This is a genomic window from Variovorax sp. P4_B11 (genome assembly GCF_056402355.1).
Window position 1 is genome coordinate 1 of sequence record NZ_JBFUHO010000062.1, and the last position, 42,517, is coordinate 42,517.

Annotated in this window: 44 protein-coding genes and 1 pseudogene; 34 read left to right on the forward strand and 11 right to left on the reverse strand. The window is 67.6% G+C overall.

The genetic code is table 11. The features are described 5' to 3' along the window. The 5 genes and pseudogenes from AC1DYD_RS33630 to AC1DYD_RS33650 all read right to left on the reverse strand — a co-directional run. A pseudogene (locus tag AC1DYD_RS33630) lies at positions 1-282 on the reverse strand (NAD(P)(+) transhydrogenase (Re/Si-specific) subunit alpha); the annotation flags it as partial. 53 nt (positions 283-335) lie between these two features. Next, positions 336-1,373: an L-idonate 5-dehydrogenase gene (locus AC1DYD_RS33635; RefSeq protein ID WP_478177072.1), complete on the reverse strand. Its 1,038-nt coding sequence runs from the start codon at positions 1,371-1,373 to the stop codon at positions 336-338. Between the two features lie 8 nt (positions 1,374-1,381). Next, positions 1,382-2,161: a glucose 1-dehydrogenase gene (locus AC1DYD_RS33640; RefSeq protein ID WP_478177113.1), complete on the reverse strand. Its 780-nt coding sequence runs from the start codon at positions 2,159-2,161 to the stop codon at positions 1,382-1,384. Continuing rightward, positions 2,130-2,669, reverse strand: a complete 540-nt coding sequence (locus AC1DYD_RS33645; RefSeq protein ID WP_478177073.1) for a gluconokinase — start codon at positions 2,667-2,669, stop codon at positions 2,130-2,132. Before AC1DYD_RS33645 ends, AC1DYD_RS33640 begins: the two co-directional genes overlap by 32 nt. A gap of 3 nt (positions 2,670-2,672) precedes the next feature. Further along, on the reverse strand, positions 2,673-3,668 hold the full coding sequence (locus AC1DYD_RS33650; RefSeq protein WP_478177074.1) for a 2-hydroxyacid dehydrogenase: 996 nt from the start codon (positions 3,666-3,668) through the stop codon (positions 2,673-2,675). 218 nt (positions 3,669-3,886) lie between these two features. Here AC1DYD_RS33650 and AC1DYD_RS33655 point away from each other — a divergent pair, with 218 nt between their 5' ends. The 10 genes from AC1DYD_RS33655 to AC1DYD_RS33700 all read left to right on the forward strand — a co-directional run bounded on the left by AC1DYD_RS33655 (position 3,887) and on the right by AC1DYD_RS33700 (position 15,403). Further along, a complete protein-coding gene (locus AC1DYD_RS33655; protein WP_478177075.1) occupies positions 3,887-5,095 on the forward strand; it encodes an aspartate transaminase in 1,209 nt (402 codons plus the stop codon). Positions 5,096-5,214: 119 nt separating this feature from the next. Further along, entirely contained in the window at positions 5,215-6,417 is a 1,203-nt protein-coding gene (locus tag AC1DYD_RS33660; RefSeq protein WP_478177076.1) for an ABC transporter substrate-binding protein, read from the forward strand. Positions 6,418-6,445: 28 nt separating this feature from the next. After that, positions 6,446-7,318, forward strand: coding sequence for a branched-chain amino acid ABC transporter permease (locus AC1DYD_RS33665; protein ID WP_478177077.1), 873 nt, complete (start codon positions 6,446-6,448; stop codon positions 7,316-7,318). 26 nt (positions 7,319-7,344) lie between these two features. Beyond that, on the forward strand, positions 7,345-8,373 hold the full coding sequence (locus AC1DYD_RS33670) for a branched-chain amino acid ABC transporter permease (protein ID WP_478177078.1): 1,029 nt from the start codon (positions 7,345-7,347) through the stop codon (positions 8,371-8,373). Then, on the forward strand, positions 8,363-9,133 hold the full coding sequence (locus AC1DYD_RS33675) for an ABC transporter ATP-binding protein (RefSeq protein ID WP_478177079.1): 771 nt from the start codon (positions 8,363-8,365) through the stop codon (positions 9,131-9,133). The genes AC1DYD_RS33670 and AC1DYD_RS33675 overlap by 11 nt, the downstream gene beginning before the upstream one ends. A 161-nt stretch (positions 9,134-9,294) precedes the next feature. Then, positions 9,295-10,038, forward strand: a complete 744-nt coding sequence (locus AC1DYD_RS33680) for a branched-chain amino acid ABC transporter ATP-binding protein (RefSeq protein WP_478177080.1) — start codon at positions 9,295-9,297, stop codon at positions 10,036-10,038. Between the two features lie 38 nt (positions 10,039-10,076). Continuing rightward, complete coding sequence (locus tag AC1DYD_RS33685; RefSeq protein WP_478177081.1) at positions 10,077-12,167, forward strand: hydantoinase/oxoprolinase family protein; 2,091 nt, start codon at positions 10,077-10,079, stop codon at positions 12,165-12,167. A 10-nt stretch (positions 12,168-12,177) separates the two neighbouring features. After that, positions 12,178-13,866, forward strand: coding sequence for a hydantoinase B/oxoprolinase family protein (locus tag AC1DYD_RS33690; RefSeq protein ID WP_478177082.1), 1,689 nt, complete (start codon positions 12,178-12,180; stop codon positions 13,864-13,866). Next, positions 13,866-14,669 carry an SDR family oxidoreductase gene (locus AC1DYD_RS33695; RefSeq protein ID WP_478177083.1) on the forward strand — a complete coding sequence of 268 codons (804 nt, stop codon included), beginning with the start codon at positions 13,866-13,868 and terminating at the stop codon, positions 14,667-14,669. The genes AC1DYD_RS33690 and AC1DYD_RS33695 overlap by 1 nt, the downstream gene beginning before the upstream one ends. Positions 14,670-14,683: 14 nt before the next feature. Continuing rightward, positions 14,684-15,403 (forward strand): HpcH/HpaI aldolase family protein, encoded by a 720-nt coding sequence (locus tag AC1DYD_RS33700; RefSeq protein WP_478177084.1) that lies wholly within the window; start codon positions 14,684-14,686, stop codon positions 15,401-15,403. Positions 15,404-15,406: 3 nt separating this feature from the next. Here the strand turns inward: AC1DYD_RS33700 and AC1DYD_RS33705 are convergent, their stop codons facing one another. Beyond that, positions 15,407-16,366, reverse strand: a complete 960-nt coding sequence (locus AC1DYD_RS33705; RefSeq protein ID WP_478177085.1) for a LysR substrate-binding domain-containing protein — start codon at positions 16,364-16,366, stop codon at positions 15,407-15,409. 139 nt (positions 16,367-16,505) lie between these two features. On the opposite strand from AC1DYD_RS33705, the gene nac (AC1DYD_RS33710) reads away from it, so the two are divergent. Next, positions 16,506-17,429, forward strand: coding sequence for a nitrogen assimilation transcriptional regulator NAC (gene nac / locus AC1DYD_RS33710; protein ID WP_478177086.1), 924 nt, complete (start codon positions 16,506-16,508; stop codon positions 17,427-17,429). A 150-nt stretch (positions 17,430-17,579) separates the two neighbouring features. Beyond that, positions 17,580-18,353, forward strand: a complete 774-nt coding sequence (locus AC1DYD_RS33715) for an enoyl-CoA hydratase/isomerase family protein (protein ID WP_478177087.1) — start codon at positions 17,580-17,582, stop codon at positions 18,351-18,353. On the opposite strand, the gene AC1DYD_RS33720 is transcribed toward AC1DYD_RS33715, so the two are convergent. From AC1DYD_RS33720 to AC1DYD_RS33730, 3 genes are all read right to left on the reverse strand, one after another. Further along, on the reverse strand, positions 18,337-18,621 hold the full coding sequence (locus AC1DYD_RS33720) for a helix-turn-helix domain-containing protein (RefSeq protein ID WP_478177088.1): 285 nt from the start codon (positions 18,619-18,621) through the stop codon (positions 18,337-18,339). The two genes, AC1DYD_RS33715 and AC1DYD_RS33720, sit on opposite strands and share 17 nt — an antisense overlap. Before the next feature lie 107 nt (positions 18,622-18,728). Then, on the reverse strand, positions 18,729-19,400 hold the full coding sequence (locus AC1DYD_RS33725; RefSeq protein ID WP_478177089.1) for an RraA family protein: 672 nt from the start codon (positions 19,398-19,400) through the stop codon (positions 18,729-18,731). A 44-nt stretch (positions 19,401-19,444) separates the two neighbouring features. After that, positions 19,445-20,653 (reverse strand): aspartate transaminase, encoded by a 1,209-nt coding sequence (locus tag AC1DYD_RS33730; RefSeq protein ID WP_478177090.1) that lies wholly within the window; start codon positions 20,651-20,653, stop codon positions 19,445-19,447. A gap of 157 nt (positions 20,654-20,810) precedes the next feature. Here AC1DYD_RS33730 and nac (AC1DYD_RS33735) point away from each other — a divergent pair, with 157 nt between their 5' ends. From nac (AC1DYD_RS33735) to AC1DYD_RS33790, 12 genes are all read left to right on the forward strand, one after another. Beyond that, positions 20,811-21,749, forward strand: a complete 939-nt coding sequence (gene nac, locus AC1DYD_RS33735) for a nitrogen assimilation transcriptional regulator NAC (RefSeq protein WP_478177091.1) — start codon at positions 20,811-20,813, stop codon at positions 21,747-21,749. A 135-nt stretch (positions 21,750-21,884) separates the two neighbouring features. Further along, a complete protein-coding gene (locus tag AC1DYD_RS33740; RefSeq protein WP_478177092.1) occupies positions 21,885-22,367 on the forward strand; it encodes an acetyl-CoA carboxylase biotin carboxyl carrier protein in 483 nt (160 codons plus the stop codon). Positions 22,368-22,377: 10 nt separating this feature from the next. After that, positions 22,378-23,730, forward strand: a complete 1,353-nt coding sequence (gene accC / locus AC1DYD_RS33745) for an acetyl-CoA carboxylase biotin carboxylase subunit (RefSeq protein ID WP_478177093.1) — start codon at positions 22,378-22,380, stop codon at positions 23,728-23,730. Continuing rightward, complete coding sequence (pxpB, locus tag AC1DYD_RS33750) at positions 23,727-24,398, forward strand: 5-oxoprolinase subunit PxpB (protein WP_478177094.1); 672 nt, start codon at positions 23,727-23,729, stop codon at positions 24,396-24,398. Before accC ends, pxpB begins: the two co-directional genes overlap by 4 nt. Continuing rightward, positions 24,395-25,384, forward strand: coding sequence for a 5-oxoprolinase subunit C family protein (locus tag AC1DYD_RS33755; RefSeq protein ID WP_478177095.1), 990 nt, complete (start codon positions 24,395-24,397; stop codon positions 25,382-25,384). The genes pxpB and AC1DYD_RS33755 overlap by 4 nt, the downstream gene beginning before the upstream one ends. Then, complete coding sequence (locus AC1DYD_RS33760) at positions 25,381-25,827, forward strand: acetyl-CoA carboxylase biotin carboxyl carrier protein (RefSeq protein WP_478177096.1); 447 nt, start codon at positions 25,381-25,383, stop codon at positions 25,825-25,827. The genes AC1DYD_RS33755 and AC1DYD_RS33760 overlap by 4 nt, the downstream gene beginning before the upstream one ends. 16 nt (positions 25,828-25,843) lie before the next feature. Next, complete coding sequence (locus AC1DYD_RS33765; RefSeq protein WP_478177097.1) at positions 25,844-26,608, forward strand: LamB/YcsF family protein; 765 nt, start codon at positions 25,844-25,846, stop codon at positions 26,606-26,608. Positions 26,609-26,815: 207 nt separating this feature from the next. Further along, the gene (locus AC1DYD_RS33770) at positions 26,816-27,568 is read left to right on the forward strand and encodes an SDR family oxidoreductase (protein ID WP_478089268.1); all 753 of its coding nucleotides are present in this window, start codon (positions 26,816-26,818) and stop codon (positions 27,566-27,568) included. A 28-nt stretch (positions 27,569-27,596) separates the two neighbouring features. Beyond that, positions 27,597-28,298 carry an amino acid ABC transporter permease gene (locus tag AC1DYD_RS33775; protein WP_478177098.1) on the forward strand — a complete coding sequence of 234 codons (702 nt, stop codon included), beginning with the start codon at positions 27,597-27,599 and terminating at the stop codon, positions 28,296-28,298. A gap of 3 nt (positions 28,299-28,301) precedes the next feature. After that, positions 28,302-29,057: an amino acid ABC transporter permease gene (locus tag AC1DYD_RS33780; RefSeq protein ID WP_478177099.1), complete on the forward strand. Its 756-nt coding sequence runs from the start codon at positions 28,302-28,304 to the stop codon at positions 29,055-29,057. A 98-nt stretch (positions 29,058-29,155) separates the two neighbouring features. Beyond that, positions 29,156-29,890 carry an amino acid ABC transporter ATP-binding protein gene (locus tag AC1DYD_RS33785; protein ID WP_478177114.1) on the forward strand — a complete coding sequence of 245 codons (735 nt, stop codon included), beginning with the start codon at positions 29,156-29,158 and terminating at the stop codon, positions 29,888-29,890. A 52-nt stretch (positions 29,891-29,942) separates the two neighbouring features. Further along, positions 29,943-30,785, forward strand: a complete 843-nt coding sequence (locus AC1DYD_RS33790) for an ABC transporter substrate-binding protein (RefSeq protein WP_478177100.1) — start codon at positions 29,943-29,945, stop codon at positions 30,783-30,785. 133 nt (positions 30,786-30,918) lie between these two features. On the opposite strand, the gene AC1DYD_RS33795 is transcribed toward AC1DYD_RS33790, so the two are convergent. Beyond that, complete coding sequence (locus AC1DYD_RS33795; RefSeq protein WP_478177101.1) at positions 30,919-31,671, reverse strand: IclR family transcriptional regulator; 753 nt, start codon at positions 31,669-31,671, stop codon at positions 30,919-30,921. A 186-nt stretch (positions 31,672-31,857) separates the two neighbouring features. On the opposite strand from AC1DYD_RS33795, the gene AC1DYD_RS33800 reads away from it, so the two are divergent. From AC1DYD_RS33800 to AC1DYD_RS33845, 10 genes are all read left to right on the forward strand, one after another. Beyond that, a complete protein-coding gene (locus AC1DYD_RS33800; protein ID WP_478177102.1) occupies positions 31,858-32,637 on the forward strand; it encodes an enoyl-CoA hydratase/isomerase family protein in 780 nt (259 codons plus the stop codon). After that, positions 32,634-34,256, forward strand: a complete 1,623-nt coding sequence (locus AC1DYD_RS33805; RefSeq protein WP_478177103.1) for an acyl-CoA mutase large subunit family protein — start codon at positions 32,634-32,636, stop codon at positions 34,254-34,256. Before AC1DYD_RS33800 ends, AC1DYD_RS33805 begins: the two co-directional genes overlap by 4 nt. Further along, positions 34,253-34,669: a cobalamin B12-binding domain-containing protein gene (locus AC1DYD_RS33810; RefSeq protein ID WP_478177104.1), complete on the forward strand. Its 417-nt coding sequence runs from the start codon at positions 34,253-34,255 to the stop codon at positions 34,667-34,669. Before AC1DYD_RS33805 ends, AC1DYD_RS33810 begins: the two co-directional genes overlap by 4 nt. A 34-nt stretch (positions 34,670-34,703) precedes the next feature. Then, positions 34,704-35,831 carry a CaiB/BaiF CoA transferase family protein gene (locus AC1DYD_RS33815; protein WP_478177105.1) on the forward strand — a complete coding sequence of 376 codons (1,128 nt, stop codon included), beginning with the start codon at positions 34,704-34,706 and terminating at the stop codon, positions 35,829-35,831. 61 nt (positions 35,832-35,892) lie between these two features. Then, on the forward strand, positions 35,893-36,840 hold the full coding sequence (locus tag AC1DYD_RS33820) for an ArgK/MeaB family GTPase (protein ID WP_478177106.1): 948 nt from the start codon (positions 35,893-35,895) through the stop codon (positions 36,838-36,840). Next, positions 36,837-37,160, forward strand: a complete 324-nt coding sequence (locus AC1DYD_RS33825; protein ID WP_478177107.1) for a hypothetical protein — start codon at positions 36,837-36,839, stop codon at positions 37,158-37,160. The genes AC1DYD_RS33820 and AC1DYD_RS33825 overlap by 4 nt, the downstream gene beginning before the upstream one ends. 31 nt (positions 37,161-37,191) lie before the next feature. Beyond that, a complete protein-coding gene (locus AC1DYD_RS33830; RefSeq protein WP_478177108.1) occupies positions 37,192-38,430 on the forward strand; it encodes an ABC transporter substrate-binding protein in 1,239 nt (412 codons plus the stop codon). A gap of 42 nt (positions 38,431-38,472) precedes the next feature. Then, positions 38,473-39,561 carry an isopenicillin N synthase family dioxygenase gene (locus AC1DYD_RS33835; RefSeq protein ID WP_478177109.1) on the forward strand — a complete coding sequence of 363 codons (1,089 nt, stop codon included), beginning with the start codon at positions 38,473-38,475 and terminating at the stop codon, positions 39,559-39,561. A 41-nt stretch (positions 39,562-39,602) separates the two neighbouring features. Then, positions 39,603-41,039, forward strand: coding sequence for an aldehyde dehydrogenase family protein (locus tag AC1DYD_RS33840; protein ID WP_478177110.1), 1,437 nt, complete (start codon positions 39,603-39,605; stop codon positions 41,037-41,039). Positions 41,040-41,049: 10 nt separating this feature from the next. After that, complete coding sequence (locus AC1DYD_RS33845) at positions 41,050-41,802, forward strand: SDR family oxidoreductase (protein WP_478177111.1); 753 nt, start codon at positions 41,050-41,052, stop codon at positions 41,800-41,802. Between the two features lie 157 nt (positions 41,803-41,959). Here AC1DYD_RS33845 and AC1DYD_RS33850 read toward each other — a convergent pair whose 3' ends face one another. Further along, entirely contained in the window at positions 41,960-42,238 is a 279-nt protein-coding gene (locus AC1DYD_RS33850; protein ID WP_478177112.1) for a hypothetical protein, read from the reverse strand. Positions 42,239-42,517: the final 279 nt, after the last annotated feature.

Here is a 42,517-nt window from a genome sequence, read left to right on the forward strand (position 1 = left end):
GTTGAGCATGCCGATGAGCACCGTGCCCGGCTTCATCAGCGCGCACTCGCGGTCGTCGGGGCTGCGCACCTTGAGCACGATGTCGCAGCCGAAGGCCCCCGCGGCATCGGCGATCTCGGCACCGGCGGCCTGGTAGGCCGCATCGGTGACGCTGGCGGCCACGCCGGCGCCCGATTGCACCCGCACTACATGGCCTTGCGCCACCAGCTTCTTCGCGGTCTCCGGGGTCACGGCGACCCGGGTCTCGCCGGCTGTCGTCTCGGCAGGAACGCCTATTTGCATGGTTCTTTCTTTCGTGTCGAGGGTCTGCGTGCGCCGAGAATCAGCCGACGCGTTCAGTCGAAGTTCAGGATCACCTTCATCGCCTGCGATCGATCGGCCGCCAGCGCGAAGGCGCGGGCCGAGTCGCGGTACGAGAGCGTGGCCGAGATCAGCGGCTTGACGTCGACCAGCCCCTTGTTGAGCAGTTCCACCGCCACCGCGAATTCCTCGTGGAAGCGGAAGGCGCCGCGCAGGTCGAACTCCTTGGCGACGATGGTGTTGATCGGCAGCTGGATCTCGCCGCCCGCCAGCCCCAGCTGCACGATGATGCCGCGCGGCCGCAGCGCATCGAAGGCGCCGACCAGTGCGCGCGGGTTGCCGCTGGCCTCCAGCAGCACGTCGAAGCTGCCCTTGTCCTTGGCGAAGCGAGCCAGGCCGGCCGGCTCCTCGGCGACGTTGATCGCCTCGTCGGCGCCGACCTTCAGCGCCTTCTCGAGCGTCAGCGCGCCGACGTCGGTCGCCACGATGTGCGCCGCGCCGGCGCGCCGCGCCGCGATGATCGCCAGCGCGCCGATCGGCCCGCAGCCGGTCACCAGCACGCGCTTGCCGAGCAGCGGCCCCGCGCGCCGCACCGCGTGCAGCGCCACCGACAGCGGCTCGGCCATCGAGCCTTCGCCGTCGCTGACCGAATCCGCCAGCTTGTAGGCCTGGTGCGTCTCGACCACGATCTGCTGGCGGAAGGCGCCCTGCACATGCGGGTTGCGCATCGCGCTGCCGTAGTAGCGCATGTCCAGGCAATGGTTCTGCAGCCCCTGCTGGCAGAAGCGGCACAGGCCGCAGGGCCGGCTCGGGCTGATCGCGATGCGCTCGCCGGGCTGGAAGCCGGTGACGGCGGCGCCCACCGCCTCGATCATCCCGGCCACCTCGTGGCCCAGCACCATCGGCTGCTGGATGCGCACGGTGCCGAAGCCGCCGTGCTGGTAGTAATGCAGGTCCGAGCCGCAGATGCCGCCGCAGCGCACGCGCACCTGCAGCTGGTCGGCGCCGAGTTCGGCGGTTTCGATCTCCTCGACGCGCAGGTCGCCGGGGGCGTGGATGACAAGTGCTTCCATGGTCTTCCTCAGAGGGTTGCCGTCACGCCGCCATCCACGTAGAGGATGTGGCCGTTGACGAAGTTGGAGGCGTCGCTCGACAGGAACACGGCGGCGCCGACGAGATCCTCGACATCGCCCCAGCGGCGCGAGGGCGTGCGCCCGACGAGCCATTTCGTGAACTCCTCGTTCTGGACCAGCGCCTCGGTCAGCTCGGTCTTGAAGTAGCCGGGCCCGAGGCCATTGACCTGGATGCCGTGCTGGCCCCAGTCGATGGCCATGCCCTTGGTCAGCATCTTCACTGCGCCCTTGCTGGCGGTGTAGGGCGCGATACCCGGACGCCCGAGCTCGCTTTGCACCGAGCAGATGTTGACGATCTTGCCGCGCTGGCGTCCGATCATGTGGCGCGCCACGGCCTGGCCCACCAGGAACACGCTGTCGACGTTGGTTTTCATGAGCTCGTGCCAATCGGCCTCGGCAAACTGGTCGAGCGGTGCGCGGCGCTGCATGCCGGCGTTGTTGACCAGGATGTCGATGGCGCCGACCTCGGCTTCGATGCGTGCGATGGCGGCCGTCACCGCCTCGCCCGAGGTCACGTCGAACGCGGCGGTCAGCACCTGCAAACCCTCGCCGCGCAGCACGTCGGCCGCGGCTTCGAGCTTCGCGGCATTGCGCGCGTTCAGGATCACGCGTGCACCGGCGCCCGCGAGGCCGCGCGCCAGCGCGAAGCCGATGCCGGAACTGGAGCCGGTGATGAGTGCGGTGCGGCCGGTGAGGTCAAAGTTCTTCAGTACGGATTGCAAGGGGATCTCCAGCAGTGAATGGGGTTTCGCCGAGCCAGCGCAGGACGGCCGCGCACTGTGCCTGCACCGGCTGCGTGGCGTCCGTCCGGAACACGTCGGGCTCTCCGACAGGTGGCTCGAGCATCTGGAACTGATTGTCCACGAGGCTGGCCGGGAACAGGTGGGCGGCTCGCGCCGCGACGCGCGCCCTCGATTCGTCGCGGCCGATCTCGAGATAGATGATCTTCACGTGGGGCTCCGCGCCGCGCAGGCAGTCGCGGTAGCTGCGCTTGAGCGCCGAGCAGGTCAGGACCGTGGGGACGGCGGAGGCCGCGAGCAGGGAACCCAGCTTGGCAAGCCATGGCGACCTGTCGCGGTCGTCCAGGGCCATGCCACGCCGCATCTTCTCCTGGCTTTCCGGCAGGTGGTAGTCGTCGCCTTCGATGAGCACGCCGTGAAGTGCGCGCGCCAGGCATGCTGCAACGGTCGACTTGCCGCAACCCGCGACCCCCATGACAAGCAGCTTGTGGGGCATCGCTCAGCTCGCCAGCACCTGGGGATTGACAGGCGTGGGCGGCCGGCCGGCCGACGGACCGAAGCCGAGCGCGGCAATCAGGTTCTCCGCCGTGAGCGCCGCCATGGCGTGGCGGGTTCGTACCGAGGCGCTTCCGATGTGGGGCGTCAGCACCACGTTCGGCACCGCAAGCAGATCGGGATGGATCGCGGGCTCCCCCTCGAACACGTCCAGGCCCGCTGCGGCGATCGTGCCGTTGCGCAAGGCCTGCGCCAGCGCCGCGTCGTCGACGATGCCGCCGCGCGCGATGTTCGTGAGCGTGGCGGTGCGTTTCATCAGCGACAGTTCGGGAGCGCCGATCGCGTGGTGGGAGGACGGGGCGTAGGGCAGCACCAGCACCAGGTGGTCGGCTTCCTTCAGCAGCGTCTGCTTGTCGACGTAGCGGGCCCCGCATTCGGCTTCGACGGCTTCCGGCAGGCGAGAGCGGTTGTGGTAGATCACCTTCATGCCGAAACCCGCCGCGCCACGGCGCGCGATGGCCTGGCCGATGCGGCCCATGCCGAGGATGCCCAGCGTCGCGCCATGCACGTCGCCGCCGACGAACATGTCGTAGATGCCGGTTTTCGTCCATTCGCCGCGCCGCAGGAAGCGTTCGGATTCGGCGATGCGGCGCGCCGTCGCCATCATGAGGGCAAACCCGTAGTCGGCCGTGGTCTCGGTCAGCACATCGGGCGTGTTCGTGACGAGCACGCCGCGTTCCGTGCAAGCCGCGACGTCGACGTTGTTGTAGCCGACGCCCACGTTGCACACCGCCTTGATCGACGGGCAGGCGTCCAGAAGGGCGGCACTGATGCGCTCGCTGCCGGTGCTCATGACGCCTTGCTTGCCCTGGAGCCGGCGGATCAGCTCGTCAGGGCTCCAGACGGTGTCGGCGGGGTTGTCCTCGACGTCGAAATGCGCGCGCAGGCGGTCTGTGATGTCGGCGAAGGTGGCTCGGGTGGCCAGGACGGCGGGGCGCATGAATGTCTCCTGTGGCTCGGTCAGCGGTGGGCCCCAAAGGTATCCGTGCCGCTGGCGGCGACCAAGACGAGATCGTTCTAGTCCCATTCGAAACGCTTATGTACCGGGAACGCGCCGGTCGCCCATAAGGAAATGCGGCACCCCTAGAGCGATGCCGTCTTTGCGTCGAGGGCGACACGGCTCTACCGTTCGAGCATCGACATCGAGAGGAAGAATCCGTGAGCCCGTCCCGCATTTCCAGGCGCATCCGCCGCATCAAGCCGTCCCCCAGCAGCGCAGCCGCAGATCGCTTCGCCGAGCTGCGCAGGGAGGGCAAGGACATCATCAACCTGGCCATCGGCGAGCCCGACTTCGACACGCCGCCGCACATCCGCCAGGCGGGCTGCGAGGCGATCGAGCGCGGGGAAACCCGGTATACCCCGGTGGCGGGCACGCTGGCGCTGCGCGAGGCCATCGCCGCCAAGCTGAAGCGGGAAAACGGCCTGAGCTACAGCCCGCGCGAGATCATCGTCACCTGCGGTGCCAAGCATGCGCTGTTCAACGCGTTGTCGGTGACGGTGGAGGAGGGGCACGAGGTGATCGTGCCCGCGCCGTTCTGGGTATCCTACCCCGACATGGTGCTGGCCTGCGACGGCACCCCGGTGACGGTGGCCTGCCGCGAGGAGGACGATTTCCGCCTGACGCCCGAAGCGCTGGAGGCGGCCATCACGCCCGCAACCCGCTGGCTGGTCTTCAACTCGCCGACCAATCCCACGGGCACGACCTACACGACGGCACAGTTGCGCGCCCTTGCCGACGTGCTGCTGCGCCACCCGCAGGTCATGGTGCTGACGGACGACATCTACGAACACATCCGTTTCGAGGCCGAGGCGCCCAAGCATCTTCTCGCCATCGAACCGGCGCTGCGAGACCGCACGCTGGTGGTCAACGGCGTGTCGAAGACCTACGCGATGACCGGCTGGCGGATCGGCTATGCAGCCGGCCCTTCGGACATCATCGCGGCACTGGACATGCTGCAGTCGCAATCGACCAGCGGCGCCTGCTCGATCAGCCAGGCCGCAGCGGTCGGCGCATTGAACGCCGAAGCCGCATTTCTTCCGGATTGGGTCGCGACCTACAGGCAGCGGCGTGACGCGGCGGTTCGCCTGCTCAACGACATTCCCGGCATCCGCGCGCGGGCCCCGGGCGGTGCCTTCTACCTGTACCCCCACTGCGGCGGCCTCATCGGCAAGCGCACGCGAGAAGGCAAGGTGCTCGAGACGGACAACGACGTGGTGATCCACCTGCTCGAAGCCGGCGGGGTGATGGTGCTGGCCGGTACGGCCTACGGGGTTTCGCCCTACTTCCGGATGTCGACCGCGACCAGCATCGAACAGATCGAAGAGGGATGCCGCCGCATTGCGCATGCCGTGGCGCAACTGCGCTGAGCGCCCGTCGCCCGGCCTGCGTATCAAGAAAGTTTATGGGCGAAGGCGCATTCCCTATTGGCCGCGCCGAAGACCGCTTCCTATCATTCCCTCAACCCTTCAACCTTCGGAGAACAGCGATGACTTGCTACCCCACGACGACGAACAGGCGCGCGGCGGCCTTGATGGCGATCGCAGCACTCGCCGCCCTGTGCACGTACGCGCCGGCACGCGCCCAGACCGCGGAAACCTTCAAGGTCGGCATCATCAGTCCGATGAGCGGGCCCAACGCCCGCTACGGCGCCTTCGCCAACAAGGGCGCAGCGCTCGCCGCCAAGGAGATCAATGCGGCGGGCGGCGTGCTCGGCAAGCAGATCCAGCTCGTCAGCGGCGACAGCCAGTGCGTACCGGCCGAAGGGGTTGCTGCAACGCAGCGCATGATCAGCCTCGAGAAGACGCCGGTCATCATCGGCGACGTGTGCAGCTCCGTGACCCTGGCGATGCAACCTCTGGCCGAGGAATCGAAGGTGCTGCTGGTCAACGCCGCCTCGTCGAACCCGGACATCACCTACAAGTCCGGCGTCGGCGGCTTCAAGTGGACCTTCCGCAACTACCCCACCGACGAAGTGCGGGCGGCCACGGTTCTCGAGTACGCGGCGAAGACCAAGGGCTTCACGAAGTTCGCGGTGCTGTCGGTCGACAGCGACTACGGGCGCGGCGCGATCAAGTTCACCAAGCGCTATCTGCCCAAGTACCCAGGCACGGAGATCCTCAGCGAGGACTACTACAAGGACTCCGAGACCGACTTCCGCTCGGTGCTCAGCAAGATCCGCCGCTCGGGCGCGCAGGCGATCATCCTTTACGGCCAGGCCGACACCACGCCCATCATCGCGCGCCAGATGCTCGAACTGGGCCTGGCCGGCAAGGTGGCCCTGGTGGGCAACGGCGAGTTCAACACCAAGGACACCATCGCCGCCGCGCCGAAGGTCATGAACGGTGCGGTCGAGGCGGCCGCATGGCTGCCCGAAGTGCCGGCGCCGCGCAGCCAGAAGTTCGTCGAGGATTACAAGAAGGCCAACGGCGGCGAGATGCCCAACAACCACGCCTACACGCACTACGACACGCTGCAACTGGTGGCGCAGGCGATCAGGAATGCCAACAGCCTGAAGGGCGAGGACATCCGCAACGCACTGGCCAAGATCAAGTACGACAGCCCGATGGGCGTCGTGACCTTCGACGACCACAACCAGGCCGTGATGCCGATGGTGCTGCTGGAGATCACCGACGGCAAGCCGGCCATCAAGGGAACGATCACCACCAAGATCGACTACGCGGCCCAGTGATCGACCACCCCACGCCTGCGAGCACATCGTGAGTTCATTCATCCTCGAACAGATCGTCAACGGCATCATCACCGGGTCGATGTACGCCCTGGTCGCCGCCGGCATGACGATGATCTTCGGCGTGCTGCGGGCCATCAATTTCGCCCACGGCGAGTACTACATGCTGGGCACCTTCGCGGCATGGTGGGTCATGGCGCAGCTCGCGGCCGACTACAGCATCGCCATCATCGGCGGCGTGGCCATCGTCTCGCTGATCGCGGTGCTGATCGGCCGCGCAGTGATGCAGCGGCTCATCGGCCAACCCTTCCAGGCCGGCGTGCTGGCCACGCTGGGCCTGTCGCTGATCCTGCAGAACATCGTGATCCTGGCGTTCGGCGGCGGCTACAAGGTGTTCTCGGGCGGCTGGATCGAGCCGATCGAGATGGGCGACTTCGGCATGTCCCAGCAGCGCGTCATCCTGGTCGTCGTCACGCTCGCCGTCTTCGCCGGCCTCGAATGGATGGTGCGCGGCACCCGGCTGGGCCGGTCGATCCGCGCCGTGTCGCAGAACATCGAGTGCTGCCAGGTCAACGGCATCGACGTCGAGCAGGTGGTGCGCCGCACCTTCCTGATCGGCGTGGCCATCGCCGCGTTGTCGGGCATCCTGACCGGCCCGATCAACGTGAGCATCTACGGCGGCATGGGCGAGTCGATCACCCTCAAGACCTTCGCCGTGATCGTCATGGGCGGCATGGGCAACGTGCGCGGCACCCTCATCGCCGGCTGCCTGCTCGGCGTCGTCGAAAGCCTGGTCGCCAGCTTCATCGGGTTGCAGTACCGCGACTCCGTCGGCTTCATCGTGCTGCTCCTGATGCTGATGTTCCGGCCGCACGGCCTGTTCAGCAGCAAGGCGCGATTCTGATCACTCATCGTCTGGAGCAAGTCCTCATGTCTTCCACCACGCTGGACGCACCGCTCTTGCCGGCCGCAAGGGTCGCCAAGGTCAACTGGAGCGTCTCCGCCCTGGCACTCGCCGCATTGCTGGCCACGCCGCTCTTCCTGGGCGACTACTACCTGCACGCCATGGTGCTGGCGATGATCTTCCTGCTGCCCGCGCTGGGCCTGAACCTGATCCTCGGCTACACCGGGATGCTCTCGCTCGCACAGGGCGTTTTCTTCGGTCTCGGTGCCTATGCCTCGGCGCTGATGTCCATCCACTTCGGCACGCCCTTCCTCGTGAACTTCGTGGTCGCCGGCTTGTTCGCCGGGCTGGTGGCGCTGCCGCTGGGCATTCCGGCGCTCAGGCTGCGCGACACCTCCTTCGTGATGTGTACGCTGGGCATGGTCGTGATCGCACAGATGGTGTCGAAGAACTGGGTCGACTTCACCCGGGGCGACATGGGCCTGTCGGGCGTCGCGCGACCCCGGCTGGGCTTCGGCGACACGGTGTTCACCGTCATCAAGGCGCCGGAATACTTCTACCTGGTGCTGGCGCTCGCCGCGCTGGCGGTGGCGCTGTTCGTGGCGCTGATCCGCTCCCCGGCCGGCCGCTGCATGGTGGCGATCCGCGACAACGAGACGCTGGCCGAATCGCTGGGCGTTCCGACCTGGACCTACAAGCTCATCGTGTTCATGCTGAGCGCTGTCTTCGCCGGCCTCGGGGGCAGTCTCTACGCCCACTTCTCGACGGTGGTGAGCCCACTGGTGTTCCAGTCCTACTACTCCAACACGATCCTGATCATCGTGCTGGGCGGTGGCGTCGGGAAGATCCCGGGCGCCATCATCGGCAGCTTCATCTTCGTCGCGGTCTCGGAGGCGCTTCGGATCACGCCGGAGCTGCGCATGATCATCTACGGCTTCGTGCTGCTCGGCCTCGTGTTCCTTTTCCCGCAAGGCCTGGCGCCGCTGTTCCAGCGCGCGGCCGAACGCATCGCGCGCCTCGGCGGGGCTGGCAAGGAGAAGCACCATGTCGACTGACGTCATGCTGCGCATCGAAGGCCTGCGCAAGAACTACGGCGCCGTGGCGGCACTGCAAGGCGTGGACATCGATGTTCGCCGCGGGGAGGTGATGGGTCTCATCGGCCCGAACGGTTCGGGCAAATCGACGCTCTTCGATTGCTGCACGGGCTTGCAGAAGAGCGACGCCGGCCGGGTGCTTCTCAAGGGCGTGGACATCACGGCCTGGCCGATGAACAGGATCGCTCGCGAAGGGCGCTTCCTGCGCAGCTTCCAGAAGACGGTCGTGTTCCCGACCCTGGATTCGGAGGAGAACCTGATCCTCGCCGGGCAGATGTCGCGCTTTCCGAGCGTGCTGTCCACCTTCTGGGTCGGGCCGGCCGCCCAGCGGCGCGTGAAGGCGCTGCGCGAGCGGGCACGGGAGCTGATCGAGGTGTCGGGCCTGTCGCGCGTGGCGCACCTGCCGGCCGGAAACATGTCGGGCGGCCAGCAGAAGCTGCTGCAGTTCGCGTCGATGCTGATGCCCGATCCCGAGCTGATCCTGCTCGACGAGCCGCTGGCAGGCATCAACCCGATCCTGATCGAGAAGGTGATCCAGTGCATCGAGCATGCGAACCAGGTGCTGGGTGTGACTTTCGTCGTGATCGAGCACAACACCGACGTGCTCATGAACCTGAGCCATCGCGTCGTGGTGCTGCACCAGGGCACCAAGCTGGCCGACGACACCCCCGAAGCAGTGGTGCGCAACCCGGAGGTCGTCGAGGCCTACCTTGGAGGCTGAAATGAAGTTCACCCCCAGCCTCGCCCACTTCGTGTGGCTCGGACACCCCCTCTCCGGGGGCAACCCCAGCGGCCCGGCAAAGCCGGTTCCGCGGGGTTCCTGGCCTTGGCCGTGCCGTTTCATGCGTCGTTGGTCACGCGATGGCGTGGTGGAGAACTGATATGGCGGATACAGACATGGAACTCGAGATCGACAATCTGCGCGCCGGCTACGGCCACCTGGACATCCTGCACGGCGTGAACCTGAAGATCCGGCACGGCGAGTTCGTCACGCTGCTCGGACCGAACGGCGCGGGCAAGTCGACGCTGCTCAAGTCGCTCTTCGGCATGACCACGCACAAGGGCGGCGCGATCCGCTGGAAGGGCAAGGACATCGCCGGACTGCGTCCGCAGGCCATGCTGGCGCACGGCATCGCCTACGTGCCCCAGGGACGCTGCAACTTCCAGCTCATGACCATCGACGAGAACCTCGAGATGGCGGCCTACACGATCAAGGACGGCGACCTGAAGGGCGAGCGCGAATACGTCTACGACCTCTTTCCGATCCTGCGCAAGCGCCGCAACGAGCTGGCCGGGAACATGTCCGGCGGCGAACAGCAATTGCTGGAGATGGCGATGGCGGTGCTGCGTCGGCCCGAGATCCTGCTGGTGGACGAGCCTTCGGTCGGCTTGTCGCCGCAGGCGATCACGCTGGTCTTCAACGAACTCAAGCGCCTGCACCAGGGCGGCCGGACCGTTCTGCTGGTCGAGCAGAACACCCGCAAGGCCATGGAGGCCGCGGAACGCGCGGTCGTGCTGCGCCTCGGCAAGGTGATCTGGGATAGCCCGGTCGGCGAGCTGAGCAGCGCGGACCTGGGCGAACTCTTCATGACGGGCCGCCGCGCATCCGACGCACAACCGGCCTGATCGCTGCATCCAATCGAACACTGAAGGAGCTGAAAAGCATGAAACTGGCATTTGACACCGGCGGCACGTTCACCGACTTCGCCATGACCGAAGACGACGGAGCCATCCTGCTGCACAAGGTACTCAGCACACCCGACGCACCGGCTCGGGCCGTGCTGCAGGGCGTGGACGAACTGCTGGCCAAGGTTCGCGAGAAGAACGGCGGCCAGGCCGCGGGCGCCGGCACCCTGCAGATCCTCGGCGCCACCACGGTGGTGACCAATGCGGTGCTGGAGCGGCGCGGCGTGCACACCGCCTTCATCACCACCGATGGTTTCCAGGACATGCTGCGCATCCGCACGGAAGGACGCTACGACCTGTACGACCTGCGCATCAAGTACCCCGACCCGCTGGTCACGCGCGATCTCTGCTTCGGCGTCGAGGAGCGGATCGCGGCGGACGGCACCGTCATCAAGGCGTTGGACGAGGAGGGCGTTCGCACGATTGCGAAGACGCTGCTGCAGCGCAAGGTCGAATCGGTCGCAGTGTGCCTGCTGCATGCCTACAAGTACGCGCAGCACGAGCGGCGCGTGGCGGAGATCCTCGCCGAGGAGGCGCCGGGCATCTCGGTGTCCCTGTCGTCGACCGTCTGCCCCGAGGTGCGCGAGTACGACCGCGCATCGACCACCGTGGTCAACGCCTACACCCGGCCGATGATGGTCGGGCATGTGAACCATCTGGAACGCGAGCTTTCGCAGCGAGGCGTCGAGGGGCAGCTGCTCTGGATGACGTCGAGCGGCGGCGTGGTGCCGAGTTCGTCGGCTTCCCGCACACCGGTGCGCCTGATCGAATCGGGCCCGGCCGCGGGCGCGGTGGCGGCCGCCGACTACGCCCGCCAGGCGGGAGAGGCGAGCGTGCTCTCGTTCGACATGGGCGGCACCACGGCCAAGCTGTGCCTGATCCCGAACGGCGAGCCGATGGTCGCCAACGACCTGGAGGTCGCGCGCCACGAGCGCTTCCGCAAGGGCAGCGGCTTTCCGCTCAAGATCCAGTCGATCCACATGATCGAGATCGGCGCCGGCGGCGGCAGCATCGCGGCGCGCAGCAAGCTGGGCCTGCTCGGCGTCGGCCCGCGCAGCGCGGCGGCGGCCCCGGGCCCGGCCTGCTATGGCCGAGGCGGTACCGAGCCGACCGTGACCGATGCCGACCTGCTGCTGGGCTACCTGGACGCGAAATCCTTCCTCGGCGGCGACTTCGCGCTCGACAAGCCCGCGGCCGAGGCCGCGATGGCGCGGCTCGCCGAGGAACTGGGCATCACGCCCGAGCGTTGCGCCTGGGGCGTTCACGACATGGTCAACGAGAGCATGGCCGAGGCCGCGTCGATGCAGGCCACCGACAGCGGGGTCGACCCGCGCGCGTTGCCGCTCATCGCATTCGGCGGCGCGGGCCCGGTGCATGCCTACGGCGTGGCGCGCAAGCTCGGCATCCGCAAGGTGATCTGCCCGACCGGCGCCGGCGTGACCTCGGCCATCGGCCTGCTCGGAGCGCCGGTCGCGGCCGACCTGTCCACCAGCCTCCCGATGCGGATCTCGGCGTGGAATCCGAGCGCGGTCAACGTGGTCAAGGCCACGCTGGCCGAGCAGGGGCGCGAGGTCGTGCTGGCGAGCAAGGTGCCCGCCGACCTCATCCGCTTCTCGTACACCGTCGACATGCGGCACGTGGGCCAAGGCTATGAGATTTCCGTCCCGCTGCCGGATCTCGATCCGGCCGATCCGGCCTTCGTCGCGGAACTGATGGCTCGCTTCCATGCCAACTACGTCGCGCTCTACGGCCGCGCGGTGACGGGCACGGATGCCGAGATCATCACCTGGCGCATTCGTGCCAGCGGGCCCAAGAGTGCGGTGTCGCTGGCCGGACTGCGCGGAGCAGCCGGCGCGGCGCGCGATGCGCGCAAGGGAACGCGGCCGGTCTTCTTCTCGGAACTCGGCAAGTACGTCGAGACGCCGGTCTACGACCACTATGCCCTGCTGCCCGGCGTGCCGATCGAAGGCCCAGCGATCATCGAGCAGCGCGAGTCGACCGTGGTGATGGGGCCGAACGCCACCGCCTCGCTCGACGCCCAGCACAACCTCATCATGCTTCTGTCCTGAAGGTCACGTCATGCCCATCCTCCAACCCGATTTCAACGACCCGATCACGCTGCAGGTGATGTGGGACCGCCTGGTCTTCATCGCCGACCAGGCCGACACCGCCCTCGGGCGCACCGCCTTCTCGCCGATCGTGCGCGAGAACCACGACTACGTGAACGTGCTGCTCGACGCCCAGGGCCGCGCGCTGGCGCAGTGCACCTGGTCGATCCCGGTGTTCATCACCACGCTGCCGATGGCCGCGCAGAACTACTTCCTCAAGGCCTTTCCGCCGGAATCGCTGGAGCCGGGCGACGTGCTCGCCACCAACGATCCGGTGATCGGCACCGGGCACCTGCCGGACATGGTCATGCTGACGCCGATCTTTCGCAACGGGAAGATCGTCGCCTACGCCGGCAGCATCGCGCACCTGCCCGACATCGGCGGGCGGCCGCAGTCGCCGGATTCGACCGACATGTTCGAGGAGGGCATCCGGATCCCGATGCTCAAGCTCTTCAAGGCCGGCAAGCCGAACACCGACGTGTTCTCCGTGATCGAGGCCAGCGTGCGTCTTCCGCACGAGGTCCGCGGCGACATCCAGAGCATGGTGGCGGCCAACGAAGTGATGAGCCGCGAGTTCAGCCGCTTCATGGACGAATACGGGCTCGACGACTGCGAGGCGCTCGGCCAGGCCATCTTCAGCCGCTCCGAGCGGCACATGCGCAAGGCCATCGCCGCCTGGCCCAACGGCAGCTACAAGGCCGACATGACCATTGACGGCTTCGAGACCGAAGTGAAGCTGTGCGTCAGCGTCGAGGTGGGTGACGAATCGATCCACGTCGACTACACCGGCACCTCGCCGGAGGTGGCCAGAGGCATCAACGTGGTGCCGCACTATCGCGTCGCCCACAGCGTGTACGCGCTCAAGTGCCTGCTCGATCCCGATACCCCGAACAACGAAGGCTGCATGATTCCCCTGACCGACTCCGCGCCGGCGGGCTCGATCCTCAACCCGCGGCCGCATGCGGCGGGGGCAGCGCGGAACCTGGTCGGGCACTGCATTCCGAGCCTGATCTTCAAGGCGCTGCAGAACGTCGTGCCCGAAGGCGCGATGGGCGACAGCGGCGGCGCGCCGATCTGGGGCATCAACTGCCAGGGCCAGCGCTCCGACGGTACCGCCTATGGCAGCGCGCAGAATTTCCACGGCGGGCAGGGCGGCCGTTCGTCGATGGACGGGCTCGACACCCTGAGCTTTCCGTCGAACTGCCGCGTGACGCCGATCGAGATGTACGAACTGGCGGTACCGGTGTTGACCGAATGCAAGGAACTCATTCCCGATTCCGGCGGCCCGGGCAAGTACCGGGGCGGCCTGGGCCAGCGCGGGATCATCCGCAACCTGTCCGACCGGGAGATGAACATCTACCTCAGCACCGAGCACGTGAAGCATCCGTGCCTGGGCGTGCTGGGAGGCCAGGCCGGACGCAACGGTGCGGTGCTGCACGACGACCAACCCGTGTTCGCCAAGGGCCGGCTGGTCCTCGCCCCGGGCGAGCGCCTGACGATCGAATTGCCCGGCGGCGGTGGCTGGGGTCACGCCGAAGAGCGACCGCGCGAGCTGATCGAGGATGACCTGAAGCAAGGCCTCATCAGCGTGAAAGGTGCCCGCGCCGACTATGGCTATGAAGCGCCCGCCGCCGCGAAGCCGGTGAAGGTGGCTGCGTGATGGCCGCCAAGGCACTGGCAGGCCAGGTGGCCCTGGTCACGGGCGGTGGGTCCGGCATCGGCCGCTCGACCGCCCTGATGCTCGCGGCCGAGGGCGCGCGGGTGGTCGTCATGGGGCGCCGCATCGACCCACTGGAGACCGTGGTCGCACAGATTCGCGCGGCCGGCGGCGAAGCGTGGGCCCGGCAGGCCGATCTGCAGAGCCGCGAACAGTTGCAGGAGCTGGTGCGCTGGACCGAGGCGGAAGTCGGCGCCATCGGCATCCTGGTCAACAACGCCGGCCTGACCAGCCGCGTGCGCAACATCCGCTGGATCGAGCCGGACGACTGGGAATCCGCGATCTCCGTCAATCTCACGGCGGTCTATGTGCTGATCCAGGCGGTGCTGCCCGGCATGCTCGCGGCAGGGAAGGGGACCATCGTCACGGTGTCGTCGCTGGCGGCGGTTCGTCCCAACCTGCTGGGCGGAGCGCCCTACGGTGCGGCGAAGGCGGCGGTGACGAACCTCATGGGCTTCATGCACGCCACCTTCCGCAACAACAACATCCGCTCGACGACGATCCTGCCCGGCGAGGTCAACACGCCGATCATGGACACCCGCGTGCGCCCGCCGAGCGAGGCCGAGCGTGCGGCGATGGTCGCGCCCGAGGACGTGGCGCGCGCCATCCTGCTGGCCTGCACCTTGCCGCAGGGCACCACCATCGAGCAGCTGGTCATCAGTCCGACCCTGGCGCGCGACCAGGGGCCCGATGTCGAGATCAGCCGCTGGCTCGGCGCGCCCGACGGCACGCCCGGCAAACCCTGAACCGGAGCAAAACGATGAGCACGACTCTTCATGAACGACTGGCGCACGGCGATGCCGTGCTGATGGTCAACCCCAATCACGTGTCGCCCACGCTGTGCGAGAAGCTGGTGCGCTCGGGCGCCGACTCGGTCTTCATCGACTGCGAGCATGGCCTCGCCAGCTTCGAGGACATCCACCACATGGCCAAGGCGGCGCGCTACGCCGGCGGCTGGGGCATCGTCCGCCCGCAGAACCAGGAACGCTCGACCATCACGCGCTGCCTCAACGCCGGCGCGGACGGCGTGATGGTGCCGCTGATCCACACGGCCGAGATCGCCAGGCAGGTGGTTCACACCTTCCGCTACGCCTGTCCGGACGACCATGCGAGCAAGCTGCTGATCGGCATGGTGGAGTCGGTCGAGGCGGTGCGCAATCTCGACGAGATCCTCGCGGTCGAGGGCATCGACGTGTTCTTCGTCGGCCCGGGCGACCTGTCGCAATCGATGGGCTATTCGCCCGCCGTCGGCGCGGGCAAGCGTCGTCCGCAGGCGGTGCTCGACCTCGTGGACCAGACGCTGCAACGCATTCGTGCGGCCGGCAAGATCGCCGGCACGCTGGTCGTGCGGCACGATGTGCAGCATCTCGTGTCGGTCGGTGCGCAACTGCTGTACTACCACGCCGATCCGTTCGTGAGCGAAGGGGTCGCAGCCATGCGGCAGCTCACTTCGGTTCCTGCCGACGAGGCCGTAGCCTGATGTTCAGGGCGACGGAACTTCCTTGGTCGGCGCACTGATTCCAGGGAGCCGGCCGGCAGCGAAGAGGTTGTCGATCTGCGCTCGCAGAATATCGAGCACGGCCTTCGCCTGGTCGGACATCGGCAGATGATTCGGTATGCACAGCGACACGGTCGCCTGCAGGCCCGGCTCGACGATGCGGCGGATGTCGGACGCTGAAGAGAAATCCGCGAGTGCCGCGGGAAGGATCGCGGCACCCATGCCGGCTTCGATGGCCTGACGCAGCGTTTCCGACGATTCGATCTCGGCCCGGATCTTCGGGACGACGCCGACGCGGGCGAAGGCCTCGTCAACCGTCCTTCGCAAGAAGTGCATTCGGCTGGGGAGGAGCAGATCGATGCCGGCCAGCGAGCGAAGGGTGATCGTCTGGTCGTTCGTCGGCGGCAGGCGGATGCTGGCGGGCGCGATGAGAAACAACGCCTCGGTGAGGAGGGGATGCAGCGTCACGCCTTTCATCGGACTGCTGGCGTAGATGATGGCCATGTCCATGCGTCCCGTCATGACCATCTCGCTGAGCACCAGCCCGAAGTTGTCGTTGATGAAGAGGTTGACTTCGGGGTATTGGCTCCGCACCGCCTTGAGCAGCGGCATCGAAAGGATGGACGCCGTGCTGTAGGTTGCGAGCCCGACCGACACCGGGCCCGAGATGGCGCTCGCGTCGACGCGATGGGCAAGCTCGCGTTCGAGCTGATCCAGGTGACCCAGCATGATCTGCGCATGCCGATACAACTCGGCGCCAGCGCTTGTCGGCGTGACGCCGGCATTGGATCGGACAAGCAGCTTTTGTTTGAAATGCTCTTCGAGGGAGGCGATGTGCTGGCTCAGCGCAGGCTGCGCAAGGCTCAGCTGATGGGCCGCCGCCGACAGGCTCTTGGCCTCGACCGCCGTCACGAAGCTCTTGAGGGTCTTGAAATTGACTGTCATGGAAGCGGATCCGTTTTCCGGTCGTGGCGGGCGTCTTTCCGGCGCCGGCTTGGTTCACTGATCGTAACCCCGGTTGACGACGCCAGAGGGTGGCTTGATGCTTGCTTGATTCCATTTTGCAAGCAAATTCGGGGCCCTCGTGAATCTCAGGCGTTTGAAGTATTTCGTGAAGATCGTGGACGTTGGCAGCCTGACTTTGGCGTCCGAGATCCTGCATGTCGCGCAGCCGGCGCTGAGCCAGCAATTGGCGACTCTCGAAGGCGAGTTCAATCAAAAATTGCTTCTGCGAACTCAACAAGGCGTGGTGGCCACGGAGGCGGGAAAGGTGCTGTACCGGCACGCACAAACGATCTTGCGACAGTTCGACCAGGCGCGTGCGGATGTGCTCAACGCCGGGCGCAGTCTGGCGGGACAGGTGTCGGTGGGACTGGCGCCCGGGACCGCCGCGTCGACGCTGGCGCTCAAGCTGCTGCAGACGGTACAAGGGCGGCATCCCCAGATCGTGCTCCATATCAACGAGAACTTCGGCACCACGCTATGCGATGTGGTGCGAAGCGGCCGCATGGACATGGCCGTGCTGTATGGCGGCGAGAGCCCGGCGCAGGGGCTTTCGTTCGATCCGTTGCTGACGGAGGACCTTTGCGTCGTCGCGCCCGCAGAACTTGTCAGCCGGGATGGCGACTTGGCGCTGTCCGACCTCCGAAACATCGATCTGCTCCTGCCTTGCACGAGCAACCAGCTTCGCCGTTACCTCGACCAGGCGTTCGCGTCGGTGCAGGTGGTGCCCCGCGTGGTGGCCGAAATGGAGTCGTCGAGCACGTTGGCCGCCGCGATCGCTTCGGGCGTCGGTGCGACGATCCTGCCGGTTTCGATTGCGAGGTCGGTCGCTGCCACGGCGTCGGCGAGCGTGTGCCGACTCGTTTCGCCCACCATCGAAGTGCCGCTCTCGCTTTGCGCGTCGGATCATCTGCCATTGTCCGAGCCTGCGCAGGTTGTCAAAGGCATCCTGCTCGAGCTTGTTGGCGGGCTGGATCTGGCGGGCGGGCTGCACATGGCTCACTGATTCGGGTGCGGACCGACGCCGCTCTTCTTCTTGTCGTTGCAATGACAACGTGCGCTTGCGAAGTTCCATAGCATTCGGCCCATGAAGCGCACCCTGGCGGCGCAAGGTGTGCCGACTTCCGGCACGGCTGACAAGCGAGAAGGAGACTGTATGGCATGGGACATCGAAGTGATCGAAGGATGCGCCGTCGTGCGCATGAACACCAACAAGGTCAATGTGCAGAACGACCCGTTCTTCGGCGACCTGCACGACGCTTTCGACCGCCTGGAGCGCGAGTTCGGCGCTTTGCCGGTCGTGCTCACCGGCCAAGGCGATGTGTTCTCGGCCGGCATCGATTTTCAGTACAGCTTCGAGATCTTCGGCAGCGGCAGCCAGGACAAGATCAGCGATTGGTATCGGGCCTACCGCGAGACCAACCTTCGCATCTTCAAGTACCCGAGGCCCACGGTGGCTGCGATCAACGGGCATGCCATCGCCGGCGGGCTGATCACGGCGCTCGACTGCGATTTTCGCGTGGCGGCCCGCAAGCCGGCGAAGTTCGGGCTCAACGAAGTGCCCATCGGCATCCCGATGCCGGCGGCCTACGTCGAAATCATCAAGTACGCCTTGGGAACCCAGGTGGGCGCGCTCGCCACGCTGCGAGGGCAGCTCTATGGACTCGAAGAAGCGCAGCGGCTTGGCTTCTTCCATGCCGTGGTGGAACCCGACCGTCTGCTGTCCACGGCGATCGCGCATGCGAAGTGCATCACGCCCGACTGCAACACGGCCTACGCGATGTCGAAGAAGGCGCTGCAGGACGCCGTGCTGCGTCAGATCGAGGAACGGACGGTTGCCCTGGACCACCTGCTCCCGAACGGCATGAGCGATCCGGGCAATCGGCGCGCGCAGGATCTCCGGCGGCAGGAGATCATGCACCGGCGCTGAGGACGTGGTCTCTCAATCTCGGCACATGGACTTCCAGGAAGCCCTTGCGAGGCTCGCTGCGCACGAGTCCACGATGGCTGAAGACGCTGATCGCCATGTTGACACGCTGGCGCGAGAGTCCGGAGATCAGTGCCAGCTCGTGCTGCGAAATGGCGAGTTGATGCAACTCCTCGTCCCGGGTGCCTGCCAGCATCAGGAGCGCCCTCGCGACCTGCATCTCGGGTCCGCCCAGACGGGATGCCGCGAGCATTCCGACGAATTCGCCCATGCGCGCATTCATGATGTCGCAAAGGAAGTGGTTGAACTCGATGGAGGATCGGCGCAGCGTCTCGAATGTCGCTGCCGGGATCAGGCAGATGTGCGTGGGAATGCGGCTCAGTTCGGGCAGCGTGCTTCGAGGGCGTCGACGAAGCTGCGGTCCCAGCGGCCTTCCTTCATGGCACGCATCGTCTCGGCTTCGGTCGCCAGGTGCGCCCGGGCCTTCTCGATCAGCCATTCGGCATCGTTCGGCGAGAACGCCATCAGCCCGTCCTGGTCGCCGACCACGACATCGCCGGGATTCACCAGCATGCCGCCCACCGACACCGGAACGTTGATCTCGCCGGGACCGTCCTTGTACGGGCCGCGATGGTTCACGCCGCGCGCGTAGACCGGAAAGTCGCGCGCGCGGATCTCGGCCACGTCGCGGATGGCGCCATCGAGCACGACCCCCACGGTGCCGATGGTGGCGGCATAGAAAGACAGGATGCCGCCGATGACCGCGTTGGCCAGGTCGCCGTCGGCGTCGATCACGATCACGTCGCCGGGCCGGCAGAACTCGAAGGCGCGCAGCAGCGTCAGGTTGTCGCCGCCGCGCGACTTGATCGTGACGGCCGTGCCGGCCATCGTCCCGGGCCCCGGTCGGTGATAGGGGTTCAGCCCGACGCTGCCGATGTTGCGGTGCATGTTGTCGCTCAGCGCCGCGACCGGAATGTCGCGCAGCGCGGCGATGTGGGCCGGGTTCACTTGCGGCGCGGACGGGTTCTTGCGGATGCCCTTGAATTGCATGGATGTCTCCTGTTCGGTGGGGGGGCGAGGCGGCCGGTCCCTGCTCAACGCAGTTCGGCGACCGCGCGGGCGATGCGCGCGCAGCCTTCCTCGAGGATGTCGATCGAGGTCGCGATCGACAGCCGGAAGTAGGGCGAGAGGCCGTAGGCGGTGCCCGCGACCATCGCGACGCCTTCGCTTTCCAGCAGGTACATCACGACGTCGCCGTCCTCGGCCAGGACCTTGCCGGAGGGCGTGGTCTTGCCGATCAGGCCGCTGCAGTTGACGTAGAGATAGAAGGCGCCGGGCGGCGTGGCGCAGCTCAGGCCGGGAATGGCGTTGATCAGGGCCAGGGTGCGGTCGCGGCGCTGCTTGTAGACGGCGACGCTCTCGGCGACGAAGGACTGGTCGCCGTTCATCGCGGCCGCGGCGGCGGCCTGGCTGATCGAGCAGCAGTTGCCGGCCGACTGCGACAGCAGCGTGTCCATCGCGCGGACCATGTCGACCGGCCCGGCCACGTAGCCGATACGCCAGCCGGTCATCGCATAGGTCTTCGAGACGCCGTTGACGACCAGCGTGCGATCGCGCAGCTCGGGTGCCACGGCGAGAATGTGCGGCGTCTTCTCGCCGTCGAAGCGGATGTGCTCGTAGATGTCGTCGGTCATCACCATCACTTGGGGGTGGCGCACCAGCACGTCCGCCAGCGCCCGGTATTCGTCGGCGGTGTAGGCGGCGCCGGTCGGGTTGCTCGGCGAATTGATCAGCAGCCAGCGCGTGCGCGGCGTGATGGCGGCCTCGAGCTGCGCGGGCGTCAGCTTGAAGCCGTTGGCCTCGGGGCAGGCGACGATCACCGGCCTGCCGTCGCAGGCCAGCACCATGTCGGGGTAGGACACCCAGTAGGGCGCGGGCACGATGACTTCGTCGCCCGGCTCCAGCGTGATCGCGAAGGCGTTGTAGATCGCGCTCTTGGCGCCGTTGGTGGCGATGATCTCGTTCATCGCGTAGCTCAGGCCGTTTTCCCGTTTCAGCTTGGCGACGATGGCTTCGCGCAGCTCGACGGTTCCGGCCATCAGGGTGTAGCGGGTGGCGCCCTTGTCCATCGCCGCGGCGGCGGCCTGGCGGATGTGCAGGGGGGTGTCGAAGTCGGGCTCGCCGACGACGAGGTTCACGATGGACTTGCCCTGGCGGCGCAGCTCGTTGGCGCGGTCGGCGGCCGAGGTGCTGGGCGAAGGCTTGATGCGGCGGACGCGCTCTGCGATGCGGGAGGTGGTCATGGCTTCCTGGAGTGGGATGGCAGGACCGTACGGTACGCAGATCGCCTTCCCGAAGCCAAGACGAGATCGCTCTGGTCGTATAGGTAGAGCTTATGGAAGGCCCCGATGGCCCGCCCCAGGGGCCGGTGCTAGGCTCGGGATTTGCTTTGGAGGCAGGGTGAACCTGCGGCGACTCAAATACTTCGTGAAGATCGTGGACATCGGCAGCCTGACGCAGGCGGCCGAGGTTCTTTACATCGCCCAGCCGGCGCTGAGCCAGCAACTGGCCACGCTCGAAGGCGAGGTGCGGCAGCAACTCCTGGTGCGCACGAAGCGCGGCGTGACGCCGACCGAGGCCGGCAAGGTGCTGTACCGCCATGCGCAGATCATCCTGCGCCAGTGCGAGCAGGCGCAGGTCGACATGGCGGCGGCCGGGCAGGGCGTCTCCGGCCAGGTGTCGGTGGGTCTCGCGCCCGGCACCGCGGCGGCGGCGCTCTCGCTGCCCTTGCTGCGCACGGTGCGGGCGCGCCATCCGGGCATCCTGCTGTACCTGAACGAGAACTACGGCACCACGCTGAGCGAACTGATCATGAACGGCCGAATGGATCTGGCCGTGCTCTACGGCGACAAGGCGATCCATGGCCTGAGCTTTCTGCCGCTGCTGAGGGAGCCTTTGTTCCTGGTCGGGCCGGCGTCGATCCCGGCACCGGCCCAACCGGTGCGGCTGGCCGACCTGCGCGACATGGAACTCTTCCTGCCGCGTCCGTACAACGTGGTGCGCAAACTGGTCGATGCGGCCTTCAGCCGGCTTGGCGCGGCGCCGCGCGTCGTGGCCGAGATCGAATCCGCCTTCACGCTGACCGCGGCCGTGGCCGACGGACTGGGTGCCACGATCCTGCCGGCGTCGATGGCGCGCGAGGTGGTGGCGTCCTGCGGGGCCTGGCAGTTCCAGATCGTCGACCCGGTGATCGAGGCGCCGCTGGCCCTGTGCCAGTCGGACCACCTGCCGCTCTCCGAACCGGCGCAGGCGGTGAAGGACATCCTCCTCGAACTGGTCACCGAGCTGTCGAACAACGCCGCCGCGACCGGGGAGCCGGTGCTGGCCAAGGCGTCATAAGCCGACCTTATCCCGGCACAGCCAATCCGTCTTTGGCTTTGCAGCCTTCGCGGGCTACCGTTCATGCCTGCCGTCACGCGTTCGCGGAATGCGTCGGCCACCAAGGAGATCCCGCCCTTTTGCGGCGGGTCCGGCATGAAACAGGAACAGATCAGGATCCTCATCGACGCACTGGCGGCCTCGGCGCTGTCGGAGCTGGAGTACAGCGAAGACGGTTGCACGCTGCGGCTGGTGAAGCAGGGGGCGTCGACGCCGCTGGCCCGCGCCGGGCGCGGCGCCGCGGATGCCTGCGCCGCCCCGCAGGCCACCGCGCACGGGAGGGACGATGCACGCGCCGACCTGGCTGGCGCCATCCGGGCGCCCTCCGTCGGTCTGGCTGCGAGCCCGATCGAATGCCTGGCGCCGCTCTATGGCGTGATCCACCTGCAGCCGTCGCCCGGCGAGCCGCTGTTCGTGCAGCCGGGCCAGCCGGTCGCGGCCGGCCAGACCCTGTGCGTGATCGAGGCGATGAAGGTCTTCAACGAAGTGCGCGCCGAGGCCGACGCGACCATCGCCGAGGTGCTGGTGCGCACCGGCGACGAGGTCGAGGCCGGCCAGCCATTGTTCCGTCTTGCCTGAGAAGGACATCATGTTCGACACCGTCCTCATTGCGAACCGCGGCGAGATCGCCTTGCGAATCCTGCGCGCCTGCCGCGGCCTGGGCCTGAAGACGGTGGTCGCGCACTCCGACGCCGACCGCGATGCGGTCTATGTGCAGCAGGCCGACCAGGCGCTGTGCATCGGTCCGGCCAGCCCCGGCCAGAGCTATCTCAACCAGTCGGCGCTGCTCTATGCGGCCGAGGTGAGTGGCGCGCAGGCGATCCATCCCGGCTACGGGTTCCTGTCGGAGAACGCGGGCTTCGTCGAGAAGGTGGAGCAGGCCGGATTGCGCTTCGTCGGACCGAGCGCCGCCTGCATCCGCGTGATGGGCGACAAGGTCGCGGCCAAGCGTGCGATGCGTCGGGCCGGCGTGCCTTGCGTGCCGGGTCCGGACGACGGCTTGCCCGACGATCCGCAGGCCGTGCGCGCGCTGGCGCGCGAGGTCGGATACCCGGTGATCGTGAAGGCGGCCGGCGGCGGTGGCGGTCGCGGCATGCGCGTGGTCCGGGAGGAGGGCGAGCTGCTGGAGGCGCTGGCGCTCACGCGCGAGGAGGCGCGCCGCGCCTTCGGCAATCCCGAGGTCTACATCGAGAAGTTCCTGCTGCATCCGCGGCATGTGGAGATCCAGGTGCTGGCCGACAGCCACGGCCACGCCATCTGGCTCGGCAGCCGGGACTGCTCGCTGCAGCGGCGGCACCAGAAGGTGATCGAGGAAGCACCCGCGCCCGGCATCGACGAGGCGCTGATCGCCGCGGTCGGGGAGAGTTGCGCGGCGGCCTGCCGGCAGATCGGCTATTGCGGCGTCGGCACCTTCGAGTTTCTCTACGAGAAGGGCGCTTTCTACTTCATCGAGATGAATACGCGGCTGCAGGTGGAGCATCCGGTGACCGAGATGACCACTGGCATCGACATCGTGCAGCAGCAGCTGCGCATGGCGCGCGGCGAGCGGCTGGCGATCACGCAGGCCGATGTCCCCTGCAGGGGACATGCGATCGAATGCCGTATCAATGCGGAAGATCCCGACAGCTTCGCGCCGTCGCCGGGTCGCATCACGGGCTGGCGCGTGCCCGGCGGCTTCGGCGTGCGCTTCGATTCGCACGCGGGCCCGGGCTACCGCGTGCCGCCGTACTACGACTCGATGATCGGCAAGCTGATCGTGCATGGTGCCAGCCGCGAGGACGCACTGGATCGCATGCGGCTCGCACTGGGCGAGCTGCAGGTCGACGGCATCGCAACCAACGTGCCGCTGCACCGCGCGCTGCTTCAGGACGACGGCTTTGCCACCGGCGGGGTCGACATCCACCACCTCGAACGCTGGTTGCAGCGCAGGAACGCACCGTGAACGCCCCGACGACTGGATCGATCCCGACGCTGAGCCTGCTGGGCACCACGGCGCTGCTGTTCGAAGCCCCGGGCGCGATGGAGCTTCATTCGCAGCAGCGCATCTGGGCGCTCGCGCAGGAGGCCGCCGAATGGCCCGAGGTGCGCGAGGCCGTGCCCGGAATGAACAACCTGATGCTGAGCTTCGTTCGCCCGCCGCGTGCGCTCGATGAACTGAAGGCCCGGCTGGTGGCCGCCTGGGAGGCCGTCACGCCGCTCACCCGCGAAGGCCGCGTGGTCGAGCTGCCGGTGCGCTATGGCGGTGCGGGCGGCCCGCACATGGCGGACGTGGTGGCGCACACCGGCCTGTCGGTCGAGGAGATCGTCGAGCTGCACAGCGCACCGCTGTACCCGGTGTATGCGCTGGGCAGCCATCCCGGCTATTGCTACCTGGGTGGCATGGACCCGCGCATCGCGACGCCGCGGCGCAAGGTGCCGGTGCTCAGCATTCCGGGTGGCGCCGTGTCGATCGGCGGGGCGCAGACCGGTGTCTCGGCCTCCGCCGGGCCGAGCGGCTGGAACACCATCGGCAGCACCACCATGGTCTTCTTCGACCCGGGGCGCAATCCGCCGGCCACGCTGCAGCCGGGCGACCGCATTCGCTTCCTGGTGGAAGGGATAGAAAAATGATCGAGATACTTTCCAACGCGGCCCTGGCGACCGTGCAGGACCTCGGGCGCCTGGGCAGCCTGCGCTTCGGCGTGGGTACCGCCGGTGCCATGGACGACCTCGCGCTGGCGGCGGGCAACCTCCTGCTGGGCAACGAGGTGGGTGCTGCGGGCATCGAGATCCCGGTCTTTCCGTTCAAGGTCCGCTTCACCGGGGATTGCGCCTTCGCGCTGACCGGCGCGGACTGCGGCGCGACGCTGGACGCACAGCCGCTGCTGCCGTGGTGGTCGCACCAGGCGCGGGCCGGCCAGGTGCTGACGCTGGGCCTGCCGCAGGGCGCGCAGCGCGCCAGCCGTGCGCTGCTGTGCCTGCCGGGCGGCATCGATGTGCCGGAGGTGCTGGGTTCGCGCAGCACCCAGATGCGCGGCGCCTTCGGTGGCCATGAGGGCCGGGCATTGCGCAAGGGCGACGTGCTGGGCGCCGCCGACCCGAAGCGCGCCTGCCGGACCGGCTTCGGCCTGGTGCCGCCGGCCATCGCCCTGCCGCTGGAGCTCGACGGGCGGGTCGCGCTGCGGGTGTTGCCGGCGGCCGAATACCTGGGCTTCGAGGCCGCGTCACGCGAGGCCTTCTGGGCCGGCGAATGGCGCATCACGGCGCAGAGCGACCGCTACGGCTATCGGCTCGCTGGAGAGGCCTTGCAGCCGGTCGCTCCGATGGAACTGCGCTCACATGGCATCGTGCCCGGCGTGATCCAGGTGCCCCATAGCGGGCAGCCGATCATCCAGATGCGCGACGCGCAGCCTTCGGGCGGCTATCCCAAGTTCGGCACCGTGATCGAGGCCGATCTGTGGCGGCTGGGCCAGGCGCCGATCGGCAGCCGGATCCGCTTCATCGAGACGAGCTGGGACGAGGCCGTGGCCGCGCTCGAACAGAAGGAAGCCTGGCTGGCGAGGGTGGCACGCATGGTGGCGCTGCACCGCAGCGGGCCGATGGGGAGCGCTGCATGAAAAAGGCGCCTCACGAGCTCCTGGAGATCGCCGGCTGGATGGCGGCGACGGACATCGGCTTTCTCGAACTGCGGATGCCCGGCGCGACCGTGCGGCTGGGGCGGCAGGGCGAGGCGGTCGTGGCGCTGGACCCCATCCAGCCCGGCGAGGCCGCCGGGCCGGTCGCCCGCGGGCCCGTGGTTCCAACCCAGGCAGGGCCCGCTCCCGACACCGTGAGCGCCGCTTCCGTCGGCGTGTTCCTGCACGCCCACCCCGGCGCGACGGCGCCGTTCGTGCGCGTCGGCCATGGCGTCCAGGCCGGCCAGACGCTCGGACTGCTGCGCATCGGCGTCCTGCTGCTGCCGGTGAGCGCCCCGCGAGCCGGCACCGTCGCCGCGCTGCGGGCCGACGACGGCGCGACTGTCGGCTACGGCACGGTCCTGGTCGAGCTGCATCCCCTCTGACGACAAGGAAAGCATCATGGACATGGACCTGAACGCGGACCTGGGCGAAGGCTTCGGCGCCTGGCGCATGGGCGACGACGAGGCGCTGCTGGGCATCGTCTCGTCGGCCAACGTCGCCTGCGGCTTCCATGCGGGCGACCCGCAGATCATGGACCGCACCGTGCGCACGGCGCTGGCGCGCGGCGTGGATGTGGGCGCGCATGTCGGCTTCCCGGACCTGGCCGGCTTCGGCCGCCGCCCGATGCAGATGGACACGGGCGAGCTGGTCGCGGCCGTGGTCTACCAGCTCGGCGCCCTGGCGGGCATCGCACGCACCGCGGGGCACCGCATGACGCACATGAGCTTTCATGGCGCGCTCGGCAACATGGCGGCGGCGGACGCGGAATTCGCGGCGCCGCTGGTGCGGGCGGTGGCGGACTTCGATCCGTCGCTGACGATCAGCTCCTCGGCCAGCCGGGCCATCGAGGATGCGGCGCGGCGCTGCGGCTTGCGCCTTCGCACCACCTTCCTGGCCGACCGCGCCTGCGACGAAGCGGGGCTGCTGATCCCGCGCAAGATGCCGGACTCGGTGATCCACGACCCCGAACGGGTCCTGGCGCGTGTCCGGCAGTTGCTGGCGGAGGGCACCGTCACCACCTACGCCGGCAAGACGATCCCGATGCGCGTGCATTCGATCCTGGTCCACGGCGACACGCCCGGCGCGGTGACACTGGCGCGCGGGGTGCGCGAGGTGGTCGAGGCGCACGGCCGTGTGGTCCCGATCTCGCGCCAGGCCGCCTGAAGCGCGCTGTCGAGCAGGCACGGACATGGTGCTTACCCTAGGTCGGCGCGCACGCTTCCAGGGCGACATAAGGGGGGCTTATCGCTCCACAGCCAAACCGTCTTGGCGCGCCGAACCTGCGGTCGATACAGTGAATTCATCGCGGTCCGAAAGCGCATTCGACAAGGGCGCGACCGGCCGCCATCCCACAGAAAGAAAGTGATCCAGATGCCCTTCTCCGACTACAAGACCGCCCTGGTGACAGGTGCCTCCTCCGGCATCGGCGCCGCCGTTGTCGAGCGCCTCTGCAAGGAAGGCCTGCAGGTCCATGCGCTGGCCCGCAGCGGCGCCAAGCTGAAAGAACTCGCCGCGCGCACGGGCTGCATCCCGCACGCCATCGACGTGAGCGACCTGCACGGCGTGACCGCGCTGACGAAGGAGGTCGAGTTCGACGTTCTCGTGAACAACGCCGGCGTCGATCGGCCGGGATCGATCCTGAAAGCCGACGCCGAAGGCATCGACCTCCTGGTGGACGTCAATCTGCGCGCGGTGCTGCATCTCTGCCGGCTGGTCGTTCCGGGCATGGTGGCGCGCGACAGCGGCCACGTGGTCAACATCAGCTCGATCGCCGCGGCCTACAACTTCGGCGGCAACAGCACCTACCACGCGACCAAGGCGGCGGTGAGCATGTTGTCGAGGCAACTGCGGGTGGATTGCTTCGGCAAGCGGGTGCGCGTGACCGAGATCTGCCCGGGCCGCGTGGCGACCGACATCTTCGCGCACGTGCACGGCGACTCCGAGGAGACGCGCAAGCGCTTCGTCGAAGGCTACGAGCTGCCGGAGGCTGCCGACATCGCCAACGCCATCGCCTTCGCGATCGCGGCGCCCGTCGCGGTGAACATCGGCCACATGGAGATCACGCCGACCTTGCAGGTGCCCGGCGGCCTCTCCACCGCCAAGCCGGAGACGGTGCGGGCCTGAGCCTCGCCCGTTCACACCAGAGCACGCCATGAAGGACTTCGACCTCCTTGCGATCCTGCTGAAGCCCGAGTTCGGCGCCATGCTGCTGCACGGGATGGTGCTGACCCTGAAGATCGCGGTCGGCTCCTGGCTGCTCGCGATGTCGATCGCCGTCGTCCTGCTGGTGGTCCGGCTCAGCGCCAACCCGGTGGCCGAGCAGGCCGTTGCGGCCTATGTCTCCTACCACCGCAATGTGCCGACGCTGGTGCAGCTGATGCTTTGGTACTTCGGCATCTTCAGCCTGTTGCCGGATCCCGTGCAAGCCTGGCTGTCGAACAACAACGCCGAGGCGCTGATCTCGATCGTGGCGCTGGGTCTCTGCCAGGCCGCCTACTTCAGCGAGGACATGCGCTCCGGCCTGCGGGCTATCCCGGCCGGACAGTCCGAGGCTGCGCGTGCCCTGGGACACGGCTACATCGGCGCGATGCGGCACGTGATGCTGCCGCAAGCGGTGCGCAACGCGGTGCCGGCCCTGGTGAATCACAGCGTGTCCCTGTTCAAGAACAGCAGCCTGGCGATGGCCATCGGCGTCGCGGAACTGACCCATGCGGTCAAGGAGATCGAGAGCCAGAGCTTCCGCACCTTCGAGGCGTACAGCATGGCGACCATGATGTACCTGCTGGTGTCCCTGCTCATCATGGCGGTCGGCGCCTGGATCGCACGCCGCTATCGCGTTTCCGGGGCGAGGTAAGACATGTTCGGCATCTTCGACATCCTGCGCGACAACTGGCTGCTGCTGCTGGTCGGCCAGTATCCCAACGGGCCGATGGGCGGCATCGTCGCCACGCTCATTCTTTCGGTGCTGGGCATCGTGCTGGCCTTCCCCGTGTCGGTGCTGCTGGCGCTGGCACGCCTCTCCCCCTGGCGCGCGCTGCGCTGGCCGGCCACGGTGCTGGTCTACATCGTGCGCGGCGTGCCGCTGCTGATGGTCATCCTGTGGGTGTACTTCCTCGTGCCGATCCTGATCGGTCACGACGTCACGGGGTTCACCACCATGCTGTGCACGCTGGTGATCTACGAAGGCGCGTATCTGTCGGAAGTGGTCCGCGCCGGCATCCAGGCGCTGCCGAAGGGACAGACCGAGGCGGCCCGCGCGCTGGGCCACAGTCACCTGGGCACCATGGCTTACGTGATCCTGCCCCAGGCCCTCTACAACATGCTCCCGAGCATGCTGAGCCAGTTCATCTCCACCATCAAGGAGACCACGCTGGGCTACGTGATCAACGTGCAGGAACTCACCTTCGCCGCCAATCAGATCAACAACCAGTTGCTGACCAAGCCGTTCCAGGTGTTCTTCATCCTGGCGATGACCTACTACGTCGTCTGCTTCAGCCTGACCCAGCTGGCGCAATGGCTGGAGCGCCGAATCGCCCACAAGCGGCTCGGCAGCGCGACACCCGCCACCACCGAGGACGGCCTGCCGCTGCCGCCGGTGGCAGCCAACTCCTGACACCGCGATTCGACGGTGAGCGAAACAAAGAACGGAGACCGACCATGGAAACGCTTGAACAACCCAGCGCACGGCTGAAGCCGCGCGAGGACGACACCATGATCCTGTTTTCCAACATCAACAAATGGTATGGCGACTATCAGGCGCTGACCGATGTCAACGCCGAGGTCAAGAAGGGCGAGGTGGTCGTGGTCTGCGGTCCCTCGGGCTCCGGCAAGTCGACCTTGATCCGCACGGTCAACCGGCTGGAGGAAATCAAGTCCGGCCAGTTGCTGTTCGATGGCCACGATATCCATGCCCCGATGAGCAGCCATGCGCTGAACAAGCTGCGCAGCCGCATCGGCTTCGTGTTCCAGAGCTTCAACCTGTTTCCCCATCTGTCCGTGCTGGACAACATCATGCTGTCGCCAGTGCATGTGCTGGGTGTGAAGCGCAGTGACGCCAAGGCCAGGGCCGGCCAGCTGCTGGAGCGCGTGGGGCTGTCGAACAAGGCCAATTCCTATCCGGCGCAGCTCTCGGGCGGCCAGCAGCAGCGCGTCGCGATCGCCCGCGCCCTGGCGATGGAGCCACCGGCCATGCTCTTCGACGAGCCGACCAGCGCGCTGGACCCGGAAATGGTCGGCGAGGTGCTGTCGGTCATGCGCAGCCTGGCCAACGAGGGCATGACGATGATGTGCGTCACCCATGAGATGAACTTTGCGCGCGAGGTGGCCGACCGCGTCTGGTTCATGGACGCCGGCCGCATCCTGGAGAAGGCGGACCCCGAGACCTTCTTCACCCGACCCCAGCACCCGCGTGCGCAGCGATTCCTGTCGGACCTGCGGGCGCATTGAGCCGATCGATTTCCCCTTGTCTTTCACCCGATATTCTTCCCAGGAGCTTCCCATGTCGAATGCCAACGTGTTTCGTCTTGCCGCCCTCGGCGCGGCCCTCTGCGCATGCTCGCTCGCGGCCCAGGCCGACCAGTGGAGCGACATCGCTGCACGCAAGGAACTCAAGTGCGGCACCTTCGCCGACGTGCCGCCCTTTGCAGCGCCGGACCCGAAGACCCGTGAGATGGTCGGCCACGACGTGGACCTCTGCAATGCCATCGCGAAGGAACTCGGCCTGACGGCCAAGGTGACGCCGCTGTCGGTCGAGGCCCGCGTGCCCGAGGTCAAGCTCGGTCGCGTCGACGTGACCATCGCCAACCTGGCCTACACCAAGAGCCGCGGCGAGCAGATCCAGTTCAGCGACCCGTATTACGTCGCGAAGGAAATGCTGGCGGTCAAGGCGTCGGACCCGGGCACGACCAAGGCCGATTTCAAGGGCAAGCGCCTGAGTTCGACCAAGGGATCGACTTCGGAGCTGTCGATCAAGATGAACGGTTCCGAAGCCGTGACCTTCCAGGACACCGGCTCGGCCTTCATGGCCGTCCAGCAGAACAAGTCGATGGGCATGGTGGCGAACACCATGACGATCACCAAGCTGGTCAACCAGTCGAAGACCGAGGGCGTCGAGCTGAAGATGATCAAGGAACCGATGGTGCTGCAGCCGATCGGCATCGGGATGAAAAAGGACGAGCCGGTGCTGCTGGCCAAGGTGAACGAAGCGCTCTACGCGCTGGAGAAGAAGGGCGAGCTTGACAAGCTGTGGAACAAGTGGCTCGGCCCGAACACCGAATACAAGATGACGCGAGAAGAGAAGGTCATGCCGCTGGCCGACTTGAAGTTCGAACTGCTGCCTTGAGTGCGAGCGGGCGTCACCGCCTCCTCAAGTCGACCGAGCCGCAGCAACGGATGCCGAGAGATGGACGCACCCCCGGCGAGGCGTCATGCGACCAGCGCGAGGACCCGCAGGGGACCCTGCTGGTCGTGCCGGCCTAGCCCCGCTCGCTTTGCCGCGCGAGGAAACTGCAGCTGGCCACCAGCAGCCGCGCTACTTCGGCCACGTTGGCCTCGATGCGGTGCTGCGGTCCGGCGACCGCCACCGCCAACGTGTCGTTGTGCAGGTTGAGGAAGGTCGCCACGGCCCACACGTCGCTGACGTTCTCGCCCCGCGTCACGAAGTAGCCCAGCTTGCGGCTTTCCAGCACGTCGTTCACCAGCGCCTCGTGCCCGGTCTTGGTGGTGGCGGTGACGGCGGGCAGCTCGCGTTCCTTCAGCCAGGCGCGCATCTCGGGCTCTTTCAGGCTGCCTAGCAGCGCCTTGCCGATCGAGCTCGAGTGCAGCGGCTTGAACTCGCCGGGCTTGGCCGAATAGCGGATCGAATGCAGCCCCTCGACCACCTGCAGGTAGATCACCGAATCGCCCTGGCGCTTGCCGAGGATCACCGTCTCGCGGGTTGCGTCCCGCAGCCGTTCGAGGACCGGCGTGGCGCGCTCGATGAACGGATCCTTGGCGCTGATGTCGCGCATCACGTCGTACATGCGCCGGGTCGGGTAGAGCGCGCGCGGGCGGCTCATCGTGTAGAGGTAGCCGCGCGCCGTCAATGTCGAGACGATGGCGTGGCAGGTGCTCTTCGGCACGCCCACGGCTTCGGCCAGCTCGGTCAGCGACAGCGGCCGCTGACTCGCCTGAAAGGCTTCGTAGATGTCGATCACCCGCGCGATCGCGGTCACGGTGACGCCAGTCATGGGCGGCTCTCCTTGGTAGTGGAACGGACCGGGCGACGAAATTCAGCCGCCTGAACAAAACGGATCTGCGCGTGCGATCCCGGCGGCATTGTGGCATTTTGTTCGTAATACCGAATATCGGTTCTTGTGCAGGAATAAATCGATTCCTACGATCGGGCCACGACAGTTCGACGGAGACAAACCAAGGTGCAAGCCAGCCAGGAAATCACGGTGGAAGAACGGGCCAACGGCGTGGTGTGGATCACCATCGACCGTGCGCACAAGCACAACGCCCTCGCAGGCAGCGTGCTGGCGGCGTTGGCACAGGCGGCCGCCGGGTGCGGGGCCCGGCCCGGGACCCGGCTGGTCGTCCTTCGCGGAGCCGGCGAGCGCTTCTTTGCAGCCGGCGGCGATCTGGTGGAGCTGTCCGAGGTGCGCGACGAAGCCGCCACCCATGCGATGGCCGAGCGTTCGCGTGGCGCGCTGGATGCCGTGCGCCGCTGTCCCGTGCCGGTGCTGGCCTACCTCAACGGCGATGCCATCGGTGGCGGAGCCGAGCTGGCGCTGGCCTGCGATCTGAGGTTGCAGGCCGCGCACGCGCGCATCGGCTTCATCCAGGCCCGGCTTGCGATCAGCACGGCCTGGGGCGGCGGTCCCGATCTGTGCCGGTTGGTGGGCGGTGCGCGCGCGCTGCGCATGATGGGCCGCTGCGAGATGGTCGACGCGGCGCAGGCCCTGCAATGGGGACTGGCCGATGCGTCGATCGCGGACGGGGCCGACGGCGAGGACATGCGCGCGTTCCTCGCGCCGCTTCTGCTCCACCCGCCGCAGGTGCTGCGCGGCATCAAGGCACAGCTCATCGCCTGGCGCGAGGGCGCGTCGTACAGCGAGCGGCGAGAGGTCGAGCGCGCGCAGGTGCTGACCACTTGGCTGCACGACGACCACTGGCGCGCCTCCGACCGGTTTCTGGCCAAGGCCTCCCAATGAAGCGCGACGACGACATCGCCCGTTCCGCCGTCGAGCCTCGCTTGCGCAGCACGAGCCCGACCGGCATCGAGGTGCCCGGCAGCGTCGATGCATCCGCCGTGCGGCCCGAGGGCATCGGCCAGCCCGGCGAGTACCCCTTCACCCGCGGGATCTTCCCGGACGGCTACCAGGGGCGCCTGTGGACCATCCGCCAGTACTCGGGCTTCGGCACCGCCGAGGAATCGAACGAGCGCTACAAGTTCCTGCTGGCCAAGGGCCAGACCGGGCTGTCGGTGGCGCTGGACCTGCCGACCCAGTGCGGCCTGGACCCGACGCACCCGATGGCGCGCCCGGAGATCGGCAAGGTCGGCGTGTCGCTGTCGAACCTGAGCGAGGCGGAGATTCTGTTCAAGGATCTGGACCTGTCCCGGATCTCGACCTCGTTCACGATCAACGGCACGGCCGCGATCATCTATGCGATGTACCTGGCCGTCGCGGACAAGCAGGGCGTTCGGCGCGACCAGCTCACGGGCACCATCCAGAACGACATCCTGAAAGAGTACGTGGCGCGCGGCACCTGGATCTTTCCGGTGCGGCCGTCCATGCGGCTGATTGCCGACACCATCCTCTATTCGAACGAGGTCTCGCCGCGCTTCAATCCGATCAGCATCGCCGGTGCCCACGTGCGCGACGCGGGCGCGACCGCCGCCGAGGAAATGGCCTACACGCTGGCCAACGGCCTGGCCTACGTGGACGAACTGCGCGCGCGCGGCGGCGACGTGGAAAAGTTCGCCAAGCGGCTGTCGTTCTTCTTCTACGTGCACATGGACTTCTTCGACGAGATCGCGAAGTTCCGCGCCGGCCGCCGGCTGTGGGCCCGGCTGATGAAAGAGCGCTACGGCGTCCAGGACCCGAAAGCGCAGCATTTCCGCTTCGGCGTGGTGTGCGGCGGCTCGTCGCTGGTGGCGCCGCAGCCGTACAACAACGTGGTGCGCGTCGCGGTGGAAACCATGGCCGCCGTGTTCGGCGGCGCGCAGTCGATCTTCACCTGCGCCTTCGACGAAGCATTCCAGATCCCGACCGAGTTCTCGGCCGAGCTGGCGGTGCGCACGCAGCAGATCCTGGCCTACGAAAGCGGCATCGGGCGCTCGGTCGATCCGCTGGGCGGCAGCTATTTCCTGGAGCAGCACACGGACCGCATCGAGGAACAGATCGTGCGGGTGATGGACGAGATCGACGCCTATGGCGGCGTGGTGCGCGCCATCGAGGAAGGCTGGATCCAGATGCGGCTGGCCGAGCGCGGCCTGGAGCGCAAGCTCGACAACGATGCCGGGCGCACCGTGGTGGTGGGCCAGAACCACTTCAAGAAGGAGAACGAGGAGGTCAAGGTCGGCGAGGTCTTCACGCTCGACCCGACCGTCGCGCAGCGCGCGCTGGAGAAGTTCCAGCGCACGCTCGACACGCGCGACAACGCGGCGGTGGCGCGTTCGCTCGCGCGGCTGTCGGCCGCCGCGAGCAAGGACCGCGAGAACGTGATGCCTTATCTCGTGGAGTGCTGCCACAGCTACGCCACCGTCGGCGAGATGGTGGCCAGTCTGAAGGCCCAGTGGGGCGAATTCAAGGAGCCGGTGAATCTATGAGCACGCAACCAGGCATCGCCGCGCTCGCGGCAAGGCGCATCCTGATCGGCAAGCCCGGGCTCGACGGGCACGACATCGGCGCCAAGATCATCGCGCTGACACTGCGAAATGCCGGTGCCGAGGTGATCTACACCGGCCTGCGCCGCAGCCCCCTGCAGATCGCCCAGGTGGCGGTCGACGAAGGGGTGGACGCGGTGGGCCTGAGCATCCTGTCGGGCAGCCACAAGGAACTGGTGTCGGAGGTCATCGCGCAGCTGCGAGAACTGAAGGCACTGGACGTGAAGGTGTTCGTCGGCGGCACCATTCCGGCGGAAGACCATGCCCATCTGCGCGCGCTGGGCGTGAGCGCGGTCTTCACCGCCGACATGCCGCTGGAGCAGGTCGTGGCCTCGCTGGCGGAGTGCCTCGCATGAGCACGGCCGGCGTTCGCGGCGCGGAGGTGTCCCGATGAACGGGCCGCTCGCCGGCATCCGCATCATCGAGGTCGGCCACATGCTGGCCGGCCCCTACTGCGGCCTGATGCTGGCCGACATGGGGGCGGAGGTCATCAAGATCGAGACGCCCGACGGCGACATCGGCCGCACGGTCAGCCCGCATTTCATCGGACCCCACAACGCCTACTTCGCCAGCCTCAACCGCAGCAAGAAGAGCGTGGTGCTCGATCTGGCCAGCGCCGAGGGGCGCGAGGCGCTGGGCCGCATCGCCGAGACCTCGCACGCGGTGATCACCAACCTGCGGCCCTCCGCGATCCGCAAGCTCGGCCTCACCTACGACGCGATGCGCCACTGGAACGAGCGCCTGGTCTGCGTGGCGCTCACCGGCTACGGCCTGGACGGACCGCACGCCGACAGCCCGGCCTACGACTACGTGATCCAGGCGCTCACCGGCGTGATGGCCCTCACCGGCGACCCCGACGCCCCGCCGACCAAGGCCGGCTATTCCGCGGTCGACAACTCCGCCGGGCTGGTGGCCGCGGTCGGCCTGCTGGCCAAGATCGTGCAGGGAAAGGGGGGGCAGGTCGACGTCGCGATGTACGACGTGATGCTCTCGCAGCTCAACTACCTGGCCGGTGCCGCCCTCAATGCCGGCGAGACCGTCGAACGCCAGGCCGATTCCTCGCACCCCTACGTGGTGCCGGCCCAGATCTTCCAGACCGCCGACGGGTGGCTCACCCTCTTCATCACGCACGACAAGTTCTGGAAGATCTTCTGCGACGAAGTCGGCCACGCCGAATGGACGACCGATGCGCGCTTCAGCACCATGGCCGGCCGGCGCGCGCACCGCGCCGAGGTGATCGCCGAGATCGCGCCGCTGCTGCGCCGCGCCCCGGCGGCCGAATGGGTGCGGCGGCTGGTGCCGTTGGGCGTGGTGGCCGCCGAGGTCGGCACGCTGAACGACGCGCTGCGCGGCGACATCGCGACCGCGCGCAGGCTGATCGTGCCGCTGGGCGACGGCAGCCTGCCGCTGCACGCCGTCGCCAGTCCGATCCGTTTCGACGGCTTCACGCCGCGCTACAGCCTGCCGCCCCTGCTCAACGAACATGCGCACGAGGTGTTGGGGAAGGTGGCGGCATGACTGCAGCGCCGGGCCGCCCCAAGCAAGCTCGCACCGCAGTGCGAAGCACGGAGCTTGCCTCATGAGCATGTCGCCGCAGGCACCGCTGGACCGGTGGGCGCTGAGCCGTGCCCTCACGCGGCTCGCGAACGCCGACCCGATGGCGCTCGCGCACGGCCCATTGCGCGACCCGCCGGCGCACGCGGCGCGGCGTGTCGGCATCACCGGCGCGCCCGGCGCCGGCAAGAGCACCCTCGTCGGCCACCTCGCGCAGCTGCGCGCGCCGCGCGGTCGCCTCGGCGTGCTGGCGGTGGACCCGAGCAGCCCGAAAAGCGGCGGCGCGATCCTCGGCGACCGGGTGCGCATGGACGAACTGGCGGGCAACGCGCAGCTCTACATCCGCTCGCTCGGCTCGCGCCGCACCGGCGACGGGCTGGCCGACAACCTGCCCGAGATGCTGGACCTGATGGACGCGTTCGGCTTCGACGAAGTGCTGCTCGAAACCGTCGGTGTCGGCCAGGCCGAGCACGCGGTGCGGGCGCAGGTCGACACGATGGTGCTGGTGCTGCTGCCCGACAGCGGCGACATCGTGCAGGCGATGAAGGCGGGCATCATGGAATTGGCCGACATCTTCGTCGTCCACAAGTCGGACCTGCCGGGCGCGCAGCGCATGGCGACCGACATCCGGCGCATCGCGGCGATGGCGCGCCATGCGGCGGATGCCTGGATTCCGCCGATCCTGCTGAGCTCGGCCACCGAGGCCGCTTCGGTGCAGGCGCTGTCGGAGGTGATCGACCGCCACCAGGCCTGGCATGCGCAGGTGCCGCAGGCGCGTGCGCTCGGCCGGGCACGGCGTGCGCGCTACCGGCTCCAGCGCCTGCTGGAGCTGCGCATGGGGCAGTTCATCGCGCGCCAGGACGACGCCTTCTTCGATGCGCCGATCGCCGAGCAGCTGGCGCGGGCGGTGGACGCGCTACGCCATGCCGAAGGGACGCAGAGTCTGCAGGCCGACCCGGTGATCGAGCCGTGAAGCGCGTCGCCATCCGGCTGCTCAAGAAGACGCTGCGCGCCGGTTGCGACGCGCAGGCTTCGCCGGCGCAGGCGCAAGAGGCGCGCGCGGCGGCGCTGGTCCTGCTGGAGCGCAGCGTGGCCATGAAGCACGACCGCCTGGCGATCCAGCGGCTGCTGGATGCCGTGCGACTGAATGCGGCCGTCGAGCCGGCGCTATGGGCGCACTGCGAAGCGGCCGCTGCACGCGTGCCGGGACCCGTGCGGCCGCAGATGTTGCAGTTGCTGCGCCACCAGTCGGCGCAGCGCGCAAGCCATGGGAGCCACGTTGCGCACCGATAGCGTTCGCAGCCATTGAAGAAGGAGACAAGAAATGCAGAAGCACCCGAAGAAGAGAGATTTTCCATTCACCCGGCAGCTGCGCCGTCGCGTCGCGGCGACCCTGCTGGCTGCCGCGGCCGCGCCGGCCCTCGCGCAGGTCAACGACGACGTCGTGCGCATCGGCGTGCTGGCCGACATGTCCGGCATCTACTCCGACATGGGCGGCGCCGGCCTCGTCGAGGCCGTGAAGATGGCTGTCGCCGACGCCGGCGGGACGGTGAACGGCAAGACGATCGAGGTCGTGAGCGCCAACCACTCGGCCAAGCCCGACATCGCCGCGACCAAGGCGCGCGAGTGGTTCGACACCCAGGGCGTGGACATGATCATCAGCGGTCCGAGCTCGGGAACCAGCCTGGCCATCGCCAGGATCGCCGCCGAGAAGAAGAAGGTCGTGATGGTGACCGGTGGCGTGGCCGCGCAGCTGACCAACGAGGAATGCTCGCCCTACACCGTGCACTACCTCTACGACACCGTGGCCCTGGCGCGCGGCACCGGCGCCGCGATGACGCGCCAGGGCGGCAAGACCTGGTATTTCCTGACCGTGGACTACGCCTTCGGCGACTCGCTGGAGAAGGAAACCACGCGGGTCATCCAGGCCAACGGCGGCCAGGTCCTCGGCAGCGTGCGGCATCCGCTGTCGGCCACCGACTTCTCCTCGTTCCTGCTGCAGGCCAAGGCTTCCAATGCCCAGGTGCTGGGCCTTGCCAACGGCGGCGGCGACACCGTCGGCGCCATCAAGGCCGCGCAGCAGTTCGGCATCACGCCATCGATGAAGATCGCCGGCCTGATGCTCTTCATCACGGACGTGCACGCGCTGGGTCTGAAGCTCACCAGCGGCATCAACCTGACCGAGGCCTGGTACTGGGACACGGACGACAGGTCGCGGCAGTGGTCGGCCCGCTTCTTCGACAAGACGAAGAAGATGCCCACCAGCATGCAGGCCGCCAGCTACTCGGCGGCGCTCCAGTATCTGAAGGCGGTCGCCGCCGCCGGCACCGACGGCGCCGAGCCGGTGATGGCGCAGCTGCGCCATCAGAAGATCGACGACATGTACACGTCCAACGGGCACATCCGCGGAGACGGCCGCATGGTGCACGACCTGCAACTGATGGAGATCAAGAGCCCGGCCGAATCGAAGCGCCCGTGGGACTATTACAAGCTGGTGCAACGCATTCCGGGCGAGCAGGCGTTCGCGTCCAAGGCCGAGTCCAAATGCAGGAACTGGGGTTGACGCCCCGCCGGACGATCATTTCTACCTCAAGGAGACAAGACCATGACAGCCTCGCCACGCGCAAACCCTCCCACCGTCGCCCCTTCCGAGAAGGTGAAGGCGGCCATCGCGGCCGCCAAGGAACTGCCCATCCTCGACGTCGGCCCCTACCTTTCCGGTGCACCCGGTGCGCTCGAGCAGCTGGCCGCGGATGTGAAGCTGATCCAGGAGAACCTGGGCTTCTTCGCGATCGTGAACCACGGCATCCCGCAGTCGCTCATCGACGAGTCCTTTCGCCAGACGGCAAAGCTGTTCGAGCTGTCGATGGAAGAAAAGCTCAGGCACCGGGTCGGCTACCACCACCAGGGCTACCTGCCGCCGAAATCCTCGATCCTGAAATCCGCCGCCATCATGGAGAAGATCGCGGTCAACACCAAGAAGGACACCAACGCCGCCTGGCTCTTCATGCGCAACCGCAGCGCCGACGATCCGAAGGTGCGGGACAACGTGCGGCACCGGGGCCTGAACCAGTGGCCCGAAAGCCTGCCGGCGTTCAAGACGGCGCTGTACGCGTACCAGACCTCGATGGAGAAGCTGTCGATGCGGCTGCTGCCCCTCTACGCGCGGGCGCTCGGCTTGCGGGCCGAGCACTTCGACAGCATGTTCAAGGCCCCCGAGTACTACCAGCGCTGCGCCTACTACCACCCCGAGGAACACATGGACGAGGGGCAGTATGCACTGGCGCCGCATTCGGACGGCAGTTTCCTCACGCTGCTGCCGATGACGCCGGTGCCGGGCCTGCAAGTGATGACGCCGGCCAAGGAGTGGCTCAATGTCAGCTACGTGAAGGATGCGTTGATCGTCAACACCGGGCAGGTGCTCAACCGCCTGTCGAACGACCATTTCATCGCCACGCCGCACCGCGTCGTCAATCCGCCGATGAAGCGCTATGCGCTGACCTTCTTCTTCTATCCCGACGACGACGCCAGCGTCGCGCCGATCCCGGAATGCATCGCGGCGGGCGAGCAGCCCCGGTACGACTCGCGTTCGTTCTACGACTTCTTCGTTCCCTACCTGGACGATCTGTACCACTACAACGACCCCAACTTCATGAAGGAGGTCGAGCCCGCCGGTGTCGCCGCGCAGGCCTGAAGCAGCGGCGCCGGGTTCGGCGCCACGACCAAGGAACAGGTATGAAGAGTCAAATGTTGATCGACGGCCGCTGGGTCGATGCGCTGGCGGGCGAGACCATTCAAGTCCTCGACCCGTGCAGTGCGCAGCCTTTCGGCACCATCGCCCGCGGTCGGGCCGAGGACGTGGACCTCGCGGTGGCGGCGGCTCGCCGCGCACTCGAGGGTGGATGGGGCCGCATGACCGCCACCGAGCGCGGCCGCATCCTGCAAGGTCTCGCGCAACTGATCCTGGCGCACGGCGAGGAACTGGCGCAGCTCGAGGCGCGCGACACCGGCAAGCCGATGGCGGTGGCGCGCGCCGACGCGGCGGCCGTGGCGCGCTACTTCGAGTTCTATGGCGGCGCGGCCGACAAGATCCATGGCCAGACCATCCCCTATCTGAACGGCTACAACGTCAGCGTGGTGCGCATCCCGCACGGCGTGACGGCGCACATCATCCCGTGGAACTACCCGGCCCAGATGATGGGCCGCACCCTGGCCCCTGCGCTGGCGATGGGCAATGCGGCGGTGGTCAAGCCTTCGGAAGACGCCTGCCTGAGCGCCCTCAAGCTCGCCGAGCTGGCGATGGAGGCGGGGCTTCCGCCGGGCGCGCTGAACATCGTGACCGGCTACGGCGCCGAGGCCGGCGCGGCGCTGACCGCGCACCCGGGGATCGACTTCGCGACTTTCACGGGCTCACCCGAAGTCGGCATGCAGGTGCAGCAGGCCACAGCGCGCCACCACGTGCCTTGCGTGCTGGAACTGGGCGGCAAGTCGCCGCAAATCGTGTTCGACGACGCCGACCTCGCCAGGGCCGCGCCGATCATCGTTCGCGCGATCGTGCAGAACGCCGGCCAGACCTGTTCCGCCGGCAGCCGGCTGCTGGTGCAAAAGGGTGTCTACGACCGCTTCGTCGACATCGTCGCGACCCACTTCGCGGCGCTGAAGGTCGGCACATCGGCGCAGGACCTGGATTGCGGGCCGATGATCAACGCCAGGCACCATGCGCGCGTGCAATCCATCGTCCGCGATGCGGTCGCCGAAGGTGTTCCGCGTCTGGCGGAAGGTCGACTGGCCGACGGCCTGCCGTCCGGGGGCTACTTCGTCGCACCGGTCCTCTTCGGCCCGGTGCCCCGCACGCACCGCCTGGCCAGCCAGGAGATTTTCGGCCCGGTGCTGTCGGCGATGCCTTTCGACGACGAGGAAGACGCGGTGCAGCTGGCGAACGCCACCGAGTACGGCTTGGTGGCCGGCGTGTGGACCGAGAACGGCGGTCGCCAGGCACGCCTGGCGCGCCGCATTGCCAGCGGCCAGGTCTTCATCAACTGCTACGGCGCGGGAGGCGGCGTCGAGTTGCCCTTCGGCGGCGTCAAGAAGAGCGGCTACGGCCGCGAAAAAGGTCTGTTGGCGCTCGAGGAGATGAGCACCACCAAGACGGTCGTTCATCACTACGTATAAGGAGACAAACATGTCGATGCTGACCCAGAAGACGGCGATCGTCACGGGGGCGGGGAGCGGATTCGGCGCCGCCATCGCCCGCGCGTATGTCGCGGCAGGCGCGAAGGTCGTGCTGGCCGACATCAACCTGGACGCCGCGCGGGCTGTCGCCTCGCCGCTGGGCGACAACGCGATGCCCATCGTGTGCGACGTGAGCAGCTTCGACCAGGTGCAGGCGCTGGTCGCGCAGGCGCAGGCGCGCTTCGGGGTGCCCGATGTCGTCGTCAACAACGCGGGCACGACCCACCGCAACCAGTCGATGCTCGAGGTGGACGAGGCCACCTTCGACCGGGTGTTCTCAGTGAACGTGAAGTCGATCTATCACATGGCGCGTGCGGTCGTGCCGCTGATGAAGAAGAAGGGGGAGGGCGTGATCCTCAACGTCGGTTCGGTCGGCGCCATCCGGCCGCGTCCCGGCCTGACCTGGTACAACAGCTCGAAGGGGGCGGTGCGGGTGATGACGAAGTCGATGGCGGTCGAGTTGGCGCCGGACGGCATCCGCGTCAACCTCATTGCGCCCGTCATGGCCGCCACGGGCTTGCTGCAGGACTTCATGGGCGTCGCGGACACCGCCGAAAATCGATCGCGCTTCATCTCGACGATCCCGCTGGGCCGCATGTGCGACCCGGACGACGTGGCCAACGTCGCGGTGTTCCTGGGCAGCTCGCAGGCGCGCTTCCTGACGGGGGTCGAGATGCCGGTGGATGGGGGGCGTTCGATCTGAGGCAAGTGCAAGTCGAGAATCGCTTCGATCTCCCCTGTGCGCGCGGTGTCGATAGCGGCGCTTCGCAAGGCCCTGCGTGCGAGGGGGGCGTTGCTGCTCGGATGCACTGAGTGAGTGCGACGCGCCGCAGGGTTGCGCCGCCCGGCTGCCTTCGGCTTCAGGCGTTCGAACGCGCGCCTGCGCGGCGCAGGGCATCGGCTTGATGCGCCTGTTCGGCGTCGCGCAGGCTCTTTGCCGCGCGCGCCGCCGCGTACTGCACGTAGAGCACGTCGATGGCTTCCGTCCATCGCTGGATGGCTGCCTTGTGTTCGATGTCGGCGTCGTGATCGTGCACATGCGCGGCGGGGTCGCGCTCGGGGAAGGCGGGAACGGCGGTGCCGGCCCTGCGAAGGATGGCTTCTTTTTGGTCTATGGTGAGCATGACTGTCTCCAGCAAGCACCGTTCCAGCCCCTGGGCCTGAATCTGGCGATGGGGGCCATTTTCATGCGGCCATCCTCGCCATGGCGCCCGACGACCACGCCCGATATCCCCCAAAGAGGGGAGAAAATCACGACGATGCACCGACACCCTTCCTCGCAGTTTCGAATGCAAGGGCTTTCCGCCCTGACACTGGCTGCCGCCGTCCTGGCGGGCTGCGCTTCCGCGCCGCCGACCGCGCCTTCATCGCCGGCCGCCTCCGCGCCCGCCGCGCGGCCGGCTGCGGCGTCGCCGCCG

Excerpts from the sequence above, each read along its gene's own strand:
- AC1DYD_RS33680 (WP_478177080.1), top strand. The coding sequence starts at position 9,295 with ATGGCGGATACAGACATGGAACTCGAGATCGACAATCTGCGCGCCGGC.
- AC1DYD_RS33760 (WP_478177096.1), top strand. The coding sequence starts at position 25,381 with ATGAAAAAGGCGCCTCACGAGCTCCTGGAGATCGCCGGCTGGATGGCG.
- AC1DYD_RS33780 (WP_478177099.1), top strand. The coding sequence starts at position 28,302 with ATGTTCGGCATCTTCGACATCCTGCGCGACAACTGGCTGCTGCTGCTG.
- AC1DYD_RS33715 (WP_478177087.1), top strand. The coding sequence starts at position 17,580 with ATGGCATGGGACATCGAAGTGATCGAAGGATGCGCCGTCGTGCGCATG.
- AC1DYD_RS33775 (WP_478177098.1), top strand. The coding sequence starts at position 27,597 with ATGAAGGACTTCGACCTCCTTGCGATCCTGCTGAAGCCCGAGTTCGGC.
- AC1DYD_RS33725 (WP_478177089.1), bottom strand. The coding sequence starts at position 19,400 with ATGCAATTCAAGGGCATCCGCAAGAACCCGTCCGCGCCGCAAGTGAAC.
- AC1DYD_RS33785 (WP_478177114.1), top strand. The coding sequence starts at position 29,156 with ATGATCCTGTTTTCCAACATCAACAAATGGTATGGCGACTATCAGGCG.
- AC1DYD_RS33690 (WP_478177082.1), top strand. The coding sequence starts at position 12,178 with ATGCCCATCCTCCAACCCGATTTCAACGACCCGATCACGCTGCAGGTG.
- AC1DYD_RS33830 (WP_478177108.1), top strand. The coding sequence starts at position 37,192 with ATGCAGAAGCACCCGAAGAAGAGAGATTTTCCATTCACCCGGCAGCTG.
- AC1DYD_RS33675 (WP_478177079.1), top strand. The coding sequence starts at position 8,363 with ATGTCGACTGACGTCATGCTGCGCATCGAAGGCCTGCGCAAGAACTAC.
- AC1DYD_RS33720 (WP_478177088.1), bottom strand. The coding sequence starts at position 18,621 with ATGGGCGAATTCGTCGGAATGCTCGCGGCATCCCGTCTGGGCGGACCC.
- AC1DYD_RS33805 (WP_478177103.1), top strand. The coding sequence starts at position 32,634 with ATGAAGCGCGACGACGACATCGCCCGTTCCGCCGTCGAGCCTCGCTTG.
- AC1DYD_RS33730 (WP_478177090.1), bottom strand. The coding sequence starts at position 20,653 with ATGACCACCTCCCGCATCGCAGAGCGCGTCCGCCGCATCAAGCCTTCG.
- AC1DYD_RS33670 (WP_478177078.1), top strand. The coding sequence starts at position 7,345 with ATGTCTTCCACCACGCTGGACGCACCGCTCTTGCCGGCCGCAAGGGTC.
- AC1DYD_RS33795 (WP_478177101.1), bottom strand. The coding sequence starts at position 31,671 with ATGACTGGCGTCACCGTGACCGCGATCGCGCGGGTGATCGACATCTAC.
- AC1DYD_RS33845 (WP_478177111.1), top strand. The coding sequence starts at position 41,050 with ATGTCGATGCTGACCCAGAAGACGGCGATCGTCACGGGGGCGGGGAGC.
- AC1DYD_RS33840 (WP_478177110.1), top strand. The coding sequence starts at position 39,603 with ATGAAGAGTCAAATGTTGATCGACGGCCGCTGGGTCGATGCGCTGGCG.
- AC1DYD_RS33645 (WP_478177073.1), bottom strand. The coding sequence starts at position 2,669 with ATGCCCCACAAGCTGCTTGTCATGGGGGTCGCGGGTTGCGGCAAGTCG.
- AC1DYD_RS33705 (WP_478177085.1), bottom strand. The coding sequence starts at position 16,366 with ATGACAGTCAATTTCAAGACCCTCAAGAGCTTCGTGACGGCGGTCGAG.
- AC1DYD_RS33820 (WP_478177106.1), top strand. The coding sequence starts at position 35,893 with ATGAGCATGTCGCCGCAGGCACCGCTGGACCGGTGGGCGCTGAGCCGT.
- AC1DYD_RS33700 (WP_478177084.1), top strand. The coding sequence starts at position 14,684 with ATGAGCACGACTCTTCATGAACGACTGGCGCACGGCGATGCCGTGCTG.
- AC1DYD_RS33740 (WP_478177092.1), top strand. The coding sequence starts at position 21,885 with ATGAAACAGGAACAGATCAGGATCCTCATCGACGCACTGGCGGCCTCG.
- AC1DYD_RS33635 (WP_478177072.1), bottom strand. The coding sequence starts at position 1,373 with ATGGAAGCACTTGTCATCCACGCCCCCGGCGACCTGCGCGTCGAGGAG.
- AC1DYD_RS33835 (WP_478177109.1), top strand. The coding sequence starts at position 38,473 with ATGACAGCCTCGCCACGCGCAAACCCTCCCACCGTCGCCCCTTCCGAG.
- AC1DYD_RS33790 (WP_478177100.1), top strand. The coding sequence starts at position 29,943 with ATGTCGAATGCCAACGTGTTTCGTCTTGCCGCCCTCGGCGCGGCCCTC.
- accC (WP_478177093.1), top strand. The coding sequence starts at position 22,378 with ATGTTCGACACCGTCCTCATTGCGAACCGCGGCGAGATCGCCTTGCGA.
- AC1DYD_RS33685 (WP_478177081.1), top strand. The coding sequence starts at position 10,077 with ATGAAACTGGCATTTGACACCGGCGGCACGTTCACCGACTTCGCCATG.
- AC1DYD_RS33765 (WP_478177097.1), top strand. The coding sequence starts at position 25,844 with ATGGACATGGACCTGAACGCGGACCTGGGCGAAGGCTTCGGCGCCTGG.
- AC1DYD_RS33815 (WP_478177105.1), top strand. The coding sequence starts at position 34,704 with ATGAACGGGCCGCTCGCCGGCATCCGCATCATCGAGGTCGGCCACATG.
- AC1DYD_RS33695 (WP_478177083.1), top strand. The coding sequence starts at position 13,866 with ATGGCCGCCAAGGCACTGGCAGGCCAGGTGGCCCTGGTCACGGGCGGT.
- AC1DYD_RS33770 (WP_478089268.1), top strand. The coding sequence starts at position 26,816 with ATGCCCTTCTCCGACTACAAGACCGCCCTGGTGACAGGTGCCTCCTCC.
- AC1DYD_RS33660 (WP_478177076.1), top strand. The coding sequence starts at position 5,215 with ATGACTTGCTACCCCACGACGACGAACAGGCGCGCGGCGGCCTTGATG.
- AC1DYD_RS33650 (WP_478177074.1), bottom strand. The coding sequence starts at position 3,668 with ATGCGCCCCGCCGTCCTGGCCACCCGAGCCACCTTCGCCGACATCACA.
- AC1DYD_RS33810 (WP_478177104.1), top strand. The coding sequence starts at position 34,253 with ATGAGCACGCAACCAGGCATCGCCGCGCTCGCGGCAAGGCGCATCCTG.
- AC1DYD_RS33755 (WP_478177095.1), top strand. The coding sequence starts at position 24,395 with ATGATCGAGATACTTTCCAACGCGGCCCTGGCGACCGTGCAGGACCTC.